This window comes from Tateyamaria sp. ANG-S1 (genome assembly GCF_000814025.1).
GTDB lineage: Bacteria > Pseudomonadota > Alphaproteobacteria > Rhodobacterales > Rhodobacteraceae > Tateyamaria.
Genome location: NZ_JWLL01000004.1, coordinates 168,072 through 223,686, shown reverse-complemented (window position 1 = coordinate 223,686; position 55,615 = coordinate 168,072). Strand labels below are relative to the sequence as shown.

The window sequence follows — 55,615 nt, the reverse complement described above, 5'->3', positions numbered from 1 at the left end:
TGAAATATACGCCACCATAGGCGAGGAAGACGCAGACGAGGCCCGCATATTCGACAACCAACGCCTTTTGTTCGCCAAAGCGCGCCACGATGCGGCCCAGCAGCGGTGCGACCAGGATATTCACCATGAGGTTGATGAGGTAGAGCGCGGTCAGCTCGTGGACTTCGAAGCCGAATTTTTCGACCATCATGAAGCCCGCGAACACCATGAAAATCTGGCGCCTTGCGCCGGACATGAATTGCAGCGCGTAGTAGAGCCAGTAGCGGCGGCGCAGGATGAAGGTCTTGAGTTGGGGGGTCGGTGCCTCGAACTGCGGGTAGGCGAACGTGGCGAAAATCGCTATGGCCGCCGTGATGCCACCGCCCACCATGTAGACAGTGTTGTAGGTCAGACCCAGCGGTTCCCAGAGGATCATGATGACGAAATAAACAAGGAAAGTGGCGGTGGAGCCCGCCGCCATGAGCCACCCCAGCATTTGCGGGGCGCGGTCCTTGGGCAGCCATTGCAATTGCAGGGATTGGTTGACCGTTTCGTAGTAGTGAAAACCGATCGATGAGATAAAGGTCAGAGCGAGAATGCCACCCATCTCCGGAAACTGCGCCGTGAGCGCCGTAGCGACGCCCAGCATGACAAGCGACACAAGCCCCAGCACTTGTTCGCGCATCACCATAATTACGAGGATCACGCCCACGGCAAGGAAGCCGGGGATTTCGCGGATCGCATGCAGGAGGCCAATGTCGGCCCCGTCGAAATTTGCGGCGTCCACCACGAAGTTGTTCAGCAGCGCCAGCCAGACGGAGAACCCAATGGGCATGGCGAACGCCATCAGGAACAGCAGCGCCGTGGGGCGCTGCCATCGCGGCAAGGTCTGCGCGTCCTGGAGTGTCACAAATCTGGCCATCGTTTTGAATTACGGCCTTTGCATCACAAATACGAGAGCCGAAAGCGCACAGGTGGCGGTCCGAAACCGCACAGGTGCCCGCAAGCGCATATTCCGGGTTGCGAGTGGCAGTCTATCCGACGCACGGTGACGTCATGCTGCGCACGGATGTAAAGACCCAATTCGGTGACCTCACCCTGACAGAAGATCGTGGCGCTATCGTGCGCATGACTTGGGGGGTGTCTGGTCGTGCAGATCGGTCCGCTGTGTTGGATGCGGCAGTGGAACAGGTGCGCGCCTACGATTCGGGGGAGCTGGAGGTCTTTGATCTGCCGCTGGACGTGCGCGGGTCGCAGTTTCAGCGCGATGTCTGTGCTGCCATGTCCGAGATCCCCTTTGGGCAGAGCATCACCTATGGCGATATTGCCAAGCGCCTCGGTGCGCCCGCGCAGGCGGTAGGTCAGGCCTGTGGCGGCAATCCCATTCCCATCATCATTCCCTGTCATCGGGTGATGGGGGCCAAGGGGCTGACCGGATTTTCAGGTGAAGGCGGGGTTGAGACCAAGGTGGCGCTCTTGCGCCATGAGGGTAGTTTTCTGATCTGAACGTGGCGGAAACCGGCGCGGTTTCCGGTTCGTTTTCCGGCGCGGAAAACNNGTTTTCCGCGCCGGAAAACGGTTCAGCGTTGTGGAAAGAGCTGCTGAGCGATGCCTGCAAAGAGCAGATAGAGCGAGGTGATCACCAGACCCCAATGTGCCCAGCTTTCGGGATGGAAGTCGACCCAGGCCGCCCAGCCCGCAAAGAACGTCCATGCAAGTGCCATCGGCAGGCTGAGCCAGCGCCAGCGTTCGGTGCGCACGGGGTGGATGAATTTGACGGGCAGGAACATGCCCACCGCGAGGACCGTGACCAGTGCAAGTGAAGCCCAGAATGTCGGCTCGAGTGCGAAGATCACAAGCACCACCATGTTCCAGCAGCCGGGGAAGCCGGAAAAGGAGTTATCCTTGGTCTTCATCCGCGTGTCGGCGAAATACATCGCACTGGCGAAGGTGATGAGGATGATCGCGACCCAGCCTGTCCAGCCCGCCATGAGGCCCGAGGCGAAAAGGGCGAAGGCCGGGATGAAGACATAGGTGAGATAGTCGATGATCAAGTCCAAAAGGACGCCGTCGAATTCGGGGGCGTTGGTCTTCACGTCGTATTTGCGCGCCAGTGGCCCGTCGATGCCATCGACGAAGAAGGCCACGACGAGCCAGAGGAACATGAGGTCCCACTCCGCCTCGACCGCGGCGAGCATGGCCAGCATGGCAAAGACCGCACCGGTGGCGGTGAGAAGGTGAACGCCGAGCGCGCGCATTTGCAAAGTCATTCGGGTCTCATGGTCGATTGCGGGACAGGTTTCAAGACGGACGCGACGTGTCAGGCCTTGGGGTGAGCCTTGGCGTAGACTTCCATCAGGCGGACAGTGTCGACGGCGGTGTAGGCCTGGGTCGTGGACAGAGAGGCATGGCCGAGGAGTTCCTGGATCGCCCGCAGGTCGCCGCCTGCGTTCAGAAGATGCGTCGCAAAGCTGTGGCGCATGGCGTGGGGCGTGGCGCTGGCGGGCAGACCCAGTTGCATGCGCGCGTTGGCCATGACCTTCTGGATCGCACGGGGCGCGAGGGGTCCGCCGCGGATGGCACGGAACAGCGGGCCGTCAGCGGGGAGGTCATAAGGGCAGGCGTTCATATAGGTATCGACCGCGTCGCGTGCGGCGTCGATGACCGGGACGATCCGTTCCTTGCCGCCCTTGCCGGTGATCCGCAGCACTTGGGGCAGTGGCGCTTGTCCGGCGGTCAGCGACAACGCTTCTGAAATGCGCAGGCCGCAGCCCCAGAGCAGTGTGAGGACGGCTGTGTCGCGCAGGCCGATCCAGGGTTTGTCGGATTGCAGGGGGGCGATGTCGAGAAGTTCGCGTGCCGCACTTTCATCGAGCGGGCGCGGCAGTTTCTTGTTGAACTTGGGCGCTCGGGTGCTGAGGACGGCGGTGGGCTCGAACCCTTCGCGACCCGAGAGCCATTTATAGAACGCTTTGACCGCCGACAGCTTGCGCGCCAGCGAGCGGGCGCTGACGCCCCCTGCCCGCGTGCGGGCCATCCAGGACCGCATGTCGCGTGTGTCGATCCTTGCCAGCGCGCCGAGGCCCTGCGTCTGCCCGGAGTGTTCGGTCATGAAGGCCAGGAATTCGGTGATGTCGCGGCCATAGGCGGTGATCGTGTTGTCCGCCGCCCCCTTGATCGCGCGCTCGTGCGCCAGAAAGTTCTCCAGCGCGTCGCGGGCGGCGGGGGAAATAAGGCTCATCCCAGCCAGCGCCGCATCGCGCGTTCGAAGACACCTGTGAAGAAGGACAGCAGGTCGGTGCCCTGTTGCGGGCCAAACATGTGCGGGTCTTCGGCGCCCATGACCAGAAGGCCCGGCAGACGGCCGTCGCCGAAGTCGAGCTTAAGGCACGCCTCGGACCGGATCCAGGTGGCATCGTCGCCGTAGATTTCCGGGTCGGCATCTTGCAACTGGCGCAGGGTGACCTGCCGGACATTGCCCCCACGCCCGTCGGTCAGGTAGGTGTCGATGAAGCCGGGCTCGGCCACGCTTAGCACGCCGCCCAAACGCTGCAAGGCGGGGTCCTTGTCGTTTTGCACCGACTCCAGCACCAGTTTGACCGCATCGACGCGCAGTATTTCGGCCACTTCGCCGCCCAAGTCGCGCAGGAATGCCTCGAACTCCATGGGGTCGAGCATGCGCAGAATGGCGCGGTGAATCTGGTTTGTGCCTGCGAGGTTTTCATAGGCCGCGGCGATAACCGAGCGGTGGGTGTCCTCGAGCCGGTCCAGCCGCGCCTCTAGCCGTTCCATGGCGAGGCCGCGCAGGTCCACGATATTGCCTCCCATCGCGCGCTCGTTCGCTGCGATGAGGGCGTGCATCAAATCCTTGTCGTCTAAAATGACATCGGGTCGGGAAATAATCGCCTCACGCAAGGCGTCGTCAATCTTGGGCTGGCTGCTCATACCGTACCTGTTTTTGGTCTTAACAGAATTTATATCACAGGCGATTCGCGAAATCTGCCCCGAACTTGGAATAATTGTCCGGATGCAGGCGTGTTGTTGCTGGACCGCTCCAAAGTGACGCTACGACCGGGGAAGCGCGCCTGCAACTTCCCCGTGAACGGCCCTGCCCGCCCTGTCATATGCGGCCCATGAATATGGTATCCGAAGCCACTGCTCACGGACCTGTGCCCCGGATTTTTCCGCTGGGGCCGGTTGCGCTTCGTGTGTTGCTAAGGCGGGCCGGAAAGCCCTGATTTACAGGATTTTCTGTCCCGTCTTGGCCCAGTCTTTCATAAAAGCATCAAGGCCCTTGTCCGTCAGCGGGTGCCCGGCGAGCTTCTTGATCACATCGGGCGGCGAGGTGATGACGTCGGCACCGATCTTCGCACAGTCTTGGATGTGGTTCACCGACCGGATTGAGGCGGCGAGGATCTCCGTCTCGAACCCGTAATTGTCGTAGATGGTGCGGATGTCTTCGATCAGTTCCAGACCGTCGATATGCATGTCATCGAGACGCCCGATGAAGGGCGAGATGAAGGACGCGCCCGCCTTGGCAGCAAGCAGCGCCTGGTTGGCGGAGAAACAAAGTGTGACGTTGACCATCTTGCCCTCGCCCGACAGCACCTTGCAGGCTTTGAGCCCGTCCCATGTCAGCGGCAGTTTGACGGTGATGTTGTCGGCGATCTCGGCCAGTTTGCGGCCCTCGGCGATCATGGCATCAGCCTCAAGCGCGACCACTTCGGCGCTGACGGGGCCGTCGACCAGATCACAGATTTCCTTGGTCACCTCGAGGATGTCGCGGCCCGATTTCAGGATCAGCGATGGGTTGGTGGTGACGCCGTCAACCATCCCCAGATCGTTGAGTTCGGCGATGGCGTCAATCTCGGCTGAGTCTACGAAGAATTTCATGTGCGGCCTCTCTTGATGGCTTGGCGTTTGCTTGACTTGCCTTTACCTCATGGCAGGTGAAGACTGAACCCCTCATATGTTGGCGCTAACATGATGCCGTCATTTTATGACGAAGGCATGTTGGTCGCCGTGCTCACGACGCAGCCGCTCGACCGGGCGCTGGACTACAAGGCACCCGAGGGTGGGTGCCATCTGGGCGCATTTGTCGAGGTGCCACTTGGCCCGCGCAAGGTGCTAGGTGTCGTTTGGAGACCGGGCAAGGGTGACTACGATTACGCCAAGGTGCGGTCGGTGCTGCGGGTGCTGGATGCGGCCCCCATGCGGGACGAGATGCGCGCGTTCTTGGAAAAGGCGGCCGCCTATACGTTGACGCCGATGCCTGCGATGCTGCGGCTCGCCACCCGTGCACCGGGATTAGGTGATCCACCGTCGATGCGAAAGGTGTACCGGCGTGGACCGGATGAGCCGGACCGGATGACAGACGCACGCCGACGCGTGCTGGACTTTCTGAGTGAGTACGGTGACTTGTCGTTCACGCTTAAGGAGCTGGCTGAACTGTCTGGCGTGACATCATCAGTCATCAAGGGGTTGGTGAAACAGGGAGCTGTGGCCGAGGAAGACAGCCCGCGCGATCTGCCCTTTCCGCCGATGGACCCGTCGCGCCCGGGCAAAGCGTTGACCGAGGATCAGGCGCGTGCGGCGGGGCACATTGCGCAGGCGGTGCAGTCGGGCGCGTATGGCACGACCCTGCTGCGCGGTGTGACCGGGTCGGGCAAGACCGAGGTGTATCTGGAGGCCGTCGCCGCTTGCCTGAAAGCCGGGCGACAAGCACTTGTTTTATTGCCGGAAATTGCGCTGACCGCAGAGTTTCTGAAGCGGGTAGAGGAACGATTTGGCGCGCGTCCTGCCGAATGGCATTCCGGGGCCACCATGACCGAGCGGCGGCGCATCTGGAAGATGGTTGGTCAGGGTCAGGCGCAGCTTGTAATAGGGGCGCGGTCAGCACTGTTTCTGCCCTATCAGAACCTCGGCCTGATCGTGGTCGATGAGGAACACGACACCTCCTACAAGCAGGAGGACGGGGTTCTGTATAACGCGCGGGACATGGCGGTGTTGCGGGCGTCGATGCTGGGGGCGCAGGTGGTTCTGGCCTCGGCCACCCCGTCGTTGGAATCGTGGGCCAATGCGGAAAGCGGGAAGTACACGCGCCTCGATCTGGAGGCGCGGTTTGGTCCTGCCGTGATGCCGACCATGCGCACCATCGACATGCGGGCGGAGAAGTTACAATCGAACCGCTGGGTGTCGGAGGAGTTGAAGCGCGCGGTGGAGGCGCGGCTGGAGGCGGGCGAGCAGGCGATGCTGTTTTTGAACCGTCGCGGCTATGCTCCGATCACCCTGTGTCGGGCCTGCGGGCATCAGGTTGGGTGTGACCAGTGCGATGCGCGGATGGTTGAGCACCGGTTCCTGAAGCGGTTGATGTGCCATCAGTGCGGTGAGACGAAGCCGATGCCGACGGTCTGTCCGTCCTGCGAGGCAGAGGACCGGATGGCGCCTGTGGGCCCCGGTGTGGAACGGTTGGGCGAGGAGGCAGTGGAGTTGTTCCCCGATGCCCGCGTGGCGGTGCTGAGTTCGGACATGTATGGCTCGGCCCGGGCTTTGAAAGCCGAGATTGAGCAGATTGCCGAAGGTGGGGCCGACGTGATCATCGGCACGCAGCTTGTGGCGAAGGGGCACAATTTTCCCAACCTGACCCTCGTTGGCGTCATCGACGCCGACCTCGGGTTGCAGGGGTCGGATTTGCGCGCCGCCGAGCGGACATTTCAGTTGATGCGCCAGGTGGCGGGGCGTGCGGGCCGAGCGGAGAAGCCGGGCACGGCGATGTTGCAAACCTATCAGCCGGAGCATCCGGTCATTCGTGCCATTCTGGCAGGGGACGAGGAAGGCTTCTGGCGGGCCGAGGCCGCACAGCGCGAGGCCGCAGGTGTACCGCCCTATGGCCGGATGGCAGGCATCATCCTGAGCGGCCCGGATGTGGCGCAGGTGTTTGATGCAGCCAACGCGTTAGCGCGGAATGCGGGCGCGTTGCAGCGGGTGGGTGCGCAGGTCTTTGGCCCGGCCCCTGCCCCGATTGCACGCATTCGCGGGCGGCATCGCGTGCGGCTCTTGGTGAAGGCGGGCAAGGGTGTCGCACTACAGGGTGCCATTGCGCAGTGGGTCGGTCAGCTGCGCCTGAAGGGTGATCTGCGTCTGGCCGTGGATATTGATCCGCAGAGTTTTTACTGATCCAGCGGCCGGCTGACGCCGACGACATAGTTTAGGGGGCACAGCCCCCGGCGCGATGCGCCTCCCCCCGTCGTATTTTCAGTCAGAAGAAACGGGCAGACCGAGGCGAATTGGGCCGCGGGCTGTCAAAGCATTGACCGGGTTGCCCTTTTGCGTGATCGCAATGTTGCCGTCGTCGGCCAGCGTTTGTGCAACACGACGCACGTCAGGCATCAGCGGACGCCAATCGTCGGTAAGCGCGCGGGCTACTTCGGAGGGGCAAATAGTCTTGCCCGCCCCGCGTTCGTAGACTGCATTGAGGATTGCTGCCCCGATCTGCGCATCATTCGCCATCTTGCGCCATGTAAGGCGGAGGTGTCCTCCGCCTAGCCCAGCGCCGTGTTGCAGCGCCCGCAGACGTCGGGATGGGCATGCAGCCCCACATCTGGCAGCACCTTCCAACAGCGGGCGCATTTGGTGCCTTCTGCTTTTTCAAAGACAACGCCGACGCCTTCCGCTTCCGGCATACGGAACGCTTCCGCCGGAGCCGGATCGGTGGTCACTTTGATCTGCGAGGTGATGCAAATGTCGGCGAATGGCAGATCCTGAAGAGCGGCGGCGAGGTCGGCGTCTTCGACATGTACGACCGGAGCCGCTTCGAGCGACGCGCCGATGACCTTGTCCGTCCGCTGAATTTCGAGCGCCGCAGTTACAGCGCGCCGGGCGCTGCGGATGCCCGCCCATTTCGCGGCCAGTGCATCGTTGCGCCACGCCGTGGGCGTCTCCGGAATGTCCATCAGGTGGACCGAACTGTCGTCGCCCGGGTAACGCTCCAGCCACACCTCCTCCATCGTGAAGACGAGGATCGGTGCCAGCCAGGTGGTCAGCCGGTGGTAGAGCAGGTCGAGCACGGTGCGCGCCGAGCGCCGTTCCAGCGTGTCGCCATCGCAATAGAGCGCGTCCTTGCGGATGTCGAAGTAGAAGGCCGACAGGTCCACAGTGGCGAAGGTGAAGACGACCGAGAACACGCGCTGAAAGTCGAACTTCTGGTAGCCCTCGCGCACGACCTCATCCAGTTCGGACAGGCGGTGCAGCACCCAGCGTTCAAGCTCCGGCATGTCTACCGGGTCGGTGCGGTCGGCGTCTGTAAAGTCCGATAGTGACCCCAGCATAAACCGCATCGTGTTACGCAGGCGGCGATAGCTGTCTGCAACCCCTTTCAGGATTTCAGGCCCGATCCGCTGGTCTGCGGTGTAATCCGTTTGTGCCACCCAGAGCCGCAGTATGTCGGCGCCGTATTGCTTGACGACCTCCTCGGGCACGATCGTGTTCCCGATGGATTTGGACATCTTGAGGCCCTTTTCATCGAGCGTCATGCCGTGGGTGACCACGTTTCGGTAGGGCGCGCGGCCCGTGGTGCCGACCGATTGCAAGAGCGAGGAGTGGAACCAGCCGCGGTGCTGGTCCGTGCCTTCCATGTAGACGTCGGCCACGCCGTCATCGGTGCCATCCGCGCGGTCGCGCAGGACGAAGGCATGGGTGGAGCCGGAGTCGAACCACACGTCGAGAATGTCGGTGACCTGTTCGTATTCATCTGGGTTCACGAGGTTGCCAAGGAAACGTTCCTTGGCGCCATCGGCATACCAGGCATCGGCGCCCTCGGCCTCGAACGCCTCTACGATGCGTGCGTTGACCTCTTCGTTCCTGAGCAGGAAGTCTTCGTCCGTGGGCAGCGCCCCGTTCTTCGTAAAGCAGGTCAGCGGCACGCCCCAGGCGCGTTGGCGCGACAGCACCCAGTCGGGGCGCGCCTCCATCATCGAATGCAGACGGTTGCGGCCAGAACGCGGCACCCAGTTCACGTTGTCAATCTCAGTTAACGCACGTTCACGGATGGTGGTGCCGTGCGTGTCCTGCCCATCGCCCACAGCTTTGTCGATGGCAGCAAACCATTGCGGCGTGTTGCGATAGATCACGGGCGCCTTAGACCGCCAAGAATGCGGATAGCTGTGCTTGATCTTGCCACGGGCAAGCAGCCCGCCCACCTCGGCCAGCTTGTCGATAACGGCGGCGTTGGCGTTCCCCTCTTTCCCGTTGGGTTTCAGGATGGCCTTGCCGCCAAAGAACGGCAGGTCATCGCGGAAGCGCCCGTCGGGGTTCACGTTGTAGGTGATGACCTGTTCGAGCATGCCCAGCTCACGGTAGAGGTCATATTCTTCCATCCCGTGGGAGGGCGCGCAATGGACAAACCCGGTGCCTTCGGTGTCGGTGACGAAGTCCGCAGCACGGAAGTCGCGGGTGTCGTCCCATTCGCCGTTCGCGTCTTCGGCGCCTTTCAGCGGGTGGGTCAGCGTCATGTTCGCAAGCTGCGCAGGCGTGACGTCCCGCAGACGGCGGTACATCGTGTCATCGAGCCGCGCGCGACCCAGCACGTCGGCCGCCAGGTTGTCAGCCAGGATGTAGCGGTCGCCGATGCGCGCCCAGCATTCTTCCGGTCGTCCAGTCACTTCGTAGAGACCATAGGAAATGTCAGGCCCAAACACGACCGCCTTGTTGGACGGCATGGTCCAGGGCGTGGTGGTCCAGATCACCACATAGGCGCCTTCGAAATCGGTCGTGGCCTTCTGTCCAGCCTCAAAAATGGCAGTGGCTTCGCCGCCCCCCATCTCTTCACCGGCCAGCGCAAGGTCAGGGGCCTGGTATTCAGCCACGCGGAACTTCACCCAGATGGTGAAGCTGTCCTTGTCGTGGTACTCAACTTCCGCCTCGGCCAGCGCGGTCTGTTCCACCGGCGACCACATCACAGGTTTCGAGCCCTGATAGAGTGTGCCGTTCATGAGAAACTTCATGAATTCTTCGGCAATCACCCGTTCCGCATGGAAATCCATGGTCAGGTAGGGCTGATCCCAGTTGCCGGTGATACCCAGACGCTTGAATTCCTCGCGCTGGATGTCGACCCATCCGGCGGCAAAGTCCCGGCACTCGGCGCGAAACTCGTTGATCGGCACCTGGTCCTTGTCGCGGCCCTTCTTGCGGTACTGCTCCTCGATCTTCCACTCGATGGGCAGGCCATGGCAATCCCAGCCAGGGATATAGCGCGCATCGCGGCCCATCATCTGGTGCGAGCGGACGATCATGTCCTTGATCGTCTTGTTCAGCGCGTGGCCGATATGCAGATGGCCGTTGGCGTAGGGAGGACCATCGTGGAGAGTAAAAGGCTCCCTGCCCTCCTTTTCCCGCAAACGGTCATACACCCCGATGCGCGCCCAACGCTCAAGCCATCCGGGCTCCCGCTTGGGCAGGCCCGCGCGCATGGGAAAGTCGGTCTTCGGCAGATTCAGGGTGTCTTTGTAATCAGGCGTGTCGGCACACATGGCTCGTGTCCTCGGAAAATCGGTCAGTTGGGGTATAGCGGTTCGGTGCGATGGCTCAAGCACCTATGATCCCGGCGGCTCGTCGGTCAGGTCAGAGCGCCGGGGATGTAATTCGCTGAATGAGGCCGGTGTGCATCATGAAACGCCTTATAGGCAGAGGACACAACGCTCACAAGTCCCCCTTCCCTGTTTCAAAAAAATCCCGGAGCGCGAGGCAGCGCCTCGCACATCGCGCCCACCAGAGGTGGGCGCAAAACATCACATGCGCGCTTTGCGCGCTCAATTCTGCATATGCCGCGTCTGCGCCCAGCGGTTGAGCCAGGCAAGTGCCGCCAGCGACAGGCCCAGCACAACCAGCGACAGGACGCGGACGAGCCCATCCAAACCAGAGATGTCGATCAGGAACACCTTGGCCACAGCAAGCCCGATCACGGCCAGCCCCGCCCGGCGCAAACCCGACGCATTCCGTGCCAGCGACTGGTAGAACAGGACAGCGCCGGTCAGCAGGATGGCGACAGTGTAGCTATAGAGCTCCGGCTGCAGATAGCTCCTCGACAGCTCCATCGACGCAGGCCCCTGCCATAGATGGCGGATGGTCGCGAAGACCCAGACGACCGCCAGACCAACAGCCGCGGCTCCGAAACCCCAGCGCAGTATCCGGTGCCGCAGACGCCATGCACCGAAGCCGAGAAGCAGGGCGGGAAAGAGATATGCCGGGATCAACGTGTTCAACACGGGCAGACCGGCAACGTCACCACCCCAACTGCTCAGAAGCGGAGAAAAGACCGTCAAGCCCAAACCCAGTGCGCCGCAACCAATCAACCCAAAGGCCAGCGCCAGTCCGGCGCGGACCCAGGCCAGGATGCCGCCCAGGTTCTCGATCCGCAAAAGCTGGACAAGCATCAGGCTCAGCCAGATCACGGCAAACAGACCCATCGCCCAATGCGTGTCGGTATTGCTTCCCGGCAGGACGTGATCGAGGAAGCGGATCAGCAGCAGCGACACCGTCGTACCCGCCGTCGACCACCCCGCCGTGTCCAGCATGATCCGTGCGGTCTTGCGCTCAAGCCCACGCAGCAGAACAAGGGCAGCGACAAAGGTGGCCAGTGATCCCGCATAGGCCAGCAACATCTCCCACAATGGTGCGTCGAGGGCCCATTCGAGACCCGGATCGCCGACCAAACGCACACCGACCGCGGCCACGCCGACAGCAATGAAAACCTGCATGAGCGGCAGCTTGAATTGCCGGTCGAGCCAGGCCGCCACCAGAACCGTCATCGCAAGGGCAACCGTCAGGGCAGCCAGCGACAGAATCAGCACGAGCGCAAACGTGATGGACGCCAGCGCCGATAGCACAAAAAGCGACGCGCGCAGACGGTCCGGGGCATCCGAGCGCGCAAAACGCAACGCGAGGCTGACCATGAAAGCGGCGAGCACGATGGCGTGCAGTGCCCATGGATATGCCCCGATTGTTAGAGCGGGACGCCATGTGACCTCCAGCGCGATTGCCATCACCGGTGCTGTCAGCGCGGCCGACAGCCCCGACATCAGGCCTTCGCCCGGACGCAAGGCGCGCATCGCCATCGCCCCGGTCAGCAACAGTCCAACCGCCCACAGCATGCTCACCGCCCATGGAAAATCTGCTTCGGGGTTTGTGGCGTATGTGTCGGCAAAGGCTGTCCACACTGGCCCCATCTCGCCCCCTTCTCGGGCGACAATGGCAAGCACCGCGGCCACCGGCAGCAGGGCGATGTCCTGCAACGCTGGGGCTGTGACCGACCAGTAGATGAGGGCGACAGACAGGATCACGAGGCTGACCAGCGCCATCCAGAACGGCTCGGTTCCTGCGGCAGCGCTCCACTGGATCGAAGCCGATGCGGCGGGCCATGCGATGGAGGCCGAGGCCGCAGCAACCGCGCCCAGTGCGAGCCAGGTTGGAAAAGCGGGCTTTTCTCCGTTGCCACCCCGCAGGAAGACATGGACCAGCACGCCGCCGTGATCGGGCTGGAACGACCGCGCGGGGATAAGGATCGACAGGACAGCCAGCACCGCCACATAGGCTTGAAAGCCCAGAGACAGATCCACCTCCCCGCCCAGGACCGTCAGCCACCCCATGACCAGCCCCAGCGCGACGCTCAGAATGGACACCCAGGCCCAGCGCCGGATCGTGTCGATGCCCAGCCCCACGGCCGTGATGATACCGAAGTAGACAAAGAGCCAAGGTGTCGGCGGCACGGTGCTGCCGACGAACATAGGCGCCACAAACGCGCCCACAACGCCGACCGCCGCAAGCAAGGGGCCATAAAGCCACCCAAGCCCAACACCCAATAGACCGACCGCTGCCATCCCTGCAAACGCGACCTCGACCCCGATCAACTCATAGAGCAGCCGCGCCGCTGCGATGCCGCCGAACAGGGACACGAGACCTGCCCCGGAAAAGACCGACGGGATGTAGGCCGTCGCGGTATCCACACCGTCGCCGTACCGGCGGCGGATCACCTCCCCACCTGAGATCAGGGCGCCGCCGAAGCCGAGGGCCGCTAGAACGCGGGCCGTGGGCGGGAACAGGTCGTTTTCGATGCCATACTGGACCAGAAACAAGCCCGCGAGCGCCAGAGAGAGGGCGGAAACGGCATAGAACCAGTTTGCCACAATCCATGTGCCGAACCGCATCAGGGGTGTCGGCTCCGGTGGCTCGGTCCGGGGTGCGGGCGTGTCGGGGGTCGCGCCGTCTGCCGCATTCTCCGCTTCCGCTTCCGCTTTGCGCTGCGCGATAACACGCGTCGCCGCCGTTTCGGCAAGCGGGGGGAGCGGCGGGGCCTCTGTCGTCTTGGCCTGTTCCCACGGGGTATCGGGGACCGCATCCTTTTCGACCTTAGCGTCATTCGCGCGCGCGGCAGGCGGGACATCGCGCGCTTGGCGCAGCTGCCCTTCCAGCTCGGCAATGCGACTGCGCAGGCCCGATACGGCGATCAGCAGATAGATGACCGCGACGGGAATGGCGAGGATCACAAGCCCCGCCAGCATCAGCAAACCTTCCATCTGCACCCTCCAACACCGGTGGAGGTCAGGTTAGATCACCCGAACGCCCGGAAAAAGGCACGGTTTTCCGGACCTTTGCAGATCGCTGGTCAATACCCAATGCGTAGGGTCTAGCGGTCCGCGATATGCGCCCAGACGGCCGACATGACCACGGACCCTTCGCCGACGGCACTTGCCACGCGCTTCACAGAGCCTGCGCGCACGTCACCTACGGCAAAGACGCCGGGGCGCGAAGTTTCATATCCGCTGGCGGCACCGACGTCGGGCCCGGTTTTCACAAACCCCCTGTCGTCCAGCTCCACCAGGCCGGACAACCATTTGGTGTTGGGCGCAGCCCCCACCATGACAAAGAGCGCCTTGGTGTTCAGCCGCCAGTCTTGTGCGCCACGCCGATCGCGAACGGTGATCGCGTCGAGCCGATCCTCACCATGCAGTTCCTTGACTTCGGTGCAGATGTGAATGGTGATCCGGGGATGGCTTTCGAGCCGCTGTAACAGGTAGTCGGACATGGACGCGGCCAGGCTTTCGCCGCGCACCAGCACGTGCACATGCTTGGCACTGCGCGCCAGAAACATGGCCGCCTGCCCGGCCGAGTTGCCACCGCCGATCACGGCCACTTCGGTGTCCTTGCAATAGCGTGCCTCGACATCCGTGGCGGCATAGTAAACCCCGCTGCCCTCAAGCTCTTCCAGCCGGTCGAGCGGCAAGCGGCGGTATTGCACGCCGGTGGCGACGATCAGCGCCTTGGCCGACACCCAGTCGTCGTTGTCGAGTTTGATGTGAAAGAGGTGTTTTTCGCATTGCATCAGTTCCGTGGCGCGGACCGGGACGGCAAAGCGCGTGCCGAACTTCATCGCCTGTACTTCGCCCCGCCCGACGAGGTCACCGCCGGAGATGCCGGTGGGAAAACCCATGTAGTTCTCGATCCGGCTTGACGTGCCCGCCTGCCCGCCAATGGCGAGGTCTTCGAGCACGACAGCGCACAGCCCTTCGGCCCCGGCATAGACGCCCGCTGCCACACCGGCAGGTCCGCCGCCGACGATGGCCACGTCATAGACGTCTTCCTTGCGCAGCGTCATGTCGAGGCCGAGCGTCCGCGCCACTCCGCGCGGCGTGGGCGGGTCGATCACCTGGTGCTTGGCAAAGACCACCGCCGGATGGGTGCGGTTGATGCTGCACTGGCTGGCAAGGTCATTGCCCTCGGCGCTGTCGATCTCGACCTCGACGAAAGGGATGCGATTGCGGGAGGCGAAGCTGGCGATCCGACGGACATCGCGGTCGACCTCGCCCCCTATGAGGGTCAGGCCACCCTCGGACAAATCCAGCATGCGGCGGCGGCGCGCGGCAAACACCGTTATGATGATGTCGGACATTTCGGGCATGTCGGCCATCAGCTTGAACATATCCTCGCGCGCGACGCACAAAAGCTGCGTGTCCTGCACAGCCCGCGCGCCCATGAAGGCATGGCCCCCGTTCAGAAAAGCCAACTCGCCAAAGAACTGGCCGGGCCCGAGCGTTGCATTGCCATAGCGCTTACCGGTCTGGGAGTTCACCGCCTCAGTCTCGCCCGACAAGAGATAGTGGAAGGTGTCGATCCGCTCCCCGGCGCGCTGGAAGTATTCGCCTGCTTTCACATCGACCAGCGTGCCAACACGGCGCATGGCGGCGACATGTTCATCCGTCAGCGGGGTCCGCACCATTGTCGCAAGGTCCGGGGCAAAGGTCTCCATGGCTTACTCCTGTCAGGTGCTGCGTTGCGTCTGAAATAGGCCGCTCAGCGCCTGTTTCACCAGACGACGTGCCTTGGGGCGTTCACCGGCTTGAAAGGCGAGCGGGCGGCAGACTTCGATGGCGGCCACACCGACACGGGCGGTGAGCGCGCCATTGACCAGCCCCTCGCCGAAGCGACGTGATAGCTTGCCGAGGATGGAGCCGCCCAGCACCGGCTCCAGCATGTCGTCGCCCACAGCCACAGCACCGGTTGCAACCAGATGTGCCATCACCGCGCGGGTCAGACGCCAACTGCCCACGACACCCCCGCGCCCGCCATAGACCTCGGCAATGCGGCGGATCATGCGCAGGTTGGCGGTGAGGGCGACGACGACATCGGCCAGCGCCAAGGGGACCAGTGCGGTCACGGTTGCGACCTGTCGGGCGGCGGCTTCCACCTCGCGCTCTGCGGCTCGGTCCAGCGGACCTACAAGCGTGTCTTCGGCCAGGGCCAGCAGACCCTCGGCATCCATCTGGTCACCGCGCAGCTCCGCAAGGCGCGCGCGGCCCCATTCCGCTTCCGGACGCGCACGGTAGAGCGCGTCGAGCCGGTCCACCACCGCCCGCGCGGCGGGCAGATCGTTCTGTTCCAGCGCTTGCGCCGCATCGTGGCGCAGACCGTCAAGCCGGGTCAGACGCCGCAGGGCCGCAAGTTCGCGCAAGGCAACAATCAGCAGCGTCAGCACAAAGGCTGCCATCAGCCCGGAGAACGCCCATCCGACCAGGGGCGCGCGTGCGATCCAGCCTGTCACGAAGTCCCAGGCGGCTGCACTGAGTACCGCTGTCAGCAGCGCGCCTCCAAGCCCCCAGAACAGCCTGCCAAGCCTTGAGGGTTTGCGCGCAGCGACGCGGGCTGCCATTTGCATGGCCTCCCCTCGTGGTGCAACCAGCGGCACAGTGTCGGGCACGGGCGGTGCATCGGCCACTTTTGGTGCCGGTTCATCCTCAATCTCGATCAGGACGGGGCCCTTGGCCATCACGCACCCTCCTTGTACCAGTCATATCGTATGTCGGGCAGGCCTTCGTCGTTGCGGACACCGTCCGTACGCTCAACCTCGACAAAGCCATGGCGCAGGTAGAAGCGCTGTGCGCCCGTGTTTGTCTCAAATGTCCAGAGGGTCAGGTGGTCACTGGCGGCCTGCATTTCGGCCAGAAGGTCTGCGCCAATCCCCTGCCCTTGCGCCCCTGCATCGACATAAAGCGCGTGCACATCCGCACCATTTCGCGCGGAAAAGGCGCAGATTTGCCCGCTTTGCTCGGCCACAGTCACCCAGCCGCGTTCGATCATGTGCCCGGCAAAGGACAGATCTTCCGCCCGCGTGTGGATGCGGGGCATCCAAGCGGTGCAGTCGATGAAACCCGACAGGATCGCACCCACGGCGCCTGCATCGGTGGGTTGGGCGGGGCGCAGATGGGTCACAGCTTGTCCCCGAACAGGAACTGCGCGGCGCGGTCGAGCCGGATGTGGGGCGGGCCGTCGCCGGGGCGCAGGGTCATGGCCGCCGGGGCAAAGCGCATGACCTCGTAGTCACCGCTCAGCCAGTCCTGCGCGCCGTTCGCTGCAGGTGACAGGATGTGCGACGGATCATCAGGCAGTGCGCCGGGGTAGAAGGCCGCCTGCTTGCCCGTCTCTAGCAGCGTGCCGCGCACCACGTCGAGCGGCGCGCCGCCATGCTGCACCGTTTCTTCGGTTGTGGCGCGCAGCGCGGCGATAGACAGCGCCTGTGTGTCCGCCCCGGCAAAGCGGGCACGGTCGCGGGCCTCGCGCGTGAGGGCCTCCATGATGCCGGTCAGCTGCGCGTGTTGGGAGTGATGCACGTGATCTGCCTTGGTCGCGGCGAACAGGATCTTTTCCACGCGCTTGCCGCGGAAGATCTGGCTCAGGAACGCATTGCGGCCAGGGCGGAAGGCCGACAGGATTTCGGACATCGCAGCGCGCATATCCTCGACCGCGGCGGGTCCGTTGTGGATCGCACCAAGGGCATCGACCAGCACCAGTTGCCGGTCGATGCGGGCGAAGTGATCACGAAAGAAAGGACGGACGACCTGCGCCTTGTAGGCTTCATATCGCCGCGCCATCTCGCGTCGCAGTGACCGACGTGGCGCATCTCCGGGCGGGAGAGGCGCAAAGGTCAGAACAGGTGAGCCCGCAAGGTCGCCCGGCAACAGGAAGCGGCCCGGCGTGCAGTCGTAGTATCTGGCAGCCCGTGCGGCGTGCAGGTAGGCGGTGAAGGTCGCGGCCAATGTCTTGGCCTGCGGCTCATCCAAGCGCGCGGCGCCATCAACCTCTGCAAGGGCTGCGCGAAAGTGTTGCGCGCTGACGCGTGTTTCAAGACGCGCAAGGGTGGCGGAAGACCATTCGTCATAGCTTTGATCCAGAAGACCCAGATCCAAAAGCCACTCGCCCGGATAGTCGATGATATCCAGATGCACCGTGCGCGGCCCCTGAAGCCCTGCCAGCAGCCCGTTCGGCTTGACCTTGAGCGACACACGCAACTCGCTGACGGCGCGCGTGCTGTCGGGCCATTGCGGCGGGTGACCGGTCAGCGCGCCCATATATGTTTCGTAGTCAAAGCGCGGTACCGTGTCGTCGGGCTGGGGCTGCAGGTAAGAGGCGATAATGCGCCCCTCGCTTGCCGCCAGAAGGTGTGGCATGCGCCCCTGATCCAGCAGGTTGGCGACCAAGGACGTGATGAACACCGTCTTGCCCGACCGAGCCAGCCCAGTGACCCCCAGCCGGATGGTCGTGTCACCAAAAAGGTCCGCCCCGGTGTCGTAAATGCCCTGGGCCACATCCCGCACCCCATCGGCGATCGTCGTCAGAACCACGTAGCATCCCTTCGTTCCTTGCGCCCATATGTAGGGTGTTGTGCGCTGTCCTGCCAGACAGGCGTTGCGTGGGTGGCACCTGCGGGAGCCTCCGGCGGGGATTTTTTGAAACAGGGAAGGAAGGACCGCCGGCGCGCCGTTGCAGGGCACGGCGTTTGGGGCTAGGTCGGTCGCCATGCCGCGCTATGCCCTGAAAGTCGAATATCACGGTGGTCCCTTTGCCGGGTGGCAGCGGCAGGCGGATCAGCCTTCCGTTCAGGGCGCCATCGAGGCCGCCCTTGCCAAGCTGGAGCCCCGCGCGCACACTATCGCGGCCGCAGGGCGCACCGATGCAGGGGTGCACGGGCTGGCACAGGTGGCACATTGCGACATGGCAAAGGATTGGGACCCGTTTCGGCTGTCCGAAGCGCTGAACCATCATCTGAAGCCAAACCCCGTGGCCATCGTGGACTGCGCCCATGTCCCCGATGACTGGCATGCACGGTTTTCGGCGGCGGAACGGCGGTATCTGTTCCGCATCCTGATGCGCCGGGCGCCCGCCACGCATCTCAACGGGCTTGTCTGGCGGGTCAACAACGCGCTGGATGTCGCGGCCATGCAGGCGGGGGCCAATCACCTGATCGGGCGGCACGATTTTACCACCTTTCGGTCGTCGATCTGCCAGGCCGATAGCCCACTGAAAACGCTCGACCGGCTGGATGTGACCCGCGTTGACGGCCCGCACGGTCCGGAGGTGCATTTCGATGTCCGCGCCCGATCCTTCCTACACAACCAGGTGCGCAGTTTTGTGGGCACGTTGGAGCGTGTTGGCGCAGGAGCGTGGGCGCCGGACGACGTAAAGCATGCGCTGGAAGCCTGCGAGCGCGCGGCCTGTGGGCCGGTTTGTCCGCCAGAGGGACTATATCTGGCAGGTGTTGGCTATCCTGATGACCCTTTTGGGGCGTCAGTCCAGCTCCATCAAGCCAGCACCGGCACCGCCTGAACGCGACGCCTCACTGTCGGGAACGTAGGTGTTGGCCGCCAGTTCGGTCATCAAAGCGGCGAGAGATGGTTCAAGATGCAAGCGCTCTGGCCGCCCGCGTGTGCTGGGCTCTGTCAGCGACAGGTTGATGCGCAGCTTGGCTCCTGCGACCTCAAGCTCGGACTTACAGGGCAGCCCGGTGATCCAACTGACCAGCATGGCGCGCGTGCCTGCATCTTCTTCCTTGGTGAGGACCGGCTTGGACGAGATCGAGGCCGCTTCGACAATGGTTTCAACCTTGTGGGCCAGCCCCACGATCCGGTCCGGTTCCGATAGCGCGGCCGCGACGGCCCCCTGCGGGCCGTCATCGGCCACGTGACGCGCGACCATCGCGCCAAAGGCCAGTGCCTGTGCGGCCGGCACACCGGCCCCGCTGGCCGCTTTCACACCCAGGTTCTGCACTTCGGTCCATGACATGCTCATCGCTCCATCACCGGCAGCCACCAATCATCCATCTCGGGACGCAGTTCATTTGCCAAAGGTGCGCCCTGTGCCAGCGTGATGCGTGTCCACAGGTCGGACTTTGGATCAAACTTTGTCGCACCAAAGAAGCTGAGCTTGCAGCGCAACATATCAATGGGGCGACAGGTCGCAGCGATCAGATTGTCGCGAATTTCGGCATAGGGATAGCAGGCGAGCAAGGCCACACGGGCGATGGCATGTACGTGTTCAGGGTGCGTCGCGGTGAACGCAGAAACCGGCTCCGATTGCTCCGGCAAGTCCGCATACAGCTTTGCAACGCGGCGCGCGGTATCAAGCGGGCTTTCGAGCTCCGCCCCCGGCTCGGTGAAGCGGTCCCCGAGGCGCGGTTCAAGCTTGGCCGCACTCACATACCAGAAGCGGCCGCAATGCTCGGCTGCACTGTAGTCAAGCCCGAGCGCCCAGGCCCAGTCGCTCGAAATCGCAGCTTTCACTGCGTCCGTATCTCGGAAGGGTGCCACGAGCGCACCAAAGGGATCGCCCATATCAGCGGCAAGATCATCGACATCTTCCGGGCATACCTCAAGCAGCAAGGCGGCCAGTAGTTCTTGTAGACTGGCCGTTTCGCTCTGCGCTGCGTGCCAGAGTGAGGCGAAGGACGCAGGCGCATCGAAGTGGTCTAAAAAACGATCCCAGTCCGCCTCAAGGTGGCGCAGGACCGCGTTGTGCTCCTCTGCCGGGACATGCCAGTCCGCCAAATGCGCGCGGGCGCGGCGCGCCAAGTCCTGCAGGCGATTTATCTGTTCATCTGTGATAGCGGCTCGCCCAATCACACGGGCCAGAGCCGTCTCGCGTGCCTGCATCCAATTATGAAGCAGAACGGGGTGGTTGACGAGAAATGGGGCCATCCCGAGGCCTGTGGCATTTCCGATGCCAATATGGCGGGCCAATCGGGGATCTAGCGCAGCACCCCCGACATGCTGGACAAGATCCAGTGTGAAATGACGGATCAGATAGACCGTCAGCATCTCAGCCGCAAACGGGCCGTCGAGGCCCGGTCGATCCGCAATCAGATTCCTGTCGGCGATCCCGAATTTTCCGTTACCGTAAACAGCCGTGGTGCGCATCAGATAGCCGATGTCGCGGATCATGCGGGGATCGGGCTGCTGCCCGGATTGCAAGGCGGCCACGGTCGCGTCCCACATGCGCATGGACTTGTTGGCGCGGCTCAGGACCAGATCGCGCGGGCCGAAGCGTCCCGCCTCTTGCTTGGGGGCCTGCGTAGCAATCCGGTCAAGGTCGTTGGGACCGGGCACACCGTCAAAAAGGACAAAGGCCGCGTCCCAGGCCGTCGCGATCACACGGTCGCTGCGCTGGTCATCCGGCAGGTGACTAGAGATCGCCACCAAAGAATACGTGTGGTCGCCCAGACTGATGGAGTAGACCGCCTGCCCGTACCCATCGGGCGACATGTCCCAGACGCTTCGCAAAACGGATGCGCGCTCGGTACATAGACGCCGGACAAGAACGCGCAGAAAGGACAACCGCGTCGGCATCATCTGTCCCATGCGCGACAGGCGCATCACCGTTTCGGGTGGGCGCAACGGCACGGGTGAGGGCGCGTGATCCTTCATACATCCGAGCTTTGACGCTTGGCGCGCGTCACGCAAGTGTTTTCCGACGCGGAAAACAGGTGGAAAACGACGCGTTTTCCGGTTGAGCGAAAGACTGGCACGCTGCCCGGTTTCCGCGCCGGAAACCTGACGGAAACCGCGTCGGTTTCCGGTGTTACATCTTTTGCTGCGTGTATTTCTTCAACTCGGCCCGCGCGACCTGCCGCCGGTGCACAGCGTCCGGACCGTCGGCCAGACGCAGCGTACGCTGATGGGTCCAGGCGATGGCCAGGGGTGTATCCTGGCTGATGCCTTGCCCGCCATGCATCTGCACCGCCTCGTCAATCACCTTGAGCGACACGCGGGGGGCCACCACCTTAATCTGGCTGATCCACGGGGCGGCAGCCCGCGCTTCACCCTGGTCCATCATCCACGCAGCCTTGAGGCAGAGAAGCCGGGCCATCTCGATCTCCATCCGGCACTCGGCGATGATGTCATAGTTCGCACCAAGCTGGGCGAGTGGCTTGCCAAACGCTTCCTTGGACAACGAGCGCTTACACATCAACTCCAGAGCCGCTTCGGCCTGCCCGATGGCGCGCATGCAATGGTGAATGCGGCCCGGCCCAAGGCGACCCTGGGCAATCTCGAAGCCGCGCCCCTCACCCAGCAGGATGTTTTCGGCAGGCACGCGGACATCTTTGAAACGGATATGCATGTGCCCGTGGGGCGCGTCATCATGGCCGTAGACCAGCATCGGGCGCAGGATTTCAATACCTTCCGTCCCCGCGGGGACAACGATCATCGACTGGCGCTTGTGTTTGGGCAGGTCGTCCCCACCCGTCTTAACCATGACAATGTAAACCTTGCAGCGCGGGTCCCCTGCGCCGCTGGCCCAGTATTTCTCGCCGTTCAGGACATACTCGTCACCATCGCCGACGCAGCACATCGAGATGTTGGTGGCATCGGAGGACGCGACATCCGGTTCCGTCATCAGATAGGCGGACCGAATTTTGCCTTCGAGCAAAGGCGCAAGCCAGTCGGCCTTCATCTTGTCGGTGCCGTAACGCTCGAACACCTCCATGTTGCCAGTATCGGGGGCAGAGCAGTTGAACACTTCCGCACCAAGAGGAGTTTTTCCCATTTCTTCGGCGAAATGGGCGTATTCGACCGTGGTCAGGCCAAAGCCCTTGTCGCTATCGGTCAGCCAGAAATTCCACAGGCCCGCCGCCTTCGCCTTGGCCTTGAGCCCTTCGAGGATTTCGGTCTGCCGATCAGTGTATTGCCAGCGATCCCCCTTGGCGACTTCGGCGGCGTATTCTTCCTCCAGTGGCATGATCTCGTCCCGGATCATGGTGGCCACCCGGTCCAGCAAATCGCGGTTTTCGGGGCGTAGCGTGAATGACATGTCCATGGGTGATCTCCTCCTGCTTACGGGCAGCGTGGCGGATCAACCGGGCGGTGTCTACTGGATGCGCAAGTGACGCTAGGGCATTTGGTCAGGCGGCGCGCAGGCCTAGGATCGCGCGTGCCTGAGCTGGTGTAGCGACGGGGCGGTCATGCTGGGCGCAAATATCGACCACCCGTTCAACCAGCGCCGCGTTTGACGGGGCCAGCGTCTGCTTATCGAGGCGCACGTTGTCCTCAAGCCCTGTCCTGGCATGCCCGCCGGCGGCCACAGCCCATTCATTCAGAACGATCTGGTTTGCACCGATACCCGCCGCACACCAGGGCGCATCGGGAAAGAGCGTACCCACCGTTTCGACGTAAAACTCAAACACCCGCCGATCCACCGGCATCGCATTTTTGACCCCCATGACAAACTGAACGTAGGGCGTGTCCTTGATCTGGCCTTTGGCGTGCATGTCTGCGGCCCTGAAGATATGGCTCAGGTCAAAAGCCTCTATCTCGGGCTTTACGTCGTGCGTGATCATCTCAGACGCCAACCAATCAACAAGATCCGGTGGGTTTTCATAAACGCGCGTTGGAAAATTGTTCGATCCGACAGACAGCGAAGCCATGTCGGGGCGCAAGGACAGCATGCCGCCGCGCGCCTTGCCCGCCCCCGACCGTCCGCCGGTCGACATCTGCACGATCATGCCGGGGCAATGCTTTTCCACACCCTCCTTGAGCAGCGCGAACTTGTCTGCGTCCGAGGTCGTCGATCCATCATCGTTGCGTACATGGGCGTGGCAGATGCTGGCGCCTGCCTCGAACGCTGCATGTGTGCTTTCGATCTGCTCGGGCACGGTGATGGGGACGGCCGGGTTGTCGGATTTCTGCGGGACGGACCCGGTGATGGCGACGCAGATGATGCAGGGCGCGGACATTGCGATTTCCTCTTGCGTGTTGTGCTGGGGCACAGTTCAGCAAAGCGCTCACCACGTCCAGTCGCGAACGCCACCCAAGTGATGCGATGTTTGGGTTTTTTCCTCCAATCATAGAAGACACCAAGCGCTTGCAAAATGTGCAGAAATTAGGGGCTTCGGGCCTGGTCAGGCACCAAAATCTTGCGTTTTCAGCCCGTTCCGGACAGCCCGGTTGCGATACGGGACAGAATATGCACGCTAAGACCCATGGCAGCAGACCAAAAGTACTTCGACGAAATGTTCGGCCATGGCACCGCAGCGCGTGCCCCCTATGTCGACTACTGCAATTGGTTCAAAGATGAGGACACAGCGCGGCTGTTGTCCAAGTCGGAAGAGGCCGAAGCGTTGTTCCGACTGATTGGGGTCACCTTCAACGTCTACGGTGATCCAGACGCTACCGAACGGCTGATCCCCTTCGACCTCGTGCCTCGCATCATTGCCGCACGCGAATGGGCCAAGGTGGCTAAGGGGATCGAACAGAGGGTCCGCGCCCTCAACGCCTTTTTGCACGACATCTACCACCGCCAAGAGATTGTGCGCGCAGGCCGCCTGCCCGCCGAGATGATCGCGCGCAACGACGCCTTTCTACCCGAAATGATCGGCGTCTCGCCGCCCGGTGACATCTACACGCATATCGTCGGCACCGACTTGGTGCGCACCGGCGACAACGAGTTCTTTGTGCTGGAAGACAATGCACGCACCCCGTCGGGCGTCAGCTACATGCTCGAAAACCGCGAAACGATGCTGCACATGTTCCCGGAGCTGTTCAGCAAGATCAAAGTGCAGTCGGTCAGCCAATACCCCCGCGCTTTGCGCAAATCTCTGGCCGCCTGCGCGCCCGATGCTTGCGATGGTCGTCCAACGATTGCCGTGCTGACGCCTGGCATTCACAACTCCGCCTATTATGAACACGCCTTCCTCGCCGACCAGATGAGCGCGGAACTGGTCGAGGGCCACGATCTGCGTGTGGTGGACGGGCGCGTCGCGATGCGCACGACACGAGGGTACAAACCCATCGACGTGCTCTACCGCAGGGTGGACGACGAATATCTGGATCCGCTGAACTTCAACCCCGACTCGGTGCTTGGCGTGCCGGGGATCATGGATGTCTACCGGGCAGGCGGGATCACCATTGCCAACGCGCCAGGCACGGGCATTGCCGATGACAAAGCGATCTACAGCTACATGCCGGACATCGTTGAGTTCTATACCGGCGAAAAAGCAATCCTAAAGAATGTACCAACACACCGCTGCTCGGACCCTGACGCACTAAAATACGTGCTCGACAACCTGGCTGAGCTGGTGGTCAAGGAAGTGCACGGCTCCGGCGGCTACGGGATGCTCGTTGGCCCTGCCGCCTCAAAGAAAGAGATCGAAGCCTTCCGCGCCAAGCTGGAGGCAAGCCCAGGCAACTACATTGCCCAACCGACATTGGCACTCTCAACGGTCCCGATCCTGACGGACGCCGGGCTCGCGCCTCGGCACGTGGACCTGCGCCCGTTCGTGCTGGTGTCACCGGACCGGATCGATATCACACCGGGCGGGCTGACGCGGGTGGCCCTGACCGAAGGGTCGCTTGTGGTGAACTCCTCGCAGGGCGGCGGCACGAAAGACACCTGGGTGCTGGAGGAGTAACGCAATGCTGGGCAAGACTGCCGGCGGGCTCTTCTGGATGTTCCGCTATCTCGAACGGGCCGAAAACACCGCGCGCATGATCGACGCGGGCCTGCGCATTTCGCTGACACGGTCCAGTGCGGCCGAAAGCGAATGGACCTCGATCCTGTCCTCGACCGGTGCGCGCGCGGCCTATGAGGCCACACACGGGGCCCCCGACGGGCCAAAGGTCATCGACTTCCTGCTGCGCGATCCGAACAATCCCGGCTCGATCATGGCCGGGATCGAATCCGCGCGCATGAATGCGCGGGTCGTGCGCACCGCGCTCACGCGCGAGGTGTGGGAGGCGGTGAACGAGTGCTACATGGTGCTGAAACGCCTGCTGGCGCAGCCGATCGAGGATCGCGACCTGCCCCGCGTGCTTCAGATCATCCGGCAGCGCAGTGCCTTTGTGCGGGGAGCGTTGCACGGCACGATGGTGCGCAATGACATCTACAATTTCGCCCGCATCGGCACCTTCTATGAACGGGCCGACAATACGGCACGCATCATCGACCAGAAATATTACATCCTGCTGCCGTCGGTGAAACTGGTCGGTAGCCCATCGGACAATGTGCAATGGGACACGATACTACGCGCCACATCCACCACGCGGGCCTACCAGACCCTGCACGAGGGGGATGTGGACCCCCGCGCCATCGCCCGCTTCCTCATTCTGGATGGCCGCCTGCCCCGCAGTCTCGCCTTCTGCTACGGCAAGATCGGCGACAACCTGGGATATCTGGAGCAGGAATACGGCATGCGCCACACCTGCCAGTCCCTGGCCGACGCGCTGTGCGCCAAGTTCCGGTCCCATGACATGAACGCCATCTTCGACTATGGTTTGCACGAGTTCATTTCCGACTTTCTGCGCGACAGCGCTGCATTGGGTCGCCAGATCGAGATCGATTACCGTTTCATTGAATAATTCCATGCGCCTGACTGTCCTGCACAAGACCCACTACACCTATGACGCCCCTGTGCCCTACGGGCTGCAACAGATCCGCCTGCGGCCCAAGTCGCGCCCCGGACAGGTGGTCGAGGATTGGCAGATCGACGTGGCGGGCGGACAGGTCGAGGTGTCCTTTGAAGATGAACATGCGAATTCTGTCGACCTCGTCAGCTTCGCCTCAGGCCAGAAAGAGATCGAGATCACCTGTTCCGGCACGGTCGAGGTTGAAGACAAGTCCGGTGTCGTCGGTCCGCAGGGTGGCTATGTGCCCCTGTGGCTGTTTCGGCGCAGCACCTCGCTGACCAAACCGGGCGACCGCATCAAGGGCTTGATTGCTGATGCACCCAGCGACGGGGGCGATCTGGACCGCTTGCATGCGCTTTCGGCACATGTGCTAAGTGCCGTGCCCTATTCAACGGATCAGTCCGCGTCCGATCTAACGGCTGAGGCGGTGATGGAGGCAGGCCACGGCGTCTGCCAGGATCATGCGCATGTGTTCATCACCGCAGCCCGTGCGCTCGGGTTTCCGGCGCGTTATGTCTCGGGCTACCTGATGATGAATGACCGCGTGGATCAGGATGCGAGCCATGCCTGGGCCGAAGCGTATGTCGATGGCCTTGGCTGGGTCGGCTTTGACATCTCGAACGGGATTTCCCCCGATGCGCGATATGTGCGCGTGGCCACCGGCCTCGACTATCGCGACGCCGCCCCTATCTCGGGTTTACGTTATGGTAACGCTGCGGAAGATATGTCTGTGACCTTGCAGGTGCAGCAGCAATAACGCAGATTTGGCCCGACTCGGGCGGGGACACACAAAATATGACATATTGCGTAGGGATGCGGCTGGATGCCGGGCTGATCTTTATGGCCGACACCCGCACCAACGCGGGCGTCGACAACATCTCGACCGTCAAGAAGATGCACACCTGGGAAATCCCGGGCGAGCGGGTGATCGTGATCATGACCGCGGGCAACCTGGCGACGACACAATCCGTGATCTCCCTTCTCGACGAGCGGTCAAAAGCTCCGGAAGAGCGCAAGCCTTCCATCCTGGAAGCCCCGTCCATGTTCCAAGTCGCGCGTGAGGTCGGCCGGACGCTGAAAGAAGTGATTGCGTCCAACGCCACCACCGGCATGGAAGCAGATGGCGCCTTTGGCGCGACGATGATCATCGGTGGTCAGATCAAGGGATCGGAGCCGCGTCTGTTCCTCGTCTATCCTGAAGGGAACTTCATCGAAGCCTCGGCAGACACCCCTTTTTTCCAGATTGGTGAGGCGAAGTATGGCAAGCCGATCATCGTGCGCGCCCATGATCCGGCGATGCGGTTCGAGGATGCTGTTAAACTTCTGATGGTGAGTTTCGATTCCACCATCAAATCCAACCTGTCGGTGGGCCTGCCGCTCGACTACGTGACCTACACCGCCGACAGCCTCTCGATCACCCACGCGGAACGGATCGAGCCGGATGACCCCTATTTCCAGACCGTATCCAACGGCTGGGGCGAGGCGCTGAAGGTTGCCTTTGATCAACTGCCCGAGTTTTCCTTCGACTGATCCAAAGGTCGCCTTGCGGCGACGACATGTTTGAGTTGGGGCTCTGCCCCAAACCCCGAGGTATTTTCGGCCAGAAGAAAGTGCGGGTGCATGTCAGTTGGCAGATAGCTGCAGATGAGCTGGCTTTGCGGCTGACGTCGAAGTGGCCTCCGCGCAACTCAAGGGAAAGCATTAAGAGGCGATTGGCTATGCGGTCGCGTGCGCCTTCTCTGCGACGCTACCGCGCGCAAGCCAAAAGCGCGTTGATGTCCAGATGCTCTTCGAGGTGATCGGCCAGCGCATCCAGCGTCGCCTCAACCGTTGCGGTATAGGACGCATTGCCGGGACTGACATCGAACCCGGCGAGCCAGGCGCGCCGAAACCCGTCGTCTCGGAACATGCCGTGCAGATAGCTGCCAGACACGCGGCCATCGGCGCTGATCGCCCCTTCGTTCTGTTCTGCCACCCGTGCAAAGGGCCGCGCACGGTCTGGGCCGTCACTGCGCCCGATGTGGATTTCATAGCCCTGAAAGCTCTGCCCGCTGGGCATATGCACCGCCTCGACCGTTGTGAGGCGCTTGTCATCGAACATCAGCGTGTCGACCTGAAGCAGACCAAGGCCCGGCGTCGCCCCTGCGGGACCCTCGATCCCCTCAGGATCGTCCACAACCCGGCCCAGCATCTGGAAACCGCCGCAAATACCCAGAACATGACCGTCGCGGCGGACATGGGCCCGCACATCCTCGTCCCAGCCCTGCTGCTTGAGGAATTGCAGATCCCCCCGCGTCGACTTGCTGCCGGGGATGATCACGACATCTGTATCGGCAGGCAGCGGTTGGCCCGCATGCAGCATCGTCAGACGCACGCCCGGCTCCTGCGCCAGCGGATCAAGATCATCGAAATTGGCAATCCGCGACAGCTTGAGGCAAACGATATGCAGCCCGTTCGGACGGTTGGGCGTCGCGATGTCCAGCGCGTCCTCCGCCGGAAGCCGCCACGCCTCTCCAAACCATGGCACGACGCCGAACCCGCGCCAGCCCGTTTGCTTTTCGATCAACGCATAGCCGTCGTCAAACAGGCTGGGGTCGCCGCGAAAGCGGTTGATCAGGAAGCCACGGACAAGGGCGGCGTCCGCCTCGTCAATCACGGCCTGCGTGCCAATCACTTGGGCGATCACCCCGCCACGGTCGATATCCCCGACCAACACAACCGGACAGTCAGCGGCACGGGCAAAGCCCATATTGGCGATATCACCAGCGCGCAGGTTCACCTCGGCCGGGCTGCCCGCCCCCTCGACCAGCACCAGATCGTGATTTGCCTTCAACCGGCTGAAACTGTCCAAAACAGGCGCCATCAGCGATGGCTTCAGCTTTGCATATTCCCGCGCCTTCACGGTCGTCATCCGCTTGCCCTGCACCACAACCTGACTGCCCACATCGGTTTCGGGCTTCAGCAGGACGGGGTTCATGTCTGTATGCGGCTCCAACCCGCTGGCCATCGCCTGCAGGGCCTGCGCCCGCCCAATCTCGCCACCGTCAACGGTCACGGCGGCGTTGTTCGACATGTTCTGCGGCTTGAACGGGGCCACCGACAGCCCGCGTTTTCGGGCGGCACGGCATAGTCCGGCAACAAGCATCGACTTGCCGACATTGGATCCGGTGCCTTGGATCATCAGGGCCGTCATTCCATGGGCTCCAACTTGCGCCGCATGACAAAGACGACCCCTGCAATGCCCCAAAGCGCAAGCTCGATGAGCATGATCCAATGCAGGACAAATGACATCACCCAATGATCCTGTGTTGGTGGCACAATCACCAAAGGACCCGAAAACGAAAAATCACCCCACCCCCATGACACCGGACCGGCAATTGTATCCAGCACCATGTGCAAAAGAGCGCCAAGGGCCACCCCGATCAACAAACGTGACGTGAGTACGAGCCCAAAGAACAGAATGGCCGCCCAAAGCGTCGGGTCATGCGTAAGGTACGTGTGATGATGCACCGCGCCACCGTCCACGACATGGAACCAAAGCATGTCCAGATCAGGTACAACAGCACCCGCCATGATCGCCCAGAACATCACCGGATCACGGAAGAAACTGCGGTCCAGCGCAGAGGCCAGCAAGTATCCCGCAGGTAAGTGACCGATGATCATAGACGACCCCTCGTAGGGCGCACGCGCCGTGCGCCCGGATCAGAACTCGACACCTTTCTGTGCCTTGACCCCAAGATCCTTGAACGGGTGTTTGACCAGCGTCATCTCGGTGACCAGATCCGCCGCCTCGATCAATTCAGGCTTGGCATTCCGACCTGTCAGCACGACGTGTGTCATCGGGGGTTTTTCATTCATTAGGAAATCAAAAACCTCGTCGATGTCCAGATAATCATAGCGCAGTGCGATGTTGATCTCGTCCAGCAAAACGAACTGTATCTCGGGATCAAGGATCTGTTCCTTGGCGATCCGCCAGCCGTTCTCGGCCGCCGCAACGTCGCGTTCGCGGTCCTGCGTTTCCCAGGTAAAGCCTTCGCCAGACACGAAGAACCGGCACTCATCGCTGAATTTCTCGCGCAGAAACGTCTTTTCCCCCGTATCCCAGTTCCCCTTGATGAACTGAACAACCGCACAAGGCATCCCGTGCGCAATGCAGCGCATGACCATTCCGAAGCCCGAGGATGACTTGCCCTTGCCTGGCCCCGTATGAACGATGATCAGGCCTTTTTCCTCGGTCTTGGTCTCCATCATCTTGTCGCGGGCCGCCTTGATCTTCTTCATCTTGGCGTTGTGGCGTTCGGTGATGTCGTCCATGGCGTCCTCCGGGGTTTCGCACCTGTTGGTGCCATCATTTTGCGGCAGGTGCCAGAGGGGGCCGGAAATCAGGCCACCCGGTCCAGAAAGGCACTCCGGCCATCGCGGGTCTGATCCGTGAAGTGAAAGGCATCCCACCCTCGGGCCTGTGCCGCGTCAACGTTGCGCTTGGTGTCGTCAATCAGGACATGGGCCGGGGTTGGTGCCTCGCTCCAGTCCTCGATATGGGTGAAGTACTCCGCATCAGGCTTGGCATGTCCGATCCGACCCGAGGCAAAGATGCGCTCGACCCGACTGCCGAAGCCCATCTGGTTTTCAATGTAACCCGCGCGTCGCGGCTCATTGTTCGTACCGATCACGTGGCGCACGCCAGGTCGGTTCAGGTGCGCCAACACCTCTGCATCCGGCAAAGCGTCCTTGGCAAACCAATAGGCCATGAACGCATCCGCATCGACGTCATGTCCTGCAAAGTCGATCCACTCCACCAGCTCCGCCCGCAGGTCTGCCTGCCCGCGCATGACCCTTCCGATGCGGTCGGGGTGAAACAAATGGCGCGCCAGTGCCGCCAACTCAATGCCCTAATCTGCCATCAGCGTGTCGCCCCAGACAAATCGGCCTGCCACGATATTGGCGTTCAGCACGCCGTCAAAGTCCCAGACGATGATCTTTTGTGACATGGCGCACTCCCTCTGCGACCAAAATAGGACAAGCGCCGCGCCGTCACCATCCCGAACACGCTTGACTCTGTTTGCACCGCCCCGCACTACAGTCGTGTTGGTGCCCGCGGTTCGCTGTGGGTGAAAAGGGAATGCCGCGGGTCGAAAGGCCCAAACGCAGCCGCCCCCGCGACCGTGACCGGAAAGGGTGCTCCACGCCACTGGCCAAGGGCCGGGAAGGCAGGGCAGCCGCAGAGGCAAACGCCTCGGGATCCGCAAGCCGGGAGACCTGCCAGCCAAAGAAGGACGAAACCGGACGGGGTGTGCCGGGTGTCGGGACACCACGGCCATTCGCCGCCCGCCATCTGCCATGCCGTCCCCGCGACTGGGAAATGAGATGGCCGAATTGCCCCCCGTAGAACTCTTGGTCTGCGTCAAATGCCGCCGCGAGCTGGACGTGCCCGAAGACGGCACACGCCCCGGCGAAGCGCTGCATGCCGAACTGGCAAACCGCACCATGCCCGAAGGCGTGACACTTAAAGCCGTCGAATGCCTGTCCAACTGCTCCTCCGGCTGCTCGGTCGCCGTGCGCGGCGGTGCCCAGCGCTGGACTTATGTCTATGGCAACCTGATGGAGAACCGCGACGCCGACATGGTCGTCGAAGGTGTGTCGAAATACGCCGCCACCCCTGACGGCCTCGTTCCCTGGCGCGAACGCCCCGAACATTTCCGCAAAAACTGCATCGCCCGCATCCCCCCGCAGGAGTTCTGATATGGCCAACCTCAACAAGACCCCCGTCACCGTCATCACCGGTTTTCTCGGCTCCGGCAAGACAACTCTCGTCCGCCACCTGATGCAGAACCCGCAGGGCAAGCGCCTAGCCATCGTGGTCAACGAGTTCGGCGACGTGGGCGTGGACGGCGATATCCTCAAATCCTGCGCCATCCCCGACTGCCCCGCAGAAAACATCATGGAACTGGCCAACGGCTGCATCTGCTGCACCGTGGCCGACGACTTCATCCCGACGATCGAGGCGCTCATGGCCCTCGACCCGCAGCCCGAACACATCCTGATCGAAACCTCCGGCCTCGCGCTGCCCAAGCCCCTTCTCAAGGCCTTCGACTGGCCCGACATCCGCAGCCGCATCACGGTCGACGGCGTGATTGCACTCGCCGATGCCGAAGCGGTTGCCGCAGGCCGGTTCGCCCCCGACGTGGCCGCCGTCGATGCCCAGCGCGAAGCGGACGACAGCCTCGACCACGAAACCCCGCTGTCGGAAGTGTTCGAAGACCAGATCAGCTGCGCCGACATCATCCTGCTGACCAAACCCGACCTCGCCGGCCCCGATGGCGTCGCCAAAGCCAAGGAAATCATCGCCGCCGAGGCCCCCCGCCCATTGCCCGTCGTCGAAGTGGCCGAGGGCGTCGTGGACCCCCGCATCGTACTGGGACTTGAGGCGGCAGCCGAAGACGACATGGACGCCCGGCCCAGCCATCACGAGCATCATCACGACCACGATGACGACCACCACCATCACGACCATGACCACGACGACTTTGACAGCGTGATCATCGACATCCCCGAAGTGGACGATCCCGCAGACCTCGTCGCTCGCATCGAAGCCATGGCGAAGACCCGGAACATCCTGCGCGTCAAAGGCTACGCCGCCGTCACCGGCAAGCCCATGCGCCTGCTCGTGCAAGCCGTCGGCGCCCGCGTCCGCCACCAATTCGACCGCCCCTGGGGTCCGAACGAAGCGCGCCAGGGCCGTTTGGTCGTGATTGCAGAACATGACGACGTGAATGCGGCAGCGATCCGGTCCGCATTGACGGATGTTCCGGCAGCCGCCGAATAGGAACCGCCCACGATGCACGTCGTCTTCCGCGAAAGCCACGGGCTTGAAGAGACCGAGACACCCACCGATCTGGGGCAGACGCCCGCAGATCTGGTGGTGCTGTCCTTCTCCGACAGCGACCTCGGGGCCTTCGCGGCGGCGTATCACAGAGCGGACGGCAAGCTGCCGACACTTCGGCTCGCCAACCTCGTGGGCCTCAAACACCCTTTGTCCGTCGACACCTACATCGAACAGACGCTGGAAGGGGCAAAGGGCATCCTGATCCGCCTCATCGGCGGCGTCCCCTACTGGGCTTACGGCCTGCAACAGGTCGAAGCGCTGTGCCGTCAGAAAGGCATCGCCCTCGCCGTCCTGCCTGCCGATGGCCGCCCCGACCCAAGGCTGGACGAGGTCTCAACCCTCCCCGTCTCCACCCTCCGCCGCCTCGCCCATCTCTGCGACACGGGCGGTGCGGTCGCGGCCCAAGCAGCACTGGCCCAAATGGCTCTCGCCTCCGGCCTATACGCTGGCCCCGTCAAAGGGGCGAAAACCCTGCCAGCGGTCGGCGTATGGACGCCAGAAGACGGCGTGGCATGCCCTCTGATCCAAGCCGCAGACGACAAACCGCTCACCCTCGTCACCTTCTACCGCGCCTACCTCGCCGCCGCGGACCTGTCGCCCATCGAGGCCACATTCGCCGCCCTACGCAAACGCGGCTTCCGCGTCCTCGGCCTCTTTGCCCCCTCGCTCAAGGCCCCCGAACCGGCGGCATGGATGGCGCGACAGATCGCACACCTGAAGCCGAGCGCCATCGTCAACGCCACCGCATTCTCGGGCATCGGTGCCAACGGCGCCTCCCCGCTCGACGCAGGTGATGTGCCAGTCTTCCAGATAGCCCTTGCCACCTCCACCCGCGACGCATGGGCAGAAGCCGAACGCGGCCTCTCTCCCGCTGACCTCGCCATGCACGTGGTCCTGCCGGAAGTGGACGGTCGGCTCTTCGGCGGTGTTGCCTCGTTCAAAGAACCGCAGGCCCGCGACGAAGCCCTGCAATTCGCGCGCTATGCCCACGCGGCGGACACCCAGCGCATCGAAGCCGTGGCCGACCGGGTCAACGCATGGACCGACCTCGCCGCTACCCCAGCACAGGACCGCACCCTCGCCCTCGTGCTCAGCACCTATCCGGGCAAAGATTGGAACATGGCGCACGCCGTCGGCCTCGACGCGCTAGCCTCGGCCGAAGCGATCTTGTCCGACCTGAAAGACGCAGGCCACGGAACAGACGCCGCTCCTATCGCGCCCGCTCTCGAAACTGAAACGATCCGCTGGGCGTTGAAAGATTACCAAGCCGCCCTCGCGAACCTTCCCCAATCCCTCCAAGACGACCTCCGGGCCGCATGGGGCAGCCCCGAGGAGGACACCGACGAGGGCCACTTCCACTTCCCGGCCACGCGCCGGGGCAACGTCCTCATCGCCCTGCAACCCGAACGCGGAAAACCCAAAGCACGCGACGACGACTACCACGACCTGTCCCGCGTCCCGCGCCACGGCTACGTCGCCTTCTACCTCTGGCTCCAAAGCCAAACGCAAGCCCTGATCCATATCGGCGCGCACGGCACCCTCGAATGGCTGCCCGGCAAGTCGGTCGCTCTTTCCGATGAATGCTGGCCCGAAGCCCTCACTGGCACCCTGCCCGTCATCTACCCCTTTATCGTCAACGACCCGGGCGAGGCCGCCCAAGCCAAGCGCCGCATCGGCGCCGTGACCCTCGGCCACCTGCCGCCCCCGATGAAGGACAGCGCCACGCCCGACCGGTTTGTCCGGCTCGAAACCCTGCTTGACGAATTCTCAAACGCAGATGGACTCGACCCAAAGCGCCGCGACCGACTGCAAGAGGACATCCGCGCCGAAGCCCAAGCCATCGGCGTCGAAAACGACCTCGGCCTTGACCGCGCCGCGTGTAGCGCGGAGGCGATCACCCGCATCGACCGCTTCGTCTGCGACATCAAGGAAAGCCAGTTCGGCGACGGCCTGCACATCTGGGGCCAAGGTGCCGACACCGAACGCACCGCCCTGATCGACGCGCTGAACGGAAAGCGCATAGCGGGTGGCCCCTCCGGCTCCCCCCATCGCGGCCGACGCGACGTCCTGCCCACCGGCCGCAACCTCTACACCACCGATCCGCGCAGCGTGCCCACCCGCGCCGCTTACGCCCAAGGCGTGAAACTGGCCGAAGAACTCGTCCGACGCCACCTGCAAGAGGAAGGCGACTGGCCCCGAGGGCTGATCGTAGACCTCTGGGGCTCCGCCACCATGCGCACCGCGGGCGAGGAATTCGCCATGGCCCTCCACCTGCTCGGCGTCAAACCGGTCTGGGACCAAGGCTCCGAACGGGTCTCGGGCATCGAAGTCCTGCCCATCACCGACCTCGACCGCCCCCGCATCGACGTCACTCTGCGCGTCTCCGGTCTCTTCCGCGATGTGTTCCCGACGCTCTCTGCCCTCTTCGGCCAAGCCGTCCGCGCGCTCAGCCAACGGGATGAAGCCCCCGACTGGAACCCCTACGCAGGCCACGCCCCCGCAGCCCGCGTATACGGCCCCGCCCCCGGCAGCTTCGGCCTCGGCATGGGCGCCGACATCGAAACCTTCACGGAAGAGGCCCGCACCGCCGCAGGCCAAGCCTGGCTCGCCGCTAGCGCCTACGCTCTAGACGGGCCGAAGACTGTCAAGGATGAGGCAGGCATCCGCGCCCGCGTGGCAGCCGCCGACAGCTTCGTCCACCTGCAGGACCTGCCCGAAACCGATGTCCTTCTCGCCTCCGATTACGCCGCCCACGAAGCAGGCTTCGCCGCCGCCCAGGCGGTCACGGGCGGCAAGGCCTCCCTCTACCACCTCGACACGACCCAACCCGACCGCCCCCGCGCCCGCACCCTGCCCGAAGAGATCGCCCGCGTCGTCCAGGCCCGCGCCACGCAACCGGACTGGCTCGCGGGCATGATACGCCATGGCTTCCGCGGCGGGGCCGAGATTGCCGCCACGCTCGACCATATGGCCTCCTTCGCGCACCTCGCTGGCGTCGTCGGCCCGCACCTTTTCGACGCCTACCACGACGCGACCCTGGGCGACCCCGAGGTCGCAGCCTTTCTCCAAGACGCCAACCCCGGCGCCTACCAGGCAATGCAAGACCAGTTCGCCGCGCTGGATGCTGCAGGCCTCTGGCACACCCGCCGCAACTCCATCCGCGCCAGCCTGGAAGCGGCGCAATGAGTGTCAAAGGTTGGTGCCCCGGCGCCTGGCGCCCCATGATGTCTGGCGACGGGCTCATCATGCGCATCCGCCCCCGTCTAGCACGGCTCACCCGCGACCAGATCCTCGGCCTCTGCGCCCTGTCGCAAAGCCATGGCAACGGCATCATCGACCTCACCAGCCGCGCCAACCTGCAAATGCGCGGGATCAAAGACGACGATCACCAAACCGTCCTCACAGCCCTCCAAGACCTCGACCTGCTGGACACGACCCCCGAGGCCGAAGCCAAACGCAACATCGTCACCACCCCGCTCTGGCAGGACGGAGACCTGACTACGCGCCTCCACGCCGCCATCCTCGACACCTTGCCGCAGATGCCGACGCTTCCCGCCAAAATGGGCATCGTCATCGACACCGGTACGCAACCGATCCTGACTGACACCTCCGCCGACTTCCGCTTCGAATGCAGCGCAACCGGCCTGATCCTGCGCGCCGACGGCGCCCTCACAGGCCAAGCGATCAGCGAAGCCGAAGCGCCCCGGGCTCTCCTCGACCTCGCCAACTGGTTCCTCGACACAAACGGTGCAGCCGCCGGGCGCATGGCAAAGCACCTGAAATCGACACCACTGCCCGACAACTGGCAAGACACGGCGCCCAATCAAGCAGCACAACCGCCGCAACCCGGAGGCACCACCTACGGCGCACCCTTCGGCAGCATCGACGCTGCAGCCCTCGCCGCCCTCATCCAAAACAGCCAAGCAACCGCCCTCCGCGTCACCCCATGGCGGCTCTTCACCCTCGAAAACGCCCAACCCTGCGCCCCACACGGCTTCATCACCGACGCAAACGACCCGCTCCTGCACACCCACGCCTGCCCCGGCGCGCCCGCCTGCGCCTCCGCCACCGTCGACACACGGGCACTTGCCCGCAAACTGGCCAAACCCGGCCTCCACATCTCAGGCTGTGCGAAGGGCTGCGCCCACCCCCGCCGCGCCGCCACCACGCTCGTCGGCAACGACGGCACGTTCGACCTTGTGGAAAACGGCCATCCATGGGATGCCCCGCGCGCGACCGGCCTCACGGCCACAGACCTCCTGACGCCAGCGAGCTAAAATGCCCTACGAATACGAAACCGATGGCGCGGCCATTTACCTGCAATCCTTTGCCACGATCCGGGCCGAGGCCGACCTCGACCGCTTTGACAAAAACGAAGAACAGGTCGCCGTCCGCATGATCCACGCCGCAGGGCTCGTGGGGCTGGAACAGCACTGCCGCTTCTCCCCCGGCTTCGTCCAATCCGCCCGCACCGCCCTCGAAGCAGGCGCCCCCATCCTATGCGACGCCCGCATGGTGAGCGAAGGCATCACCCGCCCCCGCCTGCCCGCAGATAACCAAGTTATCTGCACCCTCCACAATGACGGCGTCCGCGAGCTGGCAGCTGAGATGCAAAACACCCGCTCCGCCGCCGCGCTCGAACTCTGGCGACCTCACCTCGAAGGCGCCGTCGTCGCCATCGGCAACGCCCCGACGGCGCTCTTCCACCTCCTGAACATGCTCGAAGACCCCGACTGCCCCCGCCCCGCCGCCATCATCGGCTGCCCCGTAGGCTTCGTTGGCGCGGTGGAATCCAAAGACGCCCTCTGGGCCGACCAACCCGTCCCGTGCTGCATCGTGCAAGGGCGGCTGGGGGGCAGCGCCATTACCGTCGCCGCCGTCAACGCCATCGCAAGCCGCAAGGAATGACTGCGATGCGCAGTTCAACCACATCCGCCGGAACAGTGCACGGTGTAGGCCTCGGCCCCGGCGCGCAGGACCTGCTCAGCGTCCGTGCCGACCGGCTGGTGCGGAACGCCAAGCACGTCGCCTTCTTCCGTAAGGCGGGCCGCCCCGGTCAAGCCCGCCGCATCGTGAACGGGATGCTGGCGGATCACGCCATCGAATTTCCCATGGAATACCCGGTCACGACAGAAATCCCGCTGACCGACCCGCGCTACAATGAAATCATGTCGGCGTTCTACGCAGACTGCACCGCGCACCTGCGCAGCCTCGCCGAAGGGGGCGAAGACATCGTCGTGCTGTGCGAAGGCGACCCGTTCTTCTACGGCTCCTTCATGCACCTCTACACACGGCTCGAACCCCACGTCCCGGTGCAAGTCGTCCCCGCCATCACCGGCATGTCGGGCGCATGGACAGCGACGGGTGCGCCCATCACTTGGGGCGACGACATACTGACGATCCTCATGGGCACGCTCGACGAAGACACGCTCGTGGACCGCATGGAACAAGCCGACGCGCTGGTGGTGATGAAAATCGGGCGCAACATCGACAAGGTGCGCAGCGCCTTGCACCGCGCAGGCAAGTTCGAGGACGCCTACCTGATCGAGTACGCCGCGATGCCGAACCAGAACGTGCAAAAGCTGTGCGAGGCCGAGGGCAAAGTGACCCCCTATTTCTCGATCATCGTTGTCCATGGACAGGGCCGCCGCCCGTGACCGGTTGGGTGCGCATCGCGGGGCTCGGGCCGGGGGGTGACGCGCTCATCACGCCCGAAGTGTCTGATGTGCTGGCCGAAGCCACCGACATCGTCGGCTACACCCCCTACGTCGCCCGCATCGCCGAACGCCCCGGCCTGACGCTGCATGCCAGCGACAACCGGGTCGAGATCGACCGCTCCCGCCACGCCCTCGACATGGCCTACGAAGGCAAAAAGGTCGTCGTCGTGTCCTCCGGCGATCCCGGCGTCTTCGCCATGGCCGCCGCCGTCTTCGAGGCCGTCGAAGCGGGCCCCGGCCACTGGCGCACCCTCGATATCTCCGTACTGCCCGGCATCACCGCCATGCTCGCCGCCTCTGCCCGCTGCGGCGCACCACTGGGCCACGACTTCTGCGCCATTAACCTCAGCGACAACCTCAAACCGTGGAGCCTCATCGAAAAGCGCCTGCGTCTCGCGGCAGAGGCCGACTTCGCCATGGCCTTCTACAACCCGCGCTCGAAATCCCGGCCCGAAGGTTTCGTGCGCACGCTCGACGTGCTGAAAGAGGCATGTGGCGATACCCGCCCTGTCATCTTCGCCCGCAACGTCACGCGGCCCGATGAAGAGATCAAAATAGTCCCCTTGCCGGACACGACCCCCGACATGGCCGACATGCGCACCATAGTCATCGTCGGCTCATCCCGCACAAGGATCATCGAGCGTGACGGGGCACCAATTGTCTACACCCCGAGGTCGACGCCGGAATGACGCAGCCAGTCCATCACCTCGCCCACGCTATGCGCTTCCTGTCGCTCCGGCACGGCAGGCCGGTCGATCATGACAACGGGCAAGCCAAGGCTGCGGGCCGCCGCGATCTTGGCATAGGCACCCGTCCCGCCCGCGTTCTTGGACGCGACCAGATCAATCCGGTGCTCTTTCATCAACGCCCGGTCGTCGGCCTCTGTGAACGGCCCACGCGACACCAGCACGTGATGGTCCGGAAAGGGCGGCAGATCCTTCGGTGGATCAACCAGCCGGAGCAGGTAAAAATGCTGCGGGTTCGGCGCGAACTCCGCCAGATGCATCCGTCCCACCGCCAGCATGACCCGCTTGGCGGGCTGATCAAGGGCTGCAACCGCGCCCGTGATGTCCGGCACATGGGTCCAGCGGTCGCCATCCTGCTCGCTCCAAGGCGCACGGGTCAGCGCGATGAGCGGCACATCGGCTTGACCACATGCCTCAACCGCATTCCCGCTCATCTGCGCGGCAAAGGGATGCGTCGCATCAACAACATGCGTGATCTTTTCAGCCTTGAGATGGTCAACAAGCCCCTCAACTCCGCCAAAACCTCCGATCCGCTGGGGCAAAGGCTGCCGCTTGGGCCGGTCCACACGTCCCGCAAAGCTGACTGTTCCGGTCAGCCCACGCTCAGCAGCAGCGTTGGCAAAGGCCGTTGCCTCGGTCGTCCCGCCCAGGATCAAAAGGTTCGCGCGCATGTCTGACCCCTGGCTCACAATCATCGGCATAGGCGAGGACGGAGTTGCCGGTCTGGGCCAGGCAAGTCAAGACGCACTGGCGCAGGCAGAGGTCATCATGGCCCCCCAACGCCATCTGGATCTGGTGGTTAATGCGCCATTAACCACAAGTGTCCCCGCGGGGACAAATCTCATCCCCTGGCCCGTTCCTTTCGCCGACGGTATCGCCACCCTCGCGTCCCTGCGGGGACAAAGGGTCGTTGTCCTCGCCTCCGGAGACCCCTTCTGGTTCGGCGCAGGCTCCGTCATCGCCCGCAGCTTCAGCGCTGGCGAATGGACGGCCTTACCCGGCCCTTCCTGCTTCTCCCTCGCCGCCGCGCGGCTGGGATGGGCACTCGAAAAAACCACCTGCCTGGGCCTGCACGCCGCGCCCATGGCCCGCCTGCGCCGCCACCTTACCCCCGGCACGCAACTGATCGTAACACTGCGCGACGGTGAGGCCGTGTCCGAACTTGCAAACTACCTCGTCGCGCAGGGCTTCAACGACAGCGCGCTGCATGTGATGGAACACCTCGGCGGGCCACAGGACCGCCTTACGACGTGTCGCGTTGATGCTGTCGCGGACACGTTTGAACATCCCGTTTGCGTGGCCGTCGAAGTGGCGGGGAGGGGCACTTCGCTGACCGTGGCGACTGGTCAGAAAGACGACACGTTTCAAAACGACGGACAAATCACCAAACGCCCCGTTCGCGCGATCACCCTGTCCACCCTTGCCCCCAAGCCAGACGAGCATCTGTGGGACATCGGCGGCGGATCGGGCTCCATCGCGCTGGAGTGGCTTTTGACGCATCCAACGACGACTGCAACGACGATCGAGCCACGCGCGGATCGGGCGGCGCGTATTCGGACGAACGCGGTGGAGCTTGGGGTGGAGCATCGTCTTGACGTTGTCGAAGGTGCGGCACCAAATGCGCTGGATGGATTGCGCATGCCGGATGCGATCTTTGTCGGCGGGGGATTGTCTCAACACCTGCTGGACAAGGTGCTGACTTTAAATGCGCGGCTTGTCGTGAACGCCGTAACTCTGGAGGGTGAGGCGCTGTTGACCGCAGCACAGGCCGAGCACGGCGGGGAATTGATGCGCATCGCGCTCAGCCATGCGTCCCCGCTGGGACCGAAACGCGGTTGGGCATCGGCTTACCCGATTGTGCAGTGGAGCCTTGAGCGATGATCGTGGCCGGGTTCGGATTTAGCACCAAAGCTACGGCTGCCAGCCTTGCAGATGCTTTGGCGCAGCATGACGTGACGCCGGATGCGGTGGCGACGCTTGAGACGAAGGCTTCTGCGTTGCAGTCTTTCGCCAGAGCCAAAGGGATTCAGACGATAACCGTCAGCGCTGTGGATGCAAAGGCACAAACGACAGTGACGCACTCCGCCCGCAGCAGCGCGGAAAAAGACATGCCCAGCGTGGCGGAGGCCACGGCACTTGCCGCCGCGGGGCCGGGCGCCACGCTCATCGGATCGCGCACCATTTCACATGATCGCATGGCCACCTGCGCCATAGCCGAAGGACAAGACACATGACCGTTCATTTCATCGGCGCGGGCCCCGGTGCGCCCGACCTTTTGACCCTGCGGGGACGCGACCTGATCGCGGCTTGCCCCGTCTGCCTTTATGCCGGGTCGCTGGTGCCCGAAGCCATCCTCGGCCACTGCCCTGAGGGGGCGAAGATCGTGAACACTGCGTCCATGGATCTGGACCAGATCATGGCGGAGATCGAAGCCGCCCATATGGCGGGCCATGACATCGCGAGACTACACTCAGGAGACGTGTCCGTATGGTCAGCCATGGGCGAGCAGTTGCGTCGGATTAGGGCGGCGGGCATTCCGTTCACCGTGACGCCGGGCGTGCCGTCATTCTCGGCCGCGGCCGCGGCACTTGGGGCAGAACTGACCCTGCCGGGCGTTGCGCAGTCGGTGGTGCTGACGCGGACGCCGGGGCGGGCCTCGTCCATGCCGGACGGTGAGACCTTGACCAACTTTGCCGCCACCGGTGCCACGCTGGCCATCCACCTGAGCATTGGCAATCTGGATCAGGTCATTGCAGACTTGACGCCTGCGTATGGTGCGGACTGCCCCGTGGCGGTTGTCTACCGCGCAAGTTGGCCGGATGAGCAGATCATTCATGCCACTCTGTCGACGCTCAAGGATGCGATGCACGATGGGATCAGCCGCACGGCGTTGATACTTGTGGGCCGCGCCATCGGGGCGGAGAGTTTTGACGAAAGCTGCCTCTATTCAAAGGATTACGACCGGCGCTATCGACCGCAAAGCGCGGAGAGCCCCTGGGCAAGCTGGAGCCATGGCGATGATTAAGGGGCTTATGATCTCTGCGCCTGCGTCGGGCACGGGCAAGACGACGGTGATGCTGGGTCTGTTGCGGGCGCTACGGGATGATGGGCTTGTGGTTCAGCCCTACAAGTCGGGGCCGGACTATATCGACCCGGCCTTTCACCTCGCTGCCGCAGGGCGGGCGTCGTTCAACCTAGACACATGGGCGATGGATGATGCGCTGCTTGGTGGTGTGGTGGCGCAGATGAATGGCGCGGATATTTGCGTGGCCGAGGGGTCCATGGGTCTGTTCGACGGGGTTGCCACGCGCGGTCAGTCGGGGTTCGGGTCAAGTGCGGAGACGGCGCTGACCATGGGTTGGCCAGTGGTGCTGGTCATCGACGTGGGTGGACAAGCGCAATCGGCAGCGGCAACGGCGCTGGGGTTCAAGAGCTACAATCCCGACCTGCCCTTTGCCGGGGTGATCCTGAACCGGGTGGCGAGCCCGCGACACGAACGGCTAACGCGGCTGGGGATGGAGCGCGCGGGCGTGAAGGTGCTGGGTAGCCTGCCCCGGCGCGGTGACCTTAAGCTGCCAGAGCGCCATTTGGGGCTGATCCAGGCGGTGGAGCATCCGGATCTTGAAGCCGCGATTGCGGGATACGCGGAGTTCTTGCGCGAGAATGTTGATCTGGACGCGATCAGGGCGGCGGCGCAAGCTGGCCCTGCGCTTCACGCGCATCCGCTGCCCAAGCCACCTGCGCAGAAGATCGCGTTGGCCCGTGATGCGGCGTTTTCCTTTACTTATCCGCATCTTCTGGAGGGTTGGCGCGCGGCAGGCGCTGAAATCGCGCCTTTCTCGCCTCTGGCGGATGAGGCGCCCGCCGAAGACGCCGACCTCGTCTGGTTGCCTGGCGGGTATCCTGAATTGCATGGCGGAACGCTGGCTGCGGCTTCCACCTTCAAGGCCGGGCTGCGTAAACATGCGGAGACGCGGCCCATACATGGCGAATGCGGTGGCTACATGGTGCTGGGCGCTGGATTGACCGACAAGGACGGCACGCGCCACGAGATGACTGGCCTCTTTGGTCTTGAGACGAGCTTTGAGAAGCGGAAGTTCCATCTGGGCTATCGGCGCGCGGTGCTGGACACGCCGATGCCGGGATTTGAGACCGGTGCGGCGCTGCGCGGGCACGAATTTCACTACACGACCATTCTGGATGAACCGGACGAACCGTTGGCCCAAGTGGCGGATGCCGATGGCAATCCCGTGCCCGAGACCGGATCGCGCAAGGGCCATGTGACCGGCACGTTCTTTCACCTCATCACCGGAGAGGCGGGATGACGGGGTTTGTCAGTTTCGTCGGCTCCGGCCCCGGTGATCCGGAACTGCTGACGCTGAAGGCCGTGGACCGGTTGAAGCGAGCCGATGCGGTGTTGTTTGATGACCTGAGTGCGGGGCCCATCCTGACCCATGCGCGCAGTGGGGCCGATCTGGTCGGTGTGGGAAAGCGGGCCGGTCGCCCGTCGCCCAAGCAGCATCACGTGAGCCAGTTGCTGGTGGACTATGCGCAGGACAATGCCCGCGTTGTGCGCCTCAAGTCAGGGGATGGCGGCACTTTTGGCAGATTGGAAGAAGAGACCGACGCGCTGAAGGCAGCGGGCATTGAATACGAGATTGTTCCCGGCGTGCCCTCGGCCTGTGCGGCCGCCGCGGCGGCGGGCATTCCATTGACCCGGCGGCTGACCGCGCGGCGCGTACAGTTCATCACGGGCCATGATGTGCGCGGGGCCTTGCCTGAGGATCTGAACATGGCAGCGTTGGCCGATCCGCAGGCGACGACGGTTGTGTTTATGGGGCAGCGGACCTTTCCCGCGTTGGCAGAAATGCTGATGGATGGCGGGTTGCCGGGGGACACCCCTGCGCTGCTCGCTGAAGGGGTGTCTACTGACGCGCAGGCATTGCACCGGATGAGTGTGGCAGACCTCGCCGCACGGTTGCAGGAGGGGGTGAGCGATGCCCCTGCCCTGATCCTCTACGGGGCGCTGGCGGAGGGGTAACTACCTTGGAGCTATTTCTGATTGGTATCGGCACGGGCAACCCTGATCACCTAACAGGCGAAGCGCGCCGCGTGATGGCCGAGGCCGATCTGTTTTTGGTGCCGCACAAGGGCGCAGGGAAGAGCGATCTTGCCGATCTGCGCACACAGATCATCTCGGATGTGCGCGATGACGCCACGGTCGCCCTGTTTGATATGCCGGTGCGCGACGACAGCCTGCCCTACATCGCCCGCGTTGATGCTTGGCATGACGAGATTGCACGCATCTGGACCGAGACGATGGCGCAGCATCCTGAGGCCCGCAAAGTTGCGCTGCTCGTGTGGGGCGATCCTTCGCTCTATGACAGCACGTTGCGCATCGCGGCGCGGTTGGAGCCGAAGCCGGAGATACGGGTGGTTGCCGGGATCACCTCGATTCAGGCGCTGACGGCGGCGCATGCGATCCCGCTCAACACGCTCAACGCGCCTGTGACGATCTCGACCGGGCGGCGGTTGCGGGATCATGGCTGGCCCGAAGGGTGCGAGACGCTGGTCGTGATGCTGGATGGTGATTGTACGTTCCAGACACTGGACGGCGATCGCTTTGACATCTGGTGGGGGGCGTATCTAGGGATGCCCGAGCAAATCCTGGAACACGGGCGCCTGGCGGATGTGTCGGAGCGGATCATTGCGCGGCGGGCCGCCGCGCGGGCGGCGCATGGGTGGATCATGGATACCTATCTGCTCCGCCAACTGCCCGAAAAATAGGCGCTTTTTCGGCGAATTTTCAGGCATTTGGCCGAAGGGCTAGCCGAAGGCGCCCAAGAATGGTCATATCAGGCGACTTGAGCTGCCGCGAACCTGAATGACTGCCCACCTGCCCCTCACTGCTGCGACGCCTGCGCAACCGCGCGCCATAGGCTCTGTTCGGCTGTCGACCAAGCCGGTTGACGGGCGCACCGCGATTGACGGGCTCTACCAACAAGGTGCGGCCAAGGCCGTCTTTCCACGGGCCGCGCATGGCATGACAGCTGTGCTGCTGAACACGTCGGGCGGTGTGACGGGCGGCGACCGCTTCGATTATGCTGCTACCGCTGGTGCAGGCACGCATCTCACGTTGACCACGCAGGCTTGCGAGCGCGCCTATCGCGCACAACCGGGCGAGGTCGGGCGGGTCGAGACCCGCCTTACTGTCAAAGACGACGCGACGCTTTGGTGGCTGCCGCAGGAGACGCTGATCTTTGACGGCTGTGCGATGTCGCGTCGCCTGTCCTGCGATCTGGCCCCCTCGGCCCGCGCCTTGATTGTCGAGCCGATGTGTCTGGGCCGGATCGCCATGGGCGAGGACGCCGTGCAGGGCCAGTTTTCGGACCGGATCGAGGTCAGGCGCGATGGCGCGCCGCTGGTGCTGGATGCCTGGTCGCTGTCGGGCGATATGACGGCACAAATGGCGCGCACGGCCATCGGTGGCGGTGCGACGGCGATGGTCAGCCTGACCTATGTGGCGCCGGACGCAGAGGCGCAGCTTGATCCCATCCGCGCCCGTTTGCCCGAGACAGGCGGTGCCAGCCTGTTGACCGACGACACCCTTGTCCTGCGCGCCCTTGCCCCGTCCGGCTATCACCTGCGCAAGACACTTTTGCCCATTCTCAACCACCTGACCGGTGGTCATCTGCCCATCTGCTGGAGACTCTAACCCATGCAACTCACCCCCCGCGAAAAGGACAAGCTGCTGGTCGCCATGGCCGCCGAGGTGGCACGCAAGCGGCTGGCGCGCGGCGTCAAGCTGAACCACCCTGAGGCCATCGCCCTGATTACGGACGCCGTGGTCGAGGGCGCGCGGGATGGACGCTCTGTCGCCGATATGATGGAGGCGGGCGCACAGATCATTACCCGGGATCAGTGCATGGAAGGCGTGCCCGAGATGATCCACGACGTGCAGGTCGAGGCGACCTTTCCCGACGGCACCAAATTGGTGACCGTGCACAATCCAATCCGTTGAGCCGCTGCCAACCCAAGGAGAAATACCCATGAAAGTACTACGTTTCGCGGTCGCCGCACCACTGTTCATGGCCACCCCGGCCTTGGCCCACCCGGGCCCCCACACGCATCCGCACGGATCAGAACCGTGGCTCGTTGCCATGGGTCTGGCCCTGATCGCGGTGGCGGCAGTGATCATGTGGCGGCGTAAATGATCCCCGGCGAAATCATCCCCGCTGATGGCAGCATTGAACTGAACACCGGGGTTCACGCAATCACGCTGCATGTGGCCAATACTGGCGACCGCCCCGTACAGGTGGGCAGCCACTACCACTTCGGCGAGGCGAACGCGGCGCTAGAGTTCGACCGCGATGCGGCGCGTGGGATGCGGCTGGATATCGCAGCGGGCACTGCGGTGCGCTTTGAACCCGGTCAGGCGCGTGATGTGCAATTGATCCCCATCGGCGGGGCGCGAAAGGTGTATGGATTTAACCAGCAGGTGATGGGCGACCTTTGAGCAGGGCAACCCCAACGGGAGGAGAGACCCATGTGTGATGTATGTGTGATGAACGCGGTCAAGGACCGGATGCTGTCGCGGCGTGATCTGTTCAAGGCGAGCGCCGCTGTCGGAGCGGCAGCAACCGTCGGGATGGCTGCAGCCCCTGCGGCCATGGCGGCAGGACATGGTGGCGTCGTGGACATGAGCCACAAGCTGAGCCCTGACTTCCCCACCTTTTTCGGTGTACCCGGCATTTCGATGGAGCAGAGTTTCAACTTTGCCGAACATGGCTTCAACCTGATGAACCTTGCCGTGAACGAGCATACGGCCACCCATATTGATGCCCCTTTGCACTTTTCAGCGGATGGCACATCGGTCGACGAAATCCCGGTCAGTGATCTGGTGATCCCGCTATGCGTCGTGGATATCGCGGCAAAGGCGGCGGAAGATGCTGATGCGCAGGTGACCCCGGATGATCTGAAGGCCTGGATCGCGGCCAATGGCGACATTCCCGACAAGGCGTGCATTGCCATGCATTCCGGGTGGGCTGCCAAGTCGGGCGATGCGGCGGCTTATGTGGGCAATGATGCCGATGACGTAAAGCACTTCCCCGGCTTCCACATCGAAGCGACCCAAATGCTGCTGGAAGAGACGACTGCCGTCGCAATGGCGGTGGACACGCTGTCTCTTGATCACGGGCCGTCGCCGGACTTTGCCACCCACTATGCGTGGTTGCCCAGCGGCCGCTACGGCATTGAGAATTTGGCCGGTCTGGATCAGGTGCCTGCTGCCGGAGCGACCCTTGTCGTGGGTGCCCCCAACCACGTTGGCGGCACGGGTGGTCCGGCCCGTATTTTTGCGATGGTCTGATGGCGACCCTGCCGCTCATATCCGACGAGGAGGCCAGCGCCGAGGTGCTGGCCGTTTTTGAAGATATTCGTGCGGTGCGCGGGACCGACTACATCAACAATTTCTGGCGGGCGCTGGCGCATGATCCGGCGCTGCTGGCCGCCACCTGGGGACGCTTGAAAGAAGTTATGGGACCGGGCGAGCTCGATCCGCTGGTCAAGGAGATGCTCTATATCGCGGTCTCCGTAGCAAACGGGTGTGAGTATTGCATCCACTCCCACACCGCCGCCGCGCGTACCAAGGGGATGACGCCTGCGCAGCATGGCGAGGTGATGGGTGTTATTGGCATGGCGATGCAGACCAATGGGCTGGTGACAGCGATGCAGGTGCCAGTGGATGAGGTGTTTGAGATATGAGCCGACTCAACGGCACTGCATACAACGACGCTGGGCTGACGGCACAATGACCGCTCAAATCAGCCTTAGCCACGACTATACCGCCTCTGCCAAAGACGTTTGGCGCGTGGCTACCGATTTTGCTGCACTGGCCGAGGTCTGCCGCCCTCTGATCACCTTTGAAGGCTTGCCGGAGGGGCGATGCGAAGCCGGACAGCACCTGTCTGTCGGCGTCCGCCTGTTCGGCCTGTTGCCTGCGCAGGACTATCAAATGGAAGTCGTTGCACAGGATGACGTCGCCATGACCCTTCAGTCCGCAGAACATGGTGCTGGCGTCAAAAGCTGGCGCCATCATTTGACGGTCACGCCGACCGAGACTGGCGCGCGGCTCACCGACACCATCGACATTGATGCAGGCCCCCTCACACCGCTTTTCGCGTGGTGGGGTCGCAAGCTTTATGCCCATAGGCACAAGGGGCGACTGCGCCTGCTGGCCGAGAACACTCCGGATTGATCCAAGGATACCGCTATGCCCACATCCATTTCCCGTCGCGACTATGCCGCCATGTTTGGCCCCACCGTCGGCGACAAGGTACGTCTTGCCGACACTGAACTGATCATTGAGGTTGAGCGTGACCTGACCGCCGAAGGTGCGGGCCAAGCCGCGACCGGGGGTAGTGGTGACAACGCCATGCTTTATGGCGAAGAGGTCAAGTTTGGTGGTGGCAAGGTCATTCGCGACGGGATGGGGCAGTCTCAGGTCACGCGGGCCGATGGGGCCGTCGATACAGTTATCACCAACGCACTGATCGTCGACTGGACTGGGATCTACAAGGCGGATGTGGGCCTTAAGGACGGGCGCATTGCCGCCATCGGCAAGGCGGGCAATCCAGACACGCAACCCGGCGTGAACATCATTATTGGGCCGGGAACCGAGGCCATTGCGGGGGAGGGCAAGATCCTGACCGCGGGGGGCTTTGACAGCCACATACACTTCATCTGCCCGCAACAGATTGACGACGCTCTGCATTCTGGTCTGACAACAATGCTGGGTGGCGGGACCGGGCCTGCGCACGGCACGCTGGCCACGACGGTGACCCCGGGGCCTTGGCATCTGGGCCGGATGTTGCAGGCGGCGGATGCGTTTCCGATGAACCTGGCTTTCGCGGGCAAGGGCAATGCGTCGCTGCCAGCGGCGTTGGAAGAACAGGTCAAGGCGGGCGCTTGTGCGATGAAGCTGCACGAGGATTGGGGGACAACGCCGGGAGCCATAGATTGCTGCCTGTCGGTGGCCGACGACATGGACGTGCAGGTGATGATCCACACCGATACGCTGAACGAGTCCGGCTTTGTCGAGAACACAGTGGCCGCCATGAAAGGCCGCACGATCCACGCCTTCCATACCGAGGGTGCGGGTGGCGGGCACGCGCCGGACATCATCAAGATTTGTGGGGAGGAGCATGTGCTCCCCTCCTCCACCAACCCGACGCGGCCCTTTACGGTGAACACGCTCGAAGAGCATCTCGACATGCTCATGGTCTGTCACCACCTCGACAAGTCGATCCCCGAAGACGTCGCCTTTGCCGAGAGCCGCATCCGGCGCGAGACCATTGCCGCCGAAGACATCCTGCACGATATGGGGGCGTTCTCGATCATCGCGTCGGACAGCCAGGCCATGGGCCGTGTGGGTGAGGTGATCATCCGGACGTGGCAAACGGCGGACAAGATGAAGAAACAACGCGGGTCTCTGCCGGAGGAGACCGGCGACAACGACAACGCCCGCGTGCGCCGCTACATCGCGAAGTACACGATTAACCCGACAATTGCGCATGGGATCAGTCACGAGATCGGTTCCATTGAGGTCGGCAAGCGGGCAGACCTTTGCCTTTGGAACACGGCGTTTTTCGGGGTGAAGCCCGAGATGGTGCTGCTGGGCGGGACGATTGCCTGTGCACAAATGGGCGACCCGAATGCGTCGATCCCGACGCCGCAGCCGGTCTATACCCGTCCGATGTTTGGCGCCTATGGGCGGTCGGTGGAGCGCTCTGCCGTGACCTTCGTGTCGGCGGCGGCACAGGCCGAAGGGGTTGGCGCGGCGCTTGGGCTGGCGAAGGACACGGTGGCTGTGCAAAACACGCGGAACATCGGGAAGAAGGACCTGAAGCTGAACGACGCGACGCCTGAGGTTGAGGTGCATCCAGAGACCTATGAGGTGCGGGCGGATGGCGAATTGCTGACCTGTCAGCCTGCGGAAGTGTTGCCGATGGCGCAGCGGTATTTTCTGTTTTGAGGATTGTCATGGCACGGATCACTCAACTCGCATGTTTGCTTGCGCTGCCGGGAACAGCGATGGCTTGCCCCACTGCGGCTGACCTAGGTACGGGTATCCGGTTCGAACTCGCCAGCGGCGAGTGGGAAACGTTCCGCCGCATCTCCGACACGGTCATCGAGGCGATGTTCTACTATGAGCCGGGCGAAGCAACGCAGGTTTCGCTGAGCCAAGGGGTCTATATTGTCAGCATAATCGAAGTTGAGAGCAGCGCACTTGTCCCCGGCACGCGCGAGACATTTACCTATCCGCTGCGACCCGGCGAGATGCCCGACCCTGCCGATGGCGGCGGTTGGAACGTTGAGGCGACGCTGTTGTCGCCGGGCGGTCTCGACCGGGAAATCCAGAGCTACACATTCGGCACACCGCGCAGGCAGGGCTATGGCGCGTGCTTTTACGAGATGATCCCGATCACCTATCGCTACCGCCTTGAGGGTGAGGACGAGGCCGGGACGGACGAACTGCATTACCTTCCGGAATTGGGCATCAGCTATCTGGCTGCGTCTCGGGGCAGCGACTACAACGACCGGTATGACTATGTTGCGATTGAGGTACTGGAGCGATGATTGCTGACCTGATGGTCAACATCCCGCCCTCACATCAGGTGATGCGAGACGCGGACCGCCATACCTTCATCAAGACATTTGGATATGCGTGCGCAGAAACCCTGCCATGCGCCTACACGTCTGACCAAAGCAACGGCAAAGCTTAAATTACTAAGGGAGAAACAAAACAGGTGTCCCATGACCCTCTTCCAGCGGATCGCCGCTTTTCTGTCCCGCATCAGCTTGCCGCACGGCGCACTGGTGCAAACGCAGGCTGTCTATGCCCTCAGCGATGCCGAACTCAAGGCGCGCGGATTAAAACGGCGCGAGGCGGCACGGCAGATCATGGTCAACGGGGACTGGTCGTAATCGCGGGGGCCACCCCATGTTGACGGCGCAGCACTACCACGATCACACGCATGGAGAGGTGAGCGATCACGTGTCGCTGACCTATGAAGACCGTTTCCTGCGCCGCAAGGTGCTGACCCTCGCCTCTGGGGCGCAACTGCTGGTCGACCTGCCACAGACCACTTCGCTTGACCATGGCGGGGCGCTGATCACCACCGACAAGGCTGAGATCCGGATCGAGGCGGCACCCGAGCCATTGCTGGAAGTCACCGGTGACAAGCTGCACCGGATCGCCTGGCACATCGGCAACCGCCATACCCCCTGCCAGATCGAGGACACCCGCCTGCTGATCCAGCGTGATCACGTGATGGCAGATATGCTGGCCAAGATCGGGGCCACCACGCGCGAGGTTGTCGAGCCATTTACGCCCGAAGGCGGGGCATACGGCCACGGGCGTACCCACGGCCACGATCACTCGCACAGCCACTCATGAGCCACGCGCTGACCCTAATGCAATGGCTCTCCCCGGCCTTTCCGGTCGGGGCGTTCGCATATTCGCATGGGCTGGAGCAGGTGATCGCGGACGAGGTTGTCGCGGATGCGGACACGCTGCGGGACTGGCTGGGCGATCTGCTGGAGCATGGGTCGGGGCGTGCAGATGCCATCCTACTTGCGGCAAGCTATCGCGCAGACGATCCTGCAGACGTGGACGCCACGGCCCGCGCCTTTGCCGCCGGGGCCGAGCGGTTGAAGGAGACCGACCTGCAAGGCGCAGCGTTTTGCGACACCGCCAGCGCTGTCTGGGGGATCGAGATTGCCGGTCTGACCTATCCCGTCGCTGTGGGTGCTGCGGCGCGCGCGGTAGACATTCCTCTAGCCGAGACGGTGCCACTCTACCTGCATGCCTTTGCCTCGAACCTCGTGTCAGTCGCGCAGCGCGCCCTGCCCCTTGGGCAGACAGATGGGCAAACCGTATTAGCTGCCTTGTCCCCCATCATCGCGGAGACCGCGCAGGAGGCCGAGAAAATCCCGCTAGAGGCTCTTTCATCCGCCAGTTTTGCTGCCGATATTGCAGCCATGCGTCACGAAACCCTGCAACCGAGGATTTTTCGCACATGACACAGCTCAATGGCCCGCTTCGCATCGGTATCGGTGGTCCCGTGGGTGCGGGCAAGACGACGCTGACCGCCGCGCTTGCCGCCGCCCTCAAGGATCAGCATTCCATCGGGGTGATCACCAACGACATCTACACGCAGGAGGATGCGGAGGAGTTGATGCGCCGTCAGATCTTGCCACAGGACCGTATAATCGGGGTGGAAACCGGGGGCTGCCCACACACCGCCATTCGCGAGGATGCGTCGATCAACCTTGCCGCCGTAGCCGAGATGCGGGAACGGCATCCGGATGTGGAAGCCATCCTGATCGAGAGCGGAGGCGACAACCTGTCGGCAACGTTCTCGCCCGAGTTGGCTGACATCACGCTCTATGTCATCGACACGGCGGCGGGTGAGGAAATCCCGCGCAAGGGTGGCCCGGCCATCACCAAGTCGGATCTGCTGATCATCAACAAGACCGACCTCGCCCCCCATGTCGGCGCGTCACTGGAGGTGATGAAGCAGGATGCAAAACGGATGCGCGGGGAACGGCCCTTTGTCTTTGCAGCGCTGCGTCACGGCACGGGTGTGGACGAGATCATCAGGCACATCCGGGCGTTGTCGGGGCTGGGCCTGACACCTGCGTAGGGGACAAAGGCGGAGGACACCTCCGCCTTACGATGTTTTCCTCAGACGAAGTCGGTGTGCTTTGTCATCGGCATTTCGCGGACCCGCTGGCCTGTTGCGGCGAAGATGGCGTTTGACAATGCGGCTGCAGCGGGTGGCACCATCGGCTCGCCCATGCCGCGCACGGTGTCGCCGTTTTCCAGACCGCGGACAAAGATCTCGGGCGATTGCGCCAGGCGCATCCCCTCGAAGTCGTAGTAATTGCGCTGGTCCGCCATCCCGTCGGAGTAGGTGATTTCCGAGTTCATGGCGTGCCCAAGCGCCCAGTTGATCCCGCCCTGCACCATGTTTTCGAAGTTGATGGGGTCGATCACACGGCCCACTTCAGCAGCGACCCAGACCTTGTTGATCTTGATGGCGCCATCAATGTTGCTGACCTCGACCACTTCGGCTGTGGGCACCCCGAAAGACATGCAGAAGGCGACGCCGCGACCCTTGTTTGGTCCAAGGTCACTGCCCCAACCGGACATTTCGGCCACCGCTTCCAGCGCCTTGCGCGACGGATCATGCCAGCAGAGGCGCAGCCGTTCTTCCATCGGGTCGGCGCCCGCCGCGTGGATCAGTTCATCCAAGAAAACATCGTGGAAGAACCCGTTGGTGGATGCCCCTACCGCCCGCCAGCTTGAGATAGGTGCCAGTTCGGGCGCGCGGTATCCGGTGACGCGGTAGTTCGGGATCTGCATGGGTTGTTCCCATGCGCCAGCCACGATTTGTAGGTCAGGCCCCGGCGTGGGCATGCCTTGCCGCCCCATCTGGCTTGCGATGACCGAGGGCATAGCGATGCCGAGGTCATAGGCTTCGACCCGGCCATTCTTCACCGTGCCGCGCCCGCGCGCCATGGCGATCTGGCGGGTGTCGTTTTGCAGCGTGTCCTCTTCCCGGCTGTAGGTCAGCTTGACCGGTGTGCCCTTGATCTGCATCGCGATCTGGGTCGCCTCGCGCACCACGCGGTCCTCAAGCCGGTGGCCGAAGCTGCCGCCCATCACCAGCACGTGGACAAAGATCTGATCGGTGTCGAGGCCTGTCAGCTTGGCGACATTGCTTTGCACAAAGCGCGGGATCTGGGTGCCGGTCCAGACATCGGCGCGGTCGTCCGTGACCTGCACCACCGCCGAAATCGGTTCGAGCGGGGCGTGGGCGAGGTATGGCGCGCGATATTCGGCTTCGATTATCTCTGCGCCTTCCAATGCAACGTCCACGTCTCCATCATCGCGGAACCGGCTGTCCTGCTGGTCGGCGTGGAAACTGTCGGAAAGAGCCTGCCAATGCTCCGCCTGTTCAGCTGGGTAGGTGGCGGGCGCCCAGTCGATATCGATGGCATTCACGGCCTGCATGGCCCGCCATGTGTTGTCGGCGACCACAGCGACCCCATCGGGCAGTTCGACCACGTCTATCACGCCGCGCATGTCGCGGGCTGTTGTTGCGTCATAGCTGTTCATCGCGCCGCGTCGCGGGCTGGTGCGGACGGAGGCGTGGACCATGCCCTCAACCTCAAAGTCGATGCCGTAGCGCTGGGTGCCCGTCGATTTGGCGCGGATATCGATCCGCTCCATCTCTTTGCCCACAAGCCGCCAGGTGGAGGGGTCGCGCAGCGTCACGTCGTTGACCGGATCGAGCGTGGCGGCCGTAGCGGCAAGCGCGGTATAGGCCAGCGTGCCGCCGCCGGGCAAGATGACCTCTCCTTTTGCGGTCTTCAGGTCGGCGACGTTCGCGCCCGTCTCTTGCGCCGCTGCTGCCTTCAGCGTTTCGCGGGCCACGGCACCTGCAAGGCGCAGCTTTTCGAAGCTGTCGGGCACTGTGGTGGAGCCGCCGGTGATCTGGAGGCCCATGAACTTCATCATCGCGTCCATGATCCCGCGGGTTGTATCAGCCATGAGGCCATCATCCGTGGAGCGGAACGGCGCTGCCTCCGCACTCAGCGCGGTGTTGTAGTAGGCCGAGTCGGGCATGCCGGGATCCACGCGCACCTGATCCAGTTCGACATCCAGTTCCTCGGCAATCAGGGCGGCTTGCACGTGATAGGCCCCCTGCCCGCTATCGGCACGTGGCGTGATCAGGGTGATGCCGGTGCTGTCGATTTTTACATAGGGCGTCAGCGCCGCCTCACCCTCAGCCAGATCAGCCAGAAGCGGGTTCGTGACGGGGCGCTTGTATGCATAGTAGCCGAAGGCCACGCCACCCACGACAGCGGCAGAGCCAACAAGGAAACTGCGGCGGGCGATTTTTCCGATGCGGCTCATCCTCAGACCTCCTGCAACTTGGTGGCGGCGGTTTTGACGGCGGCGCGGATGCGTGGATAGGTGCCGCAGCGGCAGAGGTTGCCGTT

At 63.3% G+C, this 55,615-nt stretch carries 56 protein-coding genes and 1 riboswitch (2 of these 57 only partly in view); of the genes, 33 read left to right on the top strand and 23 right to left on the bottom strand.

The window, feature by feature from the left end; genetic code table 11:
• A protein-coding gene (locus RA29_RS07195) for an MFS transporter (RefSeq protein ID WP_039684446.1) crosses the window boundary here: on the bottom strand, positions 1 to 901 show its 5' portion. 332 nt of this gene lie to the left of the window's left edge; only the first 901 of its 1,233 coding nucleotides appear in the window; it begins with the start codon at positions 899 to 901; the stop codon falls past the left edge of the window.
• A gap of 134 nt (positions 902 to 1,035) precedes the next feature.
• Here RA29_RS07195 and RA29_RS07190 point away from each other — a divergent pair, with 134 nt between their 5' ends.
• Positions 1,036 to 1,485: a methylated-DNA--[protein]-cysteine S-methyltransferase gene (locus tag RA29_RS07190; RefSeq protein WP_039684563.1), complete on the top strand. Its 450-nt coding sequence runs from the start codon at positions 1,036 to 1,038 to the stop codon at positions 1,483 to 1,485.
• Positions 1,486 to 1,559: 74 nt separating this feature from the next.
• Here RA29_RS07190 and RA29_RS07185 read toward each other — a convergent pair whose 3' ends face one another.
• The 4 genes from RA29_RS07185 to fsa all read right to left on the bottom strand — a co-directional run bounded on the left by RA29_RS07185 (position 1,560) and on the right by fsa (position 4,872).
• Complete coding sequence (locus RA29_RS07185; RefSeq protein WP_039684444.1) at positions 1,560 to 2,249, bottom strand: CDP-alcohol phosphatidyltransferase family protein; 690 nt, start codon at positions 2,247 to 2,249, stop codon at positions 1,560 to 1,562.
• Between the two features lie 50 nt (positions 2,250 to 2,299).
• Positions 2,300 to 3,220: a tyrosine recombinase XerC gene (locus RA29_RS07180; protein ID WP_039684442.1), complete on the bottom strand. Its 921-nt coding sequence runs from the start codon at positions 3,218 to 3,220 to the stop codon at positions 2,300 to 2,302.
• Positions 3,217 to 3,924 (bottom strand): DUF484 family protein, encoded by a 708-nt coding sequence (locus tag RA29_RS07175; RefSeq protein ID WP_039684440.1) that lies wholly within the window; start codon positions 3,922 to 3,924, stop codon positions 3,217 to 3,219. Before RA29_RS07175 ends, RA29_RS07180 begins: the two co-directional genes overlap by 4 nt.
• 294 nt (positions 3,925 to 4,218) lie before the next feature.
• A complete protein-coding gene (gene fsa, locus RA29_RS07170; protein ID WP_039684438.1) occupies positions 4,219 to 4,872 on the bottom strand; it encodes a fructose-6-phosphate aldolase in 654 nt (217 codons plus the stop codon).
• 90 nt (positions 4,873 to 4,962) lie between these two features.
• Here fsa and RA29_RS07165 point away from each other — a divergent pair, with 90 nt between their 5' ends.
• The gene (locus RA29_RS07165) at positions 4,963 to 7,155 is read left to right on the top strand and encodes a primosomal protein N' (protein WP_039684436.1); all 2,193 of its coding nucleotides are present in this window, start codon (positions 4,963 to 4,965) and stop codon (positions 7,153 to 7,155) included.
• A gap of 78 nt (positions 7,156 to 7,233) precedes the next feature.
• Here the strand turns inward: RA29_RS07165 and RA29_RS07160 are convergent, their stop codons facing one another.
• From RA29_RS07160 to RA29_RS07130, 7 genes are all read right to left on the bottom strand, one after another.
• Positions 7,234 to 7,488: a DUF3253 domain-containing protein gene (locus tag RA29_RS07160; RefSeq protein ID WP_039684434.1), complete on the bottom strand. Its 255-nt coding sequence runs from the start codon at positions 7,486 to 7,488 to the stop codon at positions 7,234 to 7,236.
• 32 nt (positions 7,489 to 7,520) lie between these two features.
• Entirely contained in the window at positions 7,521 to 10,505 is a 2,985-nt protein-coding gene (ileS, locus tag RA29_RS07155; protein WP_039684432.1) for an isoleucine--tRNA ligase, read from the bottom strand.
• A 279-nt stretch (positions 10,506 to 10,784) separates the two neighbouring features.
• Positions 10,785 to 13,547 carry a DUF2339 domain-containing protein gene (locus RA29_RS07150; RefSeq protein WP_039684430.1) on the bottom strand — a complete coding sequence of 921 codons (2,763 nt, stop codon included), beginning with the start codon at positions 13,545 to 13,547 and terminating at the stop codon, positions 10,785 to 10,787.
• Positions 13,548 to 13,657: 110 nt separating this feature from the next.
• Positions 13,658 to 15,277, bottom strand: coding sequence for an FAD-dependent oxidoreductase (locus RA29_RS07145; RefSeq protein WP_039684428.1), 1,620 nt, complete (start codon positions 15,275 to 15,277; stop codon positions 13,658 to 13,660).
• Positions 15,278 to 15,289: 12 nt separating this feature from the next.
• Positions 15,290 to 16,294 (bottom strand): TIGR01620 family protein, encoded by a 1,005-nt coding sequence (locus RA29_RS07140; RefSeq protein ID WP_039684426.1) that lies wholly within the window; start codon positions 16,292 to 16,294, stop codon positions 15,290 to 15,292.
• Positions 16,294 to 16,737 carry a GNAT family N-acetyltransferase gene (locus RA29_RS07135; protein WP_039684424.1) on the bottom strand — a complete coding sequence of 148 codons (444 nt, stop codon included), beginning with the start codon at positions 16,735 to 16,737 and terminating at the stop codon, positions 16,294 to 16,296. Before RA29_RS07135 ends, RA29_RS07140 begins: the two co-directional genes overlap by 1 nt.
• Entirely contained in the window at positions 16,734 to 18,146 is a 1,413-nt protein-coding gene (locus RA29_RS07130; RefSeq protein WP_039684561.1) for a YcjX family protein, read from the bottom strand. Before RA29_RS07130 ends, RA29_RS07135 begins: the two co-directional genes overlap by 4 nt.
• A 175-nt stretch (positions 18,147 to 18,321) precedes the next feature.
• On the opposite strand from RA29_RS07130, the gene truA reads away from it, so the two are divergent.
• Entirely contained in the window at positions 18,322 to 19,128 is an 807-nt protein-coding gene (truA, locus tag RA29_RS07125; RefSeq protein ID WP_052249521.1) for a tRNA pseudouridine(38-40) synthase TruA, read from the top strand.
• On the opposite strand, the gene RA29_RS07120 is transcribed toward truA, so the two are convergent.
• The 4 genes from RA29_RS07120 to RA29_RS07105 form a co-directional block, all read right to left on the bottom strand.
• Complete coding sequence (locus RA29_RS07120) at positions 19,090 to 19,584, bottom strand: hypothetical protein (protein ID WP_152612957.1); 495 nt, start codon at positions 19,582 to 19,584, stop codon at positions 19,090 to 19,092. The genes truA and RA29_RS07120 overlap by 39 nt on opposite strands.
• A 2-nt stretch (positions 19,585 to 19,586) precedes the next feature.
• On the bottom strand, positions 19,587 to 21,221 hold the full coding sequence (locus tag RA29_RS07115) for a hypothetical protein (RefSeq protein ID WP_039684421.1): 1,635 nt from the start codon (positions 21,219 to 21,221) through the stop codon (positions 19,587 to 19,589).
• A 154-nt stretch (positions 21,222 to 21,375) separates the two neighbouring features.
• Positions 21,376 to 22,611: an acyl-CoA dehydrogenase family protein gene (locus RA29_RS07110; protein WP_039684419.1), complete on the bottom strand. Its 1,236-nt coding sequence runs from the start codon at positions 22,609 to 22,611 to the stop codon at positions 21,376 to 21,378.
• Positions 22,612 to 22,696: 85 nt separating this feature from the next.
• The gene (locus RA29_RS07105) at positions 22,697 to 23,527 is read right to left on the bottom strand and encodes a 3-keto-5-aminohexanoate cleavage protein (protein WP_039684557.1); all 831 of its coding nucleotides are present in this window, start codon (positions 23,525 to 23,527) and stop codon (positions 22,697 to 22,699) included.
• A gap of 246 nt (positions 23,528 to 23,773) precedes the next feature.
• Between RA29_RS07105 and RA29_RS07100 the strand changes: the two genes are divergently transcribed.
• From RA29_RS07100 to RA29_RS07085, 4 genes are read left to right on the top strand one after another with little or no spacing between them, the layout of a single operon-like run.
• Positions 23,774 to 25,201 (top strand): circularly permuted type 2 ATP-grasp protein, encoded by a 1,428-nt coding sequence (locus tag RA29_RS07100; protein ID WP_039684417.1) that lies wholly within the window; start codon positions 23,774 to 23,776, stop codon positions 25,199 to 25,201.
• A 4-nt stretch (positions 25,202 to 25,205) separates the two neighbouring features.
• A complete protein-coding gene (locus tag RA29_RS07095) occupies positions 25,206 to 26,147 on the top strand; it encodes an alpha-E domain-containing protein (RefSeq protein ID WP_039684415.1) in 942 nt (313 codons plus the stop codon).
• Between the two features lie 4 nt (positions 26,148 to 26,151).
• Positions 26,152 to 26,952 (top strand): transglutaminase family protein, encoded by an 801-nt coding sequence (locus RA29_RS07090; protein ID WP_039684413.1) that lies wholly within the window; start codon positions 26,152 to 26,154, stop codon positions 26,950 to 26,952.
• 38 nt (positions 26,953 to 26,990) lie between these two features.
• Positions 26,991 to 27,725: a proteasome-type protease gene (locus RA29_RS07085; RefSeq protein WP_039684412.1), complete on the top strand. Its 735-nt coding sequence runs from the start codon at positions 26,991 to 26,993 to the stop codon at positions 27,723 to 27,725.
• Between the two features lie 217 nt (positions 27,726 to 27,942).
• Here RA29_RS07085 and RA29_RS07080 read toward each other — a convergent pair whose 3' ends face one another.
• The 4 genes from RA29_RS07080 to RA29_RS07065 all read right to left on the bottom strand — a co-directional run bounded on the left by RA29_RS07080 (position 27,943) and on the right by RA29_RS07065 (position 31,027).
• A complete protein-coding gene (locus RA29_RS07080) occupies positions 27,943 to 29,388 on the bottom strand; it encodes a cobyric acid synthase (RefSeq protein WP_039684410.1) in 1,446 nt (481 codons plus the stop codon).
• Positions 29,385 to 29,858, bottom strand: a complete 474-nt coding sequence (locus tag RA29_RS07075) for a hypothetical protein (protein WP_039684408.1) — start codon at positions 29,856 to 29,858, stop codon at positions 29,385 to 29,387. The genes RA29_RS07080 and RA29_RS07075 overlap by 4 nt, the downstream gene beginning before the upstream one ends.
• Positions 29,859 to 29,897: 39 nt before the next feature.
• On the bottom strand, positions 29,898 to 30,509 hold the full coding sequence (cobO, locus tag RA29_RS07070) for a cob(I)yrinic acid a,c-diamide adenosyltransferase (protein ID WP_039684406.1): 612 nt from the start codon (positions 30,507 to 30,509) through the stop codon (positions 29,898 to 29,900).
• A 68-nt stretch (positions 30,510 to 30,577) separates the two neighbouring features.
• Positions 30,578 to 31,027 carry an HAD family hydrolase gene (locus tag RA29_RS07065; protein WP_052249519.1) on the bottom strand — a complete coding sequence of 150 codons (450 nt, stop codon included), beginning with the start codon at positions 31,025 to 31,027 and terminating at the stop codon, positions 30,578 to 30,580.
• A 240-nt stretch (positions 31,028 to 31,267) separates the two neighbouring features.
• A riboswitch (cobalamin riboswitch) is annotated at positions 31,268 to 31,477 on the top strand.
• A gap of 85 nt (positions 31,478 to 31,562) precedes the next feature.
• Between RA29_RS07065 and RA29_RS07060 the strand changes: the two genes are divergently transcribed.
• Genes RA29_RS07060 through cobJ form a run of 7 tightly spaced genes read left to right on the top strand, consistent with a single transcriptional unit; the run spans position 31,563 to position 39,487 of the window.
• Complete coding sequence (locus RA29_RS07060; RefSeq protein ID WP_039684404.1) at positions 31,563 to 31,937, top strand: DUF1636 domain-containing protein; 375 nt, start codon at positions 31,563 to 31,565, stop codon at positions 31,935 to 31,937.
• Between the two features lies 1 nt (position 31,938).
• Positions 31,939 to 33,021, top strand: a complete 1,083-nt coding sequence (gene cobW, locus RA29_RS07055) for a cobalamin biosynthesis protein CobW (protein ID WP_039684402.1) — start codon at positions 31,939 to 31,941, stop codon at positions 33,019 to 33,021.
• Between the two features lie 12 nt (positions 33,022 to 33,033).
• Positions 33,034 to 36,267 carry a cobaltochelatase subunit CobN gene (cobN, locus tag RA29_RS07050; protein ID WP_039684400.1) on the top strand — a complete coding sequence of 1,078 codons (3,234 nt, stop codon included), beginning with the start codon at positions 33,034 to 33,036 and terminating at the stop codon, positions 36,265 to 36,267.
• Positions 36,264 to 37,358, top strand: coding sequence for a hypothetical protein (locus RA29_RS07045; protein ID WP_039684398.1), 1,095 nt, complete (start codon positions 36,264 to 36,266; stop codon positions 37,356 to 37,358). Before cobN ends, RA29_RS07045 begins: the two co-directional genes overlap by 4 nt.
• 1 nt (position 37,359) lies before the next feature.
• Complete coding sequence (locus RA29_RS07040) at positions 37,360 to 37,989, top strand: precorrin-8X methylmutase (protein WP_039684396.1); 630 nt, start codon at positions 37,360 to 37,362, stop codon at positions 37,987 to 37,989.
• 5 nt (positions 37,990 to 37,994) lie between these two features.
• Positions 37,995 to 38,738 (top strand): precorrin-2 C(20)-methyltransferase, encoded by a 744-nt coding sequence (gene cobI, locus RA29_RS07035; protein WP_039684394.1) that lies wholly within the window; start codon positions 37,995 to 37,997, stop codon positions 38,736 to 38,738.
• Entirely contained in the window at positions 38,735 to 39,487 is a 753-nt protein-coding gene (gene cobJ, locus RA29_RS07030) for a precorrin-3B C(17)-methyltransferase (RefSeq protein WP_039684392.1), read from the top strand. Before cobI ends, cobJ begins: the two co-directional genes overlap by 4 nt.
• Here cobJ and RA29_RS07025 read toward each other — a convergent pair.
• Entirely contained in the window at positions 39,460 to 40,215 is a 756-nt protein-coding gene (locus tag RA29_RS07025; RefSeq protein WP_039684391.1) for a cobalt-precorrin-6A reductase, read from the bottom strand. The two genes, cobJ and RA29_RS07025, sit on opposite strands and share 28 nt — an antisense overlap.
• Here RA29_RS07025 and RA29_RS07020 point away from each other — a divergent pair.
• From RA29_RS07020 to ureG, 19 genes are all read left to right on the top strand, one after another.
• Complete coding sequence (locus tag RA29_RS07020; protein WP_039684389.1) at positions 40,214 to 41,425, top strand: bifunctional cobalt-precorrin-7 (C(5))-methyltransferase/cobalt-precorrin-6B (C(15))-methyltransferase; 1,212 nt, start codon at positions 40,214 to 40,216, stop codon at positions 41,423 to 41,425. The genes RA29_RS07025 and RA29_RS07020 overlap by 2 nt on opposite strands.
• Positions 41,422 to 41,778 carry a cobalamin biosynthesis protein gene (locus RA29_RS07015; protein WP_039684387.1) on the top strand — a complete coding sequence of 119 codons (357 nt, stop codon included), beginning with the start codon at positions 41,422 to 41,424 and terminating at the stop codon, positions 41,776 to 41,778. The genes RA29_RS07020 and RA29_RS07015 overlap by 4 nt, the downstream gene beginning before the upstream one ends.
• Positions 41,775 to 42,569 (top strand): precorrin-4 C(11)-methyltransferase, encoded by a 795-nt coding sequence (gene cobM, locus RA29_RS07010; RefSeq protein ID WP_039684384.1) that lies wholly within the window; start codon positions 41,775 to 41,777, stop codon positions 42,567 to 42,569. The genes RA29_RS07015 and cobM overlap by 4 nt, the downstream gene beginning before the upstream one ends.
• Positions 42,556 to 43,869 (top strand): cobyrinate a,c-diamide synthase, encoded by a 1,314-nt coding sequence (locus RA29_RS07005; protein ID WP_039684382.1) that lies wholly within the window; start codon positions 42,556 to 42,558, stop codon positions 43,867 to 43,869. Before cobM ends, RA29_RS07005 begins: the two co-directional genes overlap by 14 nt.
• Positions 43,866 to 44,585: a uroporphyrinogen-III C-methyltransferase gene (gene cobA / locus RA29_RS07000; protein WP_039684380.1), complete on the top strand. Its 720-nt coding sequence runs from the start codon at positions 43,866 to 43,868 to the stop codon at positions 44,583 to 44,585. Before RA29_RS07005 ends, cobA begins: the two co-directional genes overlap by 4 nt.
• Positions 44,586 to 44,590: 5 nt before the next feature.
• A complete protein-coding gene (gene cobF, locus RA29_RS06995; RefSeq protein WP_039684378.1) occupies positions 44,591 to 45,331 on the top strand; it encodes a precorrin-6A synthase (deacetylating) in 741 nt (246 codons plus the stop codon).
• A 97-nt stretch (positions 45,332 to 45,428) separates the two neighbouring features.
• Positions 45,429 to 46,259 (top strand): urease accessory protein UreD, encoded by an 831-nt coding sequence (locus tag RA29_RS06990; protein ID WP_052249518.1) that lies wholly within the window; start codon positions 45,429 to 45,431, stop codon positions 46,257 to 46,259.
• Positions 46,260 to 46,262: 3 nt separating this feature from the next.
• Complete coding sequence (locus RA29_RS06985) at positions 46,263 to 46,565, top strand: urease subunit gamma (protein WP_039684377.1); 303 nt, start codon at positions 46,263 to 46,265, stop codon at positions 46,563 to 46,565.
• Positions 46,566 to 46,593: 28 nt separating this feature from the next.
• A complete protein-coding gene (locus RA29_RS22790; protein ID WP_152612956.1) occupies positions 46,594 to 46,758 on the top strand; it encodes an LPXTG cell wall anchor domain-containing protein in 165 nt (54 codons plus the stop codon).
• Positions 46,755 to 47,060: an urease subunit beta gene (locus RA29_RS06980; RefSeq protein ID WP_039684375.1), complete on the top strand. Its 306-nt coding sequence runs from the start codon at positions 46,755 to 46,757 to the stop codon at positions 47,058 to 47,060. The genes RA29_RS22790 and RA29_RS06980 overlap by 4 nt, the downstream gene beginning before the upstream one ends.
• Before the next feature lie 30 nt (positions 47,061 to 47,090).
• Positions 47,091 to 47,912, top strand: coding sequence for a cyclase family protein (locus tag RA29_RS06975; protein WP_039684374.1), 822 nt, complete (start codon positions 47,091 to 47,093; stop codon positions 47,910 to 47,912).
• Positions 47,912 to 48,307 carry a carboxymuconolactone decarboxylase family protein gene (locus RA29_RS06970; RefSeq protein ID WP_039684372.1) on the top strand — a complete coding sequence of 132 codons (396 nt, stop codon included), beginning with the start codon at positions 47,912 to 47,914 and terminating at the stop codon, positions 48,305 to 48,307. The genes RA29_RS06975 and RA29_RS06970 overlap by 1 nt, the downstream gene beginning before the upstream one ends.
• A gap of 46 nt (positions 48,308 to 48,353) precedes the next feature.
• Positions 48,354 to 48,800, top strand: coding sequence for an SRPBCC family protein (locus tag RA29_RS21775; protein ID WP_052249517.1), 447 nt, complete (start codon positions 48,354 to 48,356; stop codon positions 48,798 to 48,800).
• Positions 48,801 to 48,815: 15 nt separating this feature from the next.
• Positions 48,816 to 50,576, top strand: a complete 1,761-nt coding sequence (ureC, locus tag RA29_RS06960) for an urease subunit alpha (protein ID WP_039684370.1) — start codon at positions 48,816 to 48,818, stop codon at positions 50,574 to 50,576.
• Positions 50,577 to 50,584: 8 nt separating this feature from the next.
• The gene (locus tag RA29_RS06955) at positions 50,585 to 51,181 is read left to right on the top strand and encodes a hypothetical protein (protein ID WP_152612955.1); all 597 of its coding nucleotides are present in this window, start codon (positions 50,585 to 50,587) and stop codon (positions 51,179 to 51,181) included.
• 177 nt (positions 51,182 to 51,358) lie between these two features.
• The gene (locus tag RA29_RS23175; RefSeq protein WP_193743485.1) at positions 51,359 to 51,529 is read left to right on the top strand and encodes a hypothetical protein; all 171 of its coding nucleotides are present in this window, start codon (positions 51,359 to 51,361) and stop codon (positions 51,527 to 51,529) included.
• 16 nt (positions 51,530 to 51,545) lie between these two features.
• Complete coding sequence (locus tag RA29_RS06950) at positions 51,546 to 52,001, top strand: urease accessory protein UreE (protein WP_039684366.1); 456 nt, start codon at positions 51,546 to 51,548, stop codon at positions 51,999 to 52,001.
• Positions 51,998 to 52,627, top strand: a complete 630-nt coding sequence (locus RA29_RS06945; RefSeq protein ID WP_039684364.1) for an urease accessory UreF family protein — start codon at positions 51,998 to 52,000, stop codon at positions 52,625 to 52,627. The genes RA29_RS06950 and RA29_RS06945 overlap by 4 nt, the downstream gene beginning before the upstream one ends.
• Positions 52,624 to 53,250 carry an urease accessory protein UreG gene (ureG, locus tag RA29_RS06940; RefSeq protein WP_039684362.1) on the top strand — a complete coding sequence of 209 codons (627 nt, stop codon included), beginning with the start codon at positions 52,624 to 52,626 and terminating at the stop codon, positions 53,248 to 53,250. Before RA29_RS06945 ends, ureG begins: the two co-directional genes overlap by 4 nt.
• Before the next feature lie 41 nt (positions 53,251 to 53,291).
• Here ureG and RA29_RS06935 read toward each other — a convergent pair whose 3' ends face one another.
• Positions 53,292 to 55,529 carry a molybdopterin cofactor-binding domain-containing protein gene (locus RA29_RS06935; RefSeq protein WP_039684360.1) on the bottom strand — a complete coding sequence of 746 codons (2,238 nt, stop codon included), beginning with the start codon at positions 55,527 to 55,529 and terminating at the stop codon, positions 53,292 to 53,294.
• A gap of 2 nt (positions 55,530 to 55,531) precedes the next feature.
• A protein-coding gene (locus RA29_RS06930; RefSeq protein ID WP_039684358.1) for a (2Fe-2S)-binding protein crosses the window boundary here: on the bottom strand, positions 55,532 to 55,615 show its final stretch. It continues 375 nt past the right edge of the window; the window shows 84 of its 459 coding nt (coding positions 376-459); the start codon falls outside the window, past its right edge; its stop codon occupies positions 55,532 to 55,534.

Excerpts from the sequence above, each read along its gene's own strand:
- fsa (WP_039684438.1), bottom strand. The coding sequence starts at position 4,872 with ATGAAATTCTTCGTAGACTCAGCCGAGATTGACGCCATCGCCGAACTC.
- RA29_RS06985 (WP_039684377.1), top strand. The coding sequence starts at position 46,263 with ATGCAACTCACCCCCCGCGAAAAGGACAAGCTGCTGGTCGCCATGGCC.
- cobI (WP_039684394.1), top strand. The coding sequence starts at position 37,995 with ATGCGCAGTTCAACCACATCCGCCGGAACAGTGCACGGTGTAGGCCTC.
- RA29_RS07180 (WP_039684442.1), bottom strand. The coding sequence starts at position 3,220 with ATGAGCCTTATTTCCCCCGCCGCCCGCGACGCGCTGGAGAACTTTCTG.
- RA29_RS07065 (WP_052249519.1), bottom strand. The coding sequence starts at position 31,027 with ATGCGCGGGCAGGCAGACCTGCGGGCGGAGCTGGTGGAGTGGATCGAC.
- RA29_RS06970 (WP_039684372.1), top strand. The coding sequence starts at position 47,912 with ATGGCGACCCTGCCGCTCATATCCGACGAGGAGGCCAGCGCCGAGGTG.
- RA29_RS06955 (WP_152612955.1), top strand. The coding sequence starts at position 50,585 with ATGGCACGGATCACTCAACTCGCATGTTTGCTTGCGCTGCCGGGAACA.
- cobM (WP_039684384.1), top strand. The coding sequence starts at position 41,775 with ATGACCGTTCATTTCATCGGCGCGGGCCCCGGTGCGCCCGACCTTTTG.
- RA29_RS07020 (WP_039684389.1), top strand. The coding sequence starts at position 40,214 with ATGTCTGACCCCTGGCTCACAATCATCGGCATAGGCGAGGACGGAGTT.
- cobN (WP_039684400.1), top strand. The coding sequence starts at position 33,034 with ATGCACGTCGTCTTCCGCGAAAGCCACGGGCTTGAAGAGACCGAGACA.
- cobA (WP_039684380.1), top strand. The coding sequence starts at position 43,866 with ATGACGGGGTTTGTCAGTTTCGTCGGCTCCGGCCCCGGTGATCCGGAA.
- RA29_RS07105 (WP_039684557.1), bottom strand. The coding sequence starts at position 23,527 with ATGTCCGCGCCCTGCATCATCTGCGTCGCCATCACCGGGTCCGTCCCG.
- RA29_RS07090 (WP_039684413.1), top strand. The coding sequence starts at position 26,152 with ATGCGCCTGACTGTCCTGCACAAGACCCACTACACCTATGACGCCCCT.
- RA29_RS07185 (WP_039684444.1), bottom strand. The coding sequence starts at position 2,249 with ATGACTTTGCAAATGCGCGCGCTCGGCGTTCACCTTCTCACCGCCACC.
- RA29_RS06945 (WP_039684364.1), top strand. The coding sequence starts at position 51,998 with ATGAGCCACGCGCTGACCCTAATGCAATGGCTCTCCCCGGCCTTTCCG.
- RA29_RS06950 (WP_039684366.1), top strand. The coding sequence starts at position 51,546 with ATGTTGACGGCGCAGCACTACCACGATCACACGCATGGAGAGGTGAGC.
- RA29_RS06990 (WP_052249518.1), top strand. The coding sequence starts at position 45,429 with ATGACTGCCCACCTGCCCCTCACTGCTGCGACGCCTGCGCAACCGCGC.
- RA29_RS06975 (WP_039684374.1), top strand. The coding sequence starts at position 47,091 with ATGTGTGATGTATGTGTGATGAACGCGGTCAAGGACCGGATGCTGTCG.
- RA29_RS07095 (WP_039684415.1), top strand. The coding sequence starts at position 25,206 with ATGCTGGGCAAGACTGCCGGCGGGCTCTTCTGGATGTTCCGCTATCTC.
- RA29_RS07140 (WP_039684426.1), bottom strand. The coding sequence starts at position 16,294 with ATGGCCAAGGGCCCCGTCCTGATCGAGATTGAGGATGAACCGGCACCA.
- RA29_RS07045 (WP_039684398.1), top strand. The coding sequence starts at position 36,264 with ATGAGTGTCAAAGGTTGGTGCCCCGGCGCCTGGCGCCCCATGATGTCT.
- RA29_RS07145 (WP_039684428.1), bottom strand. The coding sequence starts at position 15,277 with ATGGAGACCTTTGCCCCGGACCTTGCGACAATGGTGCGGACCCCGCTG.
- RA29_RS07075 (WP_039684408.1), bottom strand. The coding sequence starts at position 29,858 with ATGATCATCGGTCACTTACCTGCGGGATACTTGCTGGCCTCTGCGCTG.
- RA29_RS07060 (WP_039684404.1), top strand. The coding sequence starts at position 31,563 with ATGGCCGAATTGCCCCCCGTAGAACTCTTGGTCTGCGTCAAATGCCGC.
- RA29_RS07005 (WP_039684382.1), top strand. The coding sequence starts at position 42,556 with ATGGCGATGATTAAGGGGCTTATGATCTCTGCGCCTGCGTCGGGCACG.
- RA29_RS06980 (WP_039684375.1), top strand. The coding sequence starts at position 46,755 with ATGATCCCCGGCGAAATCATCCCCGCTGATGGCAGCATTGAACTGAAC.
- RA29_RS07110 (WP_039684419.1), bottom strand. The coding sequence starts at position 22,611 with ATGGACATGTCATTCACGCTACGCCCCGAAAACCGCGATTTGCTGGAC.
- RA29_RS07040 (WP_039684396.1), top strand. The coding sequence starts at position 37,360 with ATGCCCTACGAATACGAAACCGATGGCGCGGCCATTTACCTGCAATCC.
- RA29_RS23175 (WP_193743485.1), top strand. The coding sequence starts at position 51,359 with ATGACCCTCTTCCAGCGGATCGCCGCTTTTCTGTCCCGCATCAGCTTG.
- RA29_RS07175 (WP_039684440.1), bottom strand. The coding sequence starts at position 3,924 with ATGAGCAGCCAGCCCAAGATTGACGACGCCTTGCGTGAGGCGATTATT.
- truA (WP_052249521.1), top strand. The coding sequence starts at position 18,322 with ATGCCGCGCTATGCCCTGAAAGTCGAATATCACGGTGGTCCCTTTGCC.
- cobO (WP_039684406.1), bottom strand. The coding sequence starts at position 30,509 with ATGGACGACATCACCGAACGCCACAACGCCAAGATGAAGAAGATCAAG.
- RA29_RS07165 (WP_039684436.1), top strand. The coding sequence starts at position 4,963 with ATGATGCCGTCATTTTATGACGAAGGCATGTTGGTCGCCGTGCTCACG.
- RA29_RS07080 (WP_039684410.1), bottom strand. The coding sequence starts at position 29,388 with ATGACGGCCCTGATGATCCAAGGCACCGGATCCAATGTCGGCAAGTCG.
- RA29_RS07190 (WP_039684563.1), top strand. The coding sequence starts at position 1,036 with ATGCTGCGCACGGATGTAAAGACCCAATTCGGTGACCTCACCCTGACA.
- RA29_RS07120 (WP_152612957.1), bottom strand. The coding sequence starts at position 19,584 with ATGTCATGGACCGAAGTGCAGAACCTGGGTGTGAAAGCGGCCAGCGGG.
- RA29_RS07085 (WP_039684412.1), top strand. The coding sequence starts at position 26,991 with ATGACATATTGCGTAGGGATGCGGCTGGATGCCGGGCTGATCTTTATG.
- ureG (WP_039684362.1), top strand. The coding sequence starts at position 52,624 with ATGACACAGCTCAATGGCCCGCTTCGCATCGGTATCGGTGGTCCCGTG.
- ileS (WP_039684432.1), bottom strand. The coding sequence starts at position 10,505 with ATGTGTGCCGACACGCCTGATTACAAAGACACCCTGAATCTGCCGAAG.
- RA29_RS07025 (WP_039684391.1), bottom strand. The coding sequence starts at position 40,215 with ATGCGCGCGAACCTTTTGATCCTGGGCGGGACGACCGAGGCAACGGCC.
- RA29_RS06935 (WP_039684360.1), bottom strand. The coding sequence starts at position 55,529 with ATGAGCCGCATCGGAAAAATCGCCCGCCGCAGTTTCCTTGTTGGCTCT.
- cobW (WP_039684402.1), top strand. The coding sequence starts at position 31,939 with ATGGCCAACCTCAACAAGACCCCCGTCACCGTCATCACCGGTTTTCTC.
- RA29_RS07100 (WP_039684417.1), top strand. The coding sequence starts at position 23,774 with ATGGCAGCAGACCAAAAGTACTTCGACGAAATGTTCGGCCATGGCACC.
- RA29_RS07115 (WP_039684421.1), bottom strand. The coding sequence starts at position 21,221 with ATGAAGGATCACGCGCCCTCACCCGTGCCGTTGCGCCCACCCGAAACG.
- RA29_RS07160 (WP_039684434.1), bottom strand. The coding sequence starts at position 7,488 with ATGGCGAATGATGCGCAGATCGGGGCAGCAATCCTCAATGCAGTCTAC.
- RA29_RS22790 (WP_152612956.1), top strand. The coding sequence starts at position 46,594 with ATGAAAGTACTACGTTTCGCGGTCGCCGCACCACTGTTCATGGCCACC.
- ureC (WP_039684370.1), top strand. The coding sequence starts at position 48,816 with ATGCCCACATCCATTTCCCGTCGCGACTATGCCGCCATGTTTGGCCCC.
- RA29_RS21775 (WP_052249517.1), top strand. The coding sequence starts at position 48,354 with ATGACCGCTCAAATCAGCCTTAGCCACGACTATACCGCCTCTGCCAAA.
- RA29_RS07150 (WP_039684430.1), bottom strand. The coding sequence starts at position 13,547 with ATGGAAGGTTTGCTGATGCTGGCGGGGCTTGTGATCCTCGCCATTCCC.
- RA29_RS07015 (WP_039684387.1), top strand. The coding sequence starts at position 41,422 with ATGATCGTGGCCGGGTTCGGATTTAGCACCAAAGCTACGGCTGCCAGC.